This is a genomic window from Streptomyces abyssomicinicus (genome assembly GCF_008974245.1).
Lineage (GTDB): Bacteria > Actinomycetota > Actinomycetes > Streptomycetales > Streptomycetaceae > Streptomyces > Streptomyces abyssomicinicus.
Window position 1 is genome coordinate 1,156,893 of the sequence record NZ_BBZI01000006.1, and the last position, 55,704, is coordinate 1,212,596.

55 protein-coding genes and 4 tRNA genes (2 of these 59 running past the window's edge) are annotated in these 55,704 nt (G+C 69.7%); 7 read left to right on the forward strand and 52 right to left on the reverse strand.

All coding sequences use genetic code 11. From position 1 onward, the window contains the following. The 25 genes from map to GBN72_RS12635 all read right to left on the reverse strand — a co-directional run. A protein-coding gene (gene map, locus GBN72_RS12510; RefSeq protein WP_151771763.1) for a type I methionyl aminopeptidase crosses the window boundary here: on the reverse strand, window positions 1-486 show its 5' portion. It extends 354 nt beyond the left edge of the window; 486 of the gene's 840 nt are visible here — the first part of the coding sequence; the start codon lies at window positions 484-486; its stop codon lies beyond the left edge, outside the window. A 352-nt stretch (window positions 487-838) separates the two neighbouring features. Continuing rightward, window positions 839-1,492 (reverse strand): adenylate kinase, encoded by a 654-nt coding sequence (locus tag GBN72_RS12515; RefSeq protein WP_151771764.1) that lies wholly within the window; start codon window positions 1,490-1,492, stop codon window positions 839-841. Then, window positions 1,492-2,805: a preprotein translocase subunit SecY gene (secY, locus tag GBN72_RS12520; protein ID WP_151771765.1), complete on the reverse strand. Its 1,314-nt coding sequence runs from the start codon at window positions 2,803-2,805 to the stop codon at window positions 1,492-1,494. The genes GBN72_RS12515 and secY overlap by 1 nt, the downstream gene beginning before the upstream one ends. Window positions 2,806-3,087: 282 nt before the next feature. Further along, on the reverse strand, window positions 3,088-3,543 hold the full coding sequence (rplO, locus tag GBN72_RS12525) for a 50S ribosomal protein L15 (RefSeq protein WP_151771766.1): 456 nt from the start codon (window positions 3,541-3,543) through the stop codon (window positions 3,088-3,090). A 2-nt stretch (window positions 3,544-3,545) separates the two neighbouring features. Then, on the reverse strand, window positions 3,546-3,728 hold the full coding sequence (gene rpmD, locus GBN72_RS12530; protein WP_003974250.1) for a 50S ribosomal protein L30: 183 nt from the start codon (window positions 3,726-3,728) through the stop codon (window positions 3,546-3,548). Beyond that, complete coding sequence (gene rpsE / locus GBN72_RS12535; RefSeq protein WP_108014598.1) at window positions 3,728-4,333, reverse strand: 30S ribosomal protein S5; 606 nt, start codon at window positions 4,331-4,333, stop codon at window positions 3,728-3,730. Before rpsE ends, rpmD begins: the two co-directional genes overlap by 1 nt. 46 nt (window positions 4,334-4,379) lie before the next feature. Continuing rightward, entirely contained in the window at window positions 4,380-4,763 is a 384-nt protein-coding gene (gene rplR, locus GBN72_RS12540) for a 50S ribosomal protein L18 (RefSeq protein WP_151771767.1), read from the reverse strand. Between the two features lie 3 nt (window positions 4,764-4,766). Next, the gene (rplF, locus tag GBN72_RS12545; RefSeq protein ID WP_151771768.1) at window positions 4,767-5,306 is read right to left on the reverse strand and encodes a 50S ribosomal protein L6; all 540 of its coding nucleotides are present in this window, start codon (window positions 5,304-5,306) and stop codon (window positions 4,767-4,769) included. 22 nt (window positions 5,307-5,328) lie between these two features. Next, window positions 5,329-5,727 carry a 30S ribosomal protein S8 gene (gene rpsH / locus GBN72_RS12550; protein WP_006130772.1) on the reverse strand — a complete coding sequence of 133 codons (399 nt, stop codon included), beginning with the start codon at window positions 5,725-5,727 and terminating at the stop codon, window positions 5,329-5,331. A 237-nt stretch (window positions 5,728-5,964) separates the two neighbouring features. Beyond that, entirely contained in the window at window positions 5,965-6,150 is a 186-nt protein-coding gene (locus GBN72_RS12560; protein WP_003956452.1) for a type Z 30S ribosomal protein S14, read from the reverse strand. Window positions 6,151-6,155: 5 nt separating this feature from the next. Then, window positions 6,156-6,713: a 50S ribosomal protein L5 gene (gene rplE / locus GBN72_RS12565; RefSeq protein WP_151771769.1), complete on the reverse strand. Its 558-nt coding sequence runs from the start codon at window positions 6,711-6,713 to the stop codon at window positions 6,156-6,158. Next, window positions 6,710-7,021, reverse strand: coding sequence for a 50S ribosomal protein L24 (gene rplX / locus GBN72_RS12570; RefSeq protein ID WP_151771770.1), 312 nt, complete (start codon window positions 7,019-7,021; stop codon window positions 6,710-6,712). Before rplX ends, rplE begins: the two co-directional genes overlap by 4 nt. A 2-nt stretch (window positions 7,022-7,023) precedes the next feature. Continuing rightward, the gene (gene rplN / locus GBN72_RS12575) at window positions 7,024-7,392 is read right to left on the reverse strand and encodes a 50S ribosomal protein L14 (RefSeq protein WP_055718836.1); all 369 of its coding nucleotides are present in this window, start codon (window positions 7,390-7,392) and stop codon (window positions 7,024-7,026) included. Between the two features lie 177 nt (window positions 7,393-7,569). Continuing rightward, window positions 7,570-7,854: a 30S ribosomal protein S17 gene (gene rpsQ / locus GBN72_RS12580; RefSeq protein ID WP_151771771.1), complete on the reverse strand. Its 285-nt coding sequence runs from the start codon at window positions 7,852-7,854 to the stop codon at window positions 7,570-7,572. After that, window positions 7,851-8,075 carry a 50S ribosomal protein L29 gene (gene rpmC, locus GBN72_RS12585; protein WP_108954811.1) on the reverse strand — a complete coding sequence of 75 codons (225 nt, stop codon included), beginning with the start codon at window positions 8,073-8,075 and terminating at the stop codon, window positions 7,851-7,853. Before rpmC ends, rpsQ begins: the two co-directional genes overlap by 4 nt. After that, the gene (gene rplP, locus GBN72_RS12590; protein WP_005313579.1) at window positions 8,075-8,494 is read right to left on the reverse strand and encodes a 50S ribosomal protein L16; all 420 of its coding nucleotides are present in this window, start codon (window positions 8,492-8,494) and stop codon (window positions 8,075-8,077) included. Before rplP ends, rpmC begins: the two co-directional genes overlap by 1 nt. Window positions 8,495-8,497: 3 nt before the next feature. Then, the gene (gene rpsC, locus GBN72_RS12595) at window positions 8,498-9,337 is read right to left on the reverse strand and encodes a 30S ribosomal protein S3 (protein WP_151771772.1); all 840 of its coding nucleotides are present in this window, start codon (window positions 9,335-9,337) and stop codon (window positions 8,498-8,500) included. Next, window positions 9,337-9,684, reverse strand: a complete 348-nt coding sequence (rplV, locus tag GBN72_RS12600; protein ID WP_108954813.1) for a 50S ribosomal protein L22 — start codon at window positions 9,682-9,684, stop codon at window positions 9,337-9,339. Before rplV ends, rpsC begins: the two co-directional genes overlap by 1 nt. Before the next feature lie 42 nt (window positions 9,685-9,726). Further along, window positions 9,727-10,008: a 30S ribosomal protein S19 gene (rpsS, locus tag GBN72_RS12605; protein ID WP_108954814.1), complete on the reverse strand. Its 282-nt coding sequence runs from the start codon at window positions 10,006-10,008 to the stop codon at window positions 9,727-9,729. Window positions 10,009-10,020: 12 nt separating this feature from the next. Beyond that, window positions 10,021-10,857, reverse strand: coding sequence for a 50S ribosomal protein L2 (gene rplB, locus GBN72_RS12610; protein WP_151771773.1), 837 nt, complete (start codon window positions 10,855-10,857; stop codon window positions 10,021-10,023). A gap of 39 nt (window positions 10,858-10,896) precedes the next feature. Continuing rightward, window positions 10,897-11,316, reverse strand: a complete 420-nt coding sequence (rplW, locus tag GBN72_RS12615) for a 50S ribosomal protein L23 (protein WP_151771774.1) — start codon at window positions 11,314-11,316, stop codon at window positions 10,897-10,899. Then, window positions 11,316-11,963, reverse strand: a complete 648-nt coding sequence (gene rplD / locus GBN72_RS12620) for a 50S ribosomal protein L4 (RefSeq protein WP_151771775.1) — start codon at window positions 11,961-11,963, stop codon at window positions 11,316-11,318. The genes rplW and rplD overlap by 1 nt, the downstream gene beginning before the upstream one ends. Before the next feature lie 8 nt (window positions 11,964-11,971). Beyond that, window positions 11,972-12,616, reverse strand: a complete 645-nt coding sequence (gene rplC, locus GBN72_RS12625) for a 50S ribosomal protein L3 (RefSeq protein WP_151771776.1) — start codon at window positions 12,614-12,616, stop codon at window positions 11,972-11,974. Between the two features lie 17 nt (window positions 12,617-12,633). Continuing rightward, complete coding sequence (gene rpsJ, locus GBN72_RS12630; protein ID WP_003948644.1) at window positions 12,634-12,942, reverse strand: 30S ribosomal protein S10; 309 nt, start codon at window positions 12,940-12,942, stop codon at window positions 12,634-12,636. Window positions 12,943-13,575: 633 nt separating this feature from the next. After that, the gene (locus GBN72_RS12635; protein WP_151771777.1) at window positions 13,576-14,052 is read right to left on the reverse strand and encodes a MarR family winged helix-turn-helix transcriptional regulator; all 477 of its coding nucleotides are present in this window, start codon (window positions 14,050-14,052) and stop codon (window positions 13,576-13,578) included. 106 nt (window positions 14,053-14,158) lie between these two features. Between GBN72_RS12635 and GBN72_RS12640 the strand changes: the two genes are divergently transcribed. Continuing rightward, the gene (locus tag GBN72_RS12640; protein ID WP_151771778.1) at window positions 14,159-15,715 is read left to right on the forward strand and encodes an MFS transporter; all 1,557 of its coding nucleotides are present in this window, start codon (window positions 14,159-14,161) and stop codon (window positions 15,713-15,715) included. 90 nt (window positions 15,716-15,805) lie between these two features. Here the strand turns inward: GBN72_RS12640 and GBN72_RS12645 are convergent, their stop codons facing one another. After that, a complete protein-coding gene (locus GBN72_RS12645; protein ID WP_151771779.1) occupies window positions 15,806-17,656 on the reverse strand; it encodes a DUF2207 domain-containing protein in 1,851 nt (616 codons plus the stop codon). Window positions 17,657-17,785: 129 nt separating this feature from the next. Here GBN72_RS12645 and GBN72_RS12650 point away from each other — a divergent pair, with 129 nt between their 5' ends. Continuing rightward, window positions 17,786-18,196: a four-helix bundle copper-binding protein gene (locus tag GBN72_RS12650; protein ID WP_151771780.1), complete on the forward strand. Its 411-nt coding sequence runs from the start codon at window positions 17,786-17,788 to the stop codon at window positions 18,194-18,196. A 156-nt stretch (window positions 18,197-18,352) separates the two neighbouring features. Here the strand turns inward: GBN72_RS12650 and GBN72_RS12655 are convergent, their stop codons facing one another. The 8 genes from GBN72_RS12655 to rpsL form a co-directional block, all read right to left on the reverse strand. After that, window positions 18,353-19,732, reverse strand: coding sequence for a carbohydrate-binding protein (locus GBN72_RS12655; RefSeq protein ID WP_151771781.1), 1,380 nt, complete (start codon window positions 19,730-19,732; stop codon window positions 18,353-18,355). Window positions 19,733-20,024: 292 nt separating this feature from the next. Beyond that, the gene (locus GBN72_RS12660; RefSeq protein WP_151771782.1) at window positions 20,025-20,948 is read right to left on the reverse strand and encodes a LysR family transcriptional regulator; all 924 of its coding nucleotides are present in this window, start codon (window positions 20,946-20,948) and stop codon (window positions 20,025-20,027) included. Window positions 20,949-21,233: 285 nt separating this feature from the next. Beyond that, window positions 21,234-22,322: an endo-1,4-beta-xylanase gene (locus tag GBN72_RS12665; protein WP_151771783.1), complete on the reverse strand. Its 1,089-nt coding sequence runs from the start codon at window positions 22,320-22,322 to the stop codon at window positions 21,234-21,236. A 179-nt stretch (window positions 22,323-22,501) separates the two neighbouring features. Continuing rightward, window positions 22,502-25,654, reverse strand: a complete 3,153-nt coding sequence (locus GBN72_RS12670) for a glycosyl hydrolase 115 family protein (RefSeq protein ID WP_151771784.1) — start codon at window positions 25,652-25,654, stop codon at window positions 22,502-22,504. A 377-nt stretch (window positions 25,655-26,031) separates the two neighbouring features. Beyond that, entirely contained in the window at window positions 26,032-27,225 is a 1,194-nt protein-coding gene (gene tuf, locus GBN72_RS12675) for an elongation factor Tu (protein WP_151771785.1), read from the reverse strand. Between the two features lie 164 nt (window positions 27,226-27,389). Further along, a complete protein-coding gene (gene fusA / locus GBN72_RS12680; protein WP_151771786.1) occupies window positions 27,390-29,516 on the reverse strand; it encodes an elongation factor G in 2,127 nt (708 codons plus the stop codon). A gap of 39 nt (window positions 29,517-29,555) precedes the next feature. Further along, the gene (gene rpsG, locus GBN72_RS12685; protein WP_003974303.1) at window positions 29,556-30,026 is read right to left on the reverse strand and encodes a 30S ribosomal protein S7; all 471 of its coding nucleotides are present in this window, start codon (window positions 30,024-30,026) and stop codon (window positions 29,556-29,558) included. A gap of 2 nt (window positions 30,027-30,028) precedes the next feature. Further along, window positions 30,029-30,400 carry a 30S ribosomal protein S12 gene (gene rpsL / locus GBN72_RS12690; RefSeq protein ID WP_003948652.1) on the reverse strand — a complete coding sequence of 124 codons (372 nt, stop codon included), beginning with the start codon at window positions 30,398-30,400 and terminating at the stop codon, window positions 30,029-30,031. 568 nt (window positions 30,401-30,968) lie between these two features. Here rpsL and GBN72_RS12695 point away from each other — a divergent pair. Next, window positions 30,969-31,871 (forward strand): N-acetylmuramoyl-L-alanine amidase, encoded by a 903-nt coding sequence (locus tag GBN72_RS12695; protein WP_151771787.1) that lies wholly within the window; start codon window positions 30,969-30,971, stop codon window positions 31,869-31,871. A gap of 340 nt (window positions 31,872-32,211) precedes the next feature. On the opposite strand, the gene GBN72_RS12700 is transcribed toward GBN72_RS12695, so the two are convergent. The 10 genes from GBN72_RS12700 to GBN72_RS12750 form a co-directional block, all read right to left on the reverse strand. Next, the gene (locus GBN72_RS12700; RefSeq protein ID WP_246212438.1) at window positions 32,212-32,721 is read right to left on the reverse strand and encodes a DUF1707 and DUF4190 domain-containing protein; all 510 of its coding nucleotides are present in this window, start codon (window positions 32,719-32,721) and stop codon (window positions 32,212-32,214) included. A gap of 209 nt (window positions 32,722-32,930) precedes the next feature. Next, window positions 32,931-36,842: a DNA-directed RNA polymerase subunit beta' gene (locus GBN72_RS12705; RefSeq protein WP_151771788.1), complete on the reverse strand. Its 3,912-nt coding sequence runs from the start codon at window positions 36,840-36,842 to the stop codon at window positions 32,931-32,933. A 103-nt stretch (window positions 36,843-36,945) separates the two neighbouring features. Then, window positions 36,946-40,431 (reverse strand): DNA-directed RNA polymerase subunit beta, encoded by a 3,486-nt coding sequence (gene rpoB / locus GBN72_RS12710; RefSeq protein WP_151771789.1) that lies wholly within the window; start codon window positions 40,429-40,431, stop codon window positions 36,946-36,948. Between the two features lie 662 nt (window positions 40,432-41,093). Further along, a complete protein-coding gene (gene rplL / locus GBN72_RS12720) occupies window positions 41,094-41,480 on the reverse strand; it encodes a 50S ribosomal protein L7/L12 (protein WP_151771790.1) in 387 nt (128 codons plus the stop codon). 137 nt (window positions 41,481-41,617) lie between these two features. Further along, window positions 41,618-42,148 carry a 50S ribosomal protein L10 gene (gene rplJ, locus GBN72_RS12725; RefSeq protein ID WP_108954832.1) on the reverse strand — a complete coding sequence of 177 codons (531 nt, stop codon included), beginning with the start codon at window positions 42,146-42,148 and terminating at the stop codon, window positions 41,618-41,620. A 1,462-nt stretch (window positions 42,149-43,610) separates the two neighbouring features. Further along, a complete protein-coding gene (rplA, locus tag GBN72_RS12730) occupies window positions 43,611-44,336 on the reverse strand; it encodes a 50S ribosomal protein L1 (RefSeq protein WP_151771791.1) in 726 nt (241 codons plus the stop codon). Between the two features lie 76 nt (window positions 44,337-44,412). Then, a complete protein-coding gene (gene rplK / locus GBN72_RS12735) occupies window positions 44,413-44,847 on the reverse strand; it encodes a 50S ribosomal protein L11 (protein ID WP_108954835.1) in 435 nt (144 codons plus the stop codon). Window positions 44,848-45,011: 164 nt separating this feature from the next. Further along, a complete protein-coding gene (gene nusG, locus GBN72_RS12740; protein ID WP_151771792.1) occupies window positions 45,012-45,860 on the reverse strand; it encodes a transcription termination/antitermination protein NusG in 849 nt (282 codons plus the stop codon). Between the two features lie 237 nt (window positions 45,861-46,097). Further along, window positions 46,098-46,373 carry a preprotein translocase subunit SecE gene (secE, locus tag GBN72_RS12745; RefSeq protein WP_151771793.1) on the reverse strand — a complete coding sequence of 92 codons (276 nt, stop codon included), beginning with the start codon at window positions 46,371-46,373 and terminating at the stop codon, window positions 46,098-46,100. Window positions 46,374-46,481: 108 nt separating this feature from the next. Continuing rightward, window positions 46,482-46,554, reverse strand: a tRNA-Trp gene (locus tag GBN72_RS12750). A gap of 251 nt (window positions 46,555-46,805) precedes the next feature. Here GBN72_RS12750 and GBN72_RS12755 point away from each other — a divergent pair. Together GBN72_RS12755 and GBN72_RS12760 are read left to right on the forward strand one after the other, a co-directional pair. Next, window positions 46,806-48,032: a pyridoxal phosphate-dependent aminotransferase gene (locus GBN72_RS12755; protein WP_151771794.1), complete on the forward strand. Its 1,227-nt coding sequence runs from the start codon at window positions 46,806-46,808 to the stop codon at window positions 48,030-48,032. Between the two features lie 124 nt (window positions 48,033-48,156). Next, window positions 48,157-49,182 carry an adenosine deaminase gene (locus tag GBN72_RS12760; protein ID WP_151771795.1) on the forward strand — a complete coding sequence of 342 codons (1,026 nt, stop codon included), beginning with the start codon at window positions 48,157-48,159 and terminating at the stop codon, window positions 49,180-49,182. Between the two features lie 15 nt (window positions 49,183-49,197). Here the strand turns inward: GBN72_RS12760 and GBN72_RS12765 are convergent, their stop codons facing one another. From GBN72_RS12765 to GBN72_RS12790, 6 genes are all read right to left on the reverse strand, one after another. Continuing rightward, complete coding sequence (locus GBN72_RS12765) at window positions 49,198-50,253, reverse strand: UDP-N-acetylmuramate dehydrogenase (RefSeq protein WP_151771796.1); 1,056 nt, start codon at window positions 50,251-50,253, stop codon at window positions 49,198-49,200. A 128-nt stretch (window positions 50,254-50,381) separates the two neighbouring features. Next, window positions 50,382-50,810, reverse strand: coding sequence for a MaoC family dehydratase (locus GBN72_RS12770; RefSeq protein ID WP_151772021.1), 429 nt, complete (start codon window positions 50,808-50,810; stop codon window positions 50,382-50,384). A gap of 5 nt (window positions 50,811-50,815) precedes the next feature. Beyond that, complete coding sequence (locus GBN72_RS12775; RefSeq protein WP_151771797.1) at window positions 50,816-51,268, reverse strand: MaoC family dehydratase N-terminal domain-containing protein; 453 nt, start codon at window positions 51,266-51,268, stop codon at window positions 50,816-50,818. A 120-nt stretch (window positions 51,269-51,388) separates the two neighbouring features. Further along, the gene (gene rpmG, locus GBN72_RS12780; RefSeq protein WP_003948671.1) at window positions 51,389-51,553 is read right to left on the reverse strand and encodes a 50S ribosomal protein L33; all 165 of its coding nucleotides are present in this window, start codon (window positions 51,551-51,553) and stop codon (window positions 51,389-51,391) included. A 95-nt stretch (window positions 51,554-51,648) separates the two neighbouring features. Next, a tRNA-Met gene (locus tag GBN72_RS12785) sits at window positions 51,649-51,721 on the reverse strand. Between the two features lie 46 nt (window positions 51,722-51,767). After that, a tRNA-Thr gene (locus GBN72_RS12790) sits at window positions 51,768-51,840 on the reverse strand. 311 nt (window positions 51,841-52,151) lie between these two features. Here GBN72_RS12790 and GBN72_RS12795 point away from each other — a divergent pair. Then, on the forward strand, window positions 52,152-53,462 hold the full coding sequence (locus GBN72_RS12795; protein ID WP_151771798.1) for an amidohydrolase family protein: 1,311 nt from the start codon (window positions 52,152-52,154) through the stop codon (window positions 53,460-53,462). A gap of 68 nt (window positions 53,463-53,530) precedes the next feature. After that, entirely contained in the window at window positions 53,531-54,190 is a 660-nt protein-coding gene (locus GBN72_RS12800; RefSeq protein ID WP_151771799.1) for an NAD(P)H-binding protein, read from the forward strand. A 161-nt stretch (window positions 54,191-54,351) separates the two neighbouring features. Here GBN72_RS12800 and GBN72_RS12805 read toward each other — a convergent pair whose 3' ends face one another. Then, window positions 54,352-55,101: a Clp protease N-terminal domain-containing protein gene (locus GBN72_RS12805; RefSeq protein ID WP_151771800.1), complete on the reverse strand. Its 750-nt coding sequence runs from the start codon at window positions 55,099-55,101 to the stop codon at window positions 54,352-54,354. Between the two features lie 583 nt (window positions 55,102-55,684). Continuing rightward, window positions 55,685-55,704, reverse strand: a tRNA-Tyr gene (locus tag GBN72_RS12810); it runs 65 nt beyond the window's last position.

Below are 55,704 nucleotides of genomic sequence, written 5' to 3' on the forward strand. Positions count from 1 at the left end.
CGGCTTCGGCTGGCGGCGGATGTAGGTCTCGATCGCGCGGGAGACGTCGACCAGCCGGTTGCCCTGCTTCATGGCCGCGATGCCGGCCCACATCGACTCCTCGGTCACCCGGGAGAGCTCGTGCAGCTCGGGCAGGTGGCCGGAGCCCACGAAGCAGGTGTACGCGGCGTCCGCGTGCCAGCCGTCGATGATGGCGCCCGCGTCGATGGAGATGACGTCGCCGTCCTTGAGGACCACCTCGTCGGACGGGATGCCGTGGACGACGACCTCGTTCACCGAGGTGCAGATCGTCGCGGGGAAGCCGCCGTAGCCGAGGAAGTTCGACTTGGCGCCGTGCTCGGCCAGGACCTTGCGGGCCACCTCGTCCAGGTCACGCGTCGTGGAGCCGGGAACCGCGGCCTCCCGGGTGGCCGCGTGCACGGCGGCGACGACAAGGCCCGCCTCGCGCATCTTGGCGATCTGCTCCGGGGTCTTGATCTGCACCATGAGCGCTACGGGCCTTTCTCCGCCGTGACCGACGTTGGGTTTCGTCCTGTACGTACACCACCAACGATACGTGTTCCCGGCGCCCACCGTGACAGCCCGGCCCCGCGCGCGCACGCAGCGCTTTGGAGGCACCGGTCCCGCTGGGCCACCCTGGCCGCCCGGACACCCGTGCCGCCCGAGCCCCCAGGCACCCCGTGCGCACCCGTACCCGGCACCCCGGCCCCCCGGCACGGCACGTCCGGTACGGGACGTCCGGTACGGGACGTCCGGTACGGGACGTCCGGAGGAAACGCGGAGGCCGCGGCCCCCAGGGGGAACCGCGGCCTCCGCGTTGTCGTGCGGGTGGCGAGTACTACTCGCCGGCCTTCAGCGCGGACATCGCCCGCGCCGTGACCTCGTCCACCTTGCCGAGCGCCTCGATCGTCACGACCAGGTCCTGCGCCCGGTAGTAGTCGATGATCGGCTCGGTCTGCGTGTGGTAGACCTCCAGGCGCTTGCGCACCGTGTCCTCGGTGTCGTCGTCCCGCTGGTACAGCTCGCCGCCGCAGACGTCGCAGACGCCCTCGGTCTTCGGCGGGTTGTAGGTGGCGTGGAAGACGTGCGCGGAGTCCTTGCGGCAGATGCGCCGGCCGGCGATCCGCTTCACGATCTCGTCCTCGGGGACCTCGAGGTCCAGCACCGCGTCGAGCTTCATACCGCCCTCGGAGAGCATCCCGTCCAGAGCCTGCGCCTGCGAGACGTTGCGGGGGAAGCCGTCGAGGAGGAAGCCGTCCACGGCGTCCGCCTGCTCCATGCGGTCCTTGGCCATGGCGATGGTGACCTCGTCCGGTACCAGTTCGCCCTTGTCCATGTAGGACTTCGCCAGCTTGCCCAGCTCCGTCTGCTGGCCGATGTTGGCCCGGAACAGGTCGCCCGTGGAGATGTGCGGGATGGAGAGGTTCGCGGCCAGGAACGCGGCCTGCGTTCCCTTACCGGCACCAGGCGGCCCGACGAGGACGATTCGCATCAGCGGAGGAACCCTTCGTAATTGCGCTGCTGGAGCTGGCTCTCGATCTGCTTCACCGTTTCGAGGCCGACACCCACGATGATCAGGATGCTGGTGCCACCGAACGGGAAGTTCTGGTTTGCCCCGAAACCGGCCAACGCCATTGTCGGCACGAGAGCGATCAGACCCAGGTACAGCGAACCCGGCCAGGTGATCCGGTTGAGCACATAGCTGAGGTACTCAGCGGTCGGTCGGCCAGCCCGGATGCCCGGGATGAACCCACCATACTTCTTCATGTTGTCGGCGACTTCTTCGGGGTTGAAGGTGATGGCCACGTAGAAGAAGGCGAAGAAGACGATCAGCAGGAAGTACATGGCGATGTAAATCGGGTCATCGCCCTGCACAAGGTGCGCCTGGATCCACGTCTTCCAGCCGGAGGTGCCGCTGGAGAACTGGGCCACCAGGGCCGGGATGTAGAGCAGCGACGAGGCGAAGATGACCGGGATCACACCCGCCTGGTTGACCTTGAGAGGAATGTAGGTCGACGTGCCGCCGTAGGAACGCCGGCCGATCATCCGCTTCGCGTACTGGACGGGAATGCGGCGCTGCGCCTGCTCGACGAAGACCACCAGGCCGACCATGACGAAGCCGACCAGCATCACGGTGCCGAACTCGATCCAGCCGTCGGCCAGGGTGCCCTGCTCCTTGATGGCCCAGAGCGCGGCCGGGAAGGTCGCGGCGATCGAGATGAACATCAGGATCGACATGCCGTTGCCGATACCGCGGTCGGTGATCAGCTCGCCCAGCCACATGACGACGGCGGTGCCGGCCGTCATGGTGAGGACCATGAGGACCGTGATGAAGATGGCGCGGTCCGGGACGATCTGGTTGGCCACGGTGCAGCCGCTGAACAGCGCGCCGCTGCGGGCGGTCGCCACCAGGCCGGTGCCCTGGAGCACGGCCAGCGCGATCGTCAGGTAACGGGTGTACTGGGTGATCTTCGCCGTACCGCTCTGGCCCTCCTTCTTCAGGGCCTCGAGACGCGGGATGACCACGGTCAGCAGCTGCAGAATGATGCTCGCCGTGATGTACGGCATGATGCCGAGCGCGAAGATCGTGATCTGCAGCAGTGCACCACCGCTGAACATGTTGACCAGGCCGAACAGCCCGGAGTTGCCGGACATCTGGTCCACACACGCCTGGACGGACGTGTAGTCCACGCCGGGAATCGGGATATGTGTACCGACCCGGTAGACGACGATGATGCCGAGCGTGAAGAGCAGCTTCTTGCGCAGGTCGGGCGTCTTGAACGCCCGGGCGAACGCGGTGAGCACGGTGCCTCCTGCGACCCCCGCGCAACTGCGTCAAGGGTGACGGTCTTGAGGATCGACAAATACCAAACGATGTAACGGGCCGCCGCCGCTTCGAGTGCCCGGTGCTCATTGTGTGAGCACTGGTCGAAGAGTGGCAGTGGAGGTCACCTTACCGGCGACACCAAGCCCTTGAGAACGACCAACCGGGGATACCCCATTTGTGGGGCATCCCCGGTCGGGAATCGCAGGGTCACACGGACATCAGCCGGACATCTCAGCGATGTCGGCCGGGCCCGGAACTCGTCAGACGAGCTCGGTGACCGTACCGCCGGCGGCGGTGATCTTCTCCTTGGCGGAGCCGGAGACGGCGTCGACCGTCACCTGCAGCGCCACGGAGATCTCGCCCTGGCCGAGGACCTTGACGAGCTGGTTCTTGCGGACGGCACCCTTGTCGACCAGGTCGGCAACGGTGACCTCCCCACCCTCGGGGTAGAGGGCGGCGAGCTTGTCCAGGTTCACGACCTGGAACTCGGTCTTGAAGGGGTTCCGGAAGCCCTTGAGCTTCGGGAGACGCATGTGGAGGGGCATCTGGCCACCCTCGAAGCGCTCCGGAACCTGGTAACGGGCCTTGGTGCCCTTGGTACCACGACCGGCCGTCTTACCCTTCGACGCCTCACCACGACCCACACGGGTCTTGGCGGTCTTGGCGCCCGGGGCGGGACGGAGGTTGTGGATCTTGAGCGGGTTCTGCTCCGCCATGATCAGTCGACCTCCTCGACCGTCACGAGGTGGCGGACGGTGTGCACCATGCCGCGGAACTCGGGGCGGTCCTCCTTGACGACCTGCGTGTTGATGCCCTTGAGACCAAGGGAACGCAGGGTGTCGCGGTGGTTCTGCTTGCTGCCGATGTACGACTTAACCTGGGTGATCTTCAGCTGCGCCATCACGCACCTGCCCCGGCACGCGCACGAAGGAGAGCCGCGGGAGCGACGTCCTCGAGCGGCAGACCACGGCGGGCCGCGACCTCCTCGGGACGCTGCAGGCCCTTGAGGGCCGCCACGGTCGCGTGCACGATGTTGATCGCGTTGTCGGAGCCGAGCGACTTCGACAGGATGTCGTGGATACCGGCGCACTCGAGCACGGCGCGCACCGGACCACCGGCGATAACGCCGGTACCCGGGGACGCGGGCTTGAGCAGCACGACGCCGGCAGCCTTCTCACCCTGGATGGGGTGCGGGATGGTGCCCTGGATACGCGGGACCTTGAAGAAGTGCTTCTTGGCCTCCTCAACGCCCTTGGCGATGGCGGCCGGCACCTCCTTGGCCTTGCCGTAACCGACACCCACGGTGCCGTCACCGTCACCCACCACGACCAGCGCGGTGAAGCTGAAGCGACGACCACCCTTCACAACCTTGGCGACACGGTTGATCGCGACAACGCGCTCAACGTAAGCGGTCTTCTCGGCGGCAGCTGCGCCGCCGTCACGGCCCTTCCGGTCCCGCCGCTCGCCGCCACCGGCACCGCTGCCGCGGCGCTGGGGTCCAGCCATTGGAATTACCTCTCTCTGTTTCCGCTAGCTTCGCTACGGAACCGGCTCAGAACTTGAGACCGGCTTCGCGGGCGGCGTCCGCCAGGGCCGCGATGCGGCCGGCGTACTGGTTGCCACCACGGTCGAACACGACAGCCTCGACACCCGCGGCCTTGGCGCGCTCGGCGACCAGGGCGCCGACCTGCTGGGCCTGCGCGGACTTGTCGCTCTCGCCACCGCGGATCGAAGCGTCCAGGGTGGACGCCGACGCCAGGGTGTGACCCTTGATGTCGTCGATCACCTGGGCCACGATGTGGCGGTTGGAGCGGGTCACGACGAGACGGGGACGCTCGGCGGTACCGGAGATGTGCTTGCGGATCCGGATGTGCCGACGCTTGATGGCGGCGCGCTTGTAGGCGTCGCCCTTCAGGATCTTCTGCCCGTATGCCATGGGTTACTTACCCGCCTTTCCGACCTTGCGGCGGATGACTTCGCCCTCGTACTTGACGCCCTTGGCCTTGTACGGGTCGGGCTTGCGCAGCTTGCGGATGTTCGCCGCGACCTCGCCGACCTTCTGCTTGTCGATGCCCTCGACCTGGAAGCGGGTGGGGGTCTCCACCTTGAAGGTGATGCCCTCGGGCGCCTCGACGGTGATCGGGTGCGAGTAGCCGAGCGCGAACTCGAGGTTCGAACCCTTGGCCGTCACGCGGTAACCGACACCGCTGATCTCGAGCTTCTTCACGTAACCCTGGGTCACGCCGGTGATCATGTTCGCCACCAGCGTGCGGGACAGGCCGTGCAGGGCCTTGTTCTGACGCTCGTCGTTGGGGCGGGTCACCTGGAGGGTGCCGTCCTCGCCCTTGACGATCTCGATCGGCGCCACGACGGTGTGGGTCAGCGAGCCCTTGGGGCCCTTGACCGCAACCGTACGGCCGTCGATGGTGACATCCACGCCGGCGGGAACCGCGATGGGGAGCTTGCCGATACGCGACATAGCTGTATCTCGTTCCCTTCCGTTACCAGACGTAGGCGAGGACTTCCCCACCCACGCCCTTCTTGCCGGCCTGCTTGTCGGTCAGGAGACCGTGCGACGTGGAGATGATCGCCACGCCGAGGCCGCCGAGGACCTTGGGCAGGTTGGTGGACTTCGCGTACACCCGGAGACCGGGCTTGGAGATCCGCTTGATGCCCGCGATGGAGCGCTCGCGGTTCGGGCCGAACTTCAGCTCGAGGACGAGGTTCTTGCCGACCTCGGCGTCCTCGACCTTCCAGCCGGTGATGAAGCCCTCCTGCTGGAGGATCTCCGCGATGTGCGACTTGATCTTGGAGTGCGGCATCGACACCGTGTCGTGGTATGCCGAGTTCGCGTTACGCAGACGCGTGAGCATGTCTGCGATCGGATCAGTCATGGTCATGAATTGGCCTTAGGCCTCTCTCGCCGGGGTTTCCTGGTGCGCCATCCCTCTCCCCGATCCGAGACGGGACGGGTGCGGCGCGGTGGACCTACGGCGTAGTAAGCGTCTATGAGCGGGACCGTGCCCGCGGACGGCCGGGCACGGCAAGCGCCCAACCACACCAGCCTAAGCCATGTGTGGCGGGTCGCCTGCCGGACCGGCCTGCTTACCGAGAGCCTGGGATCCCCAAATGGGGATTTACCAGGAGCTCTTGGTCACGCCCGGCAGCTCGCCACGGTGAGCCATCTCACGGAGGCACACGCGGCAGAGGCCGAACTTGCGGTACACGGAGTGCGGACGACCGCAGCGCTGGCAGCGGGTGTACGCGCGCACGCCGAACTTGGGCTTGCGAGCAGCCTTCGCGATGAGAGCCTTCTTCGCCATCTCGCTCACGCCTCCTTGAACGGGAAGCCGAGGTGACGGAGGAGAGCGCGGCCCTCGTCGTCGTTGGCAGCCGTGGTCACCACGGTGATGTCCATGCCTCGGGTGCGGTCGATCTTGTCCTGGTCGATCTCGTGGAACATGACCTGCTCCGTGAGACCGAAGGTGTAGTTGCCACGGCCGTCGAACTGCTTGGGGGACAGGCCGCGGAAGTCGCGGATGCGCGGGAGCGCGAGCGACAGGGTGCGGTCCAGGAACTCCCACATGCGGTCGCCACGGAGCGTGACGTGGGCACCGATCGGCTGACCCTCACGCAGCTTGAACTGCGCGATGGACTTGCGGGCCTTGGTGACGGCCGGCTTCTGACCGGTGATCGTGGTGAGGTCGCGGATGGCGCCGTCGATCAGCTTGGAGTCGCGGGCGGCGTCGCCCACACCCATGTTGACCACGATCTTGACGAGGCCGGGAACCTGCATGACGTTCTCGTACTTGAACTCGTCACGCAGCTTGCCCGCGATCTCCTCGCGGTACTTCGTCTTCAGACGCGGAGTGGTGGTAGCCATCAGATGTCCTCACCCGTCCGCTTGGCAACGCGGATCTTGTTGCCGTTGTCGTCGAAGCGGTAACCGACGCGGGTCACGACCTTCTGGCCGTCCTTCTCCACGACGAGCTGAACGTTGCTCACGTGGACCGGAGCCTCGACGGTCACGATGCCGCCGGCCTGGTTCGGGCCGGCCTTCGTGTGCTTCTTGACCCGGTTGACACCCTCGACCAGGACACGGTTCTCACGGGGGAAGGCCGCGACGACCTTGCCCTGCTTGCCCTTGTCCTTGCCGGTGATGACCTGGACCAGGTCGCCCTTCTTGATCTTCATGCTCACAGCACCTCCGGCGCGAGGGAGATGATCTTCATGAACTTCTTCTCGCGCAGCTCACGGCCCACGGGGCCGAAGATACGGGTGCCGCGAGGGTCGCCGTCGTTCTTGAGAATGACGGCGGCGTTCTCGTCGAAGCGGATGTACGAGCCGTCCGGACGGCGGCGCTCCTTGACGGTGCGAACGACGACGGCCTTGACGACGTCGCCCTTCTTCACGTTGCCACCGGGGATCGCGTCCTTGACGGTGGCGACGATGACGTCACCGATGCCCGCGTAGCGGCGACCGGAGCCACCGAGCACACGGATGCAAAGGATTTCCTTCGCACCAGTGTTGTCGGCGACACGCAGTCGCGACTCCTGCTGGATCACGTCTATCTCCTGATCGTCTGCCGGTTCCCTCCGGAGCAGAGCCGGAGAGCCTGGCGGAACTCACCCGCGGGAGAATCCCCGCGGGAATTTACTTGGCCTCGATGGGGCGGGAACCGGGCCGGGGGGCGGGGAAGCCCCCCGGCCGGTCCGTATCGGCTGGGGCGGGGCCCCGGCCGATTACTTCGCCTTCTCCAGGATCTCGACGATGCGCCAGCGCTTCGTCGAGGACAGCGGCCGGGTCTCCATGAGGAGAACGCGGTCGCCGACGCCGGCGGCGTTCTGCTCGTCGTGGGCCTTGAGCTTGTTCGTACGGCGGATGACCTTGCCGTACAGAGCGTGCTTCACACGGTCCTCGACGGCGACGACGACGGTCTTGTCCATCTTGTCGCTGACCACGATGCCCTGCGCGGTCTTGCGGAAGCCGCGCGCCTCGCTGTTTTCAGTCACGTTGCTCTCGCTCATGCGTTCTCCACCGACTCGATGCCGAGCTCACGCTCACGCATGAGGGTGTAGACCCGGGCGATGTCCTTGCGGACCGCCTTCAGACGGCCATGGTTCTCAAGCTGTCCGGTCGCCGCCTGGAAGCGGAGGTTGAACAGCTCTTCCTTGGCCTCGCGGAGCTTCGCCAGAAGCTCCTCGTTGCCCAGCTCGCGCAGCTCGGACGCCTTGGTACCGGCCGACATCACGCTTCACCTGCCTCGCGCTTGACGATCCGGCACTTCATCGGCAGCTTGTGGGCCGCACGGGTCAGCGCCTCACGGGCGATCTTCTCGTTGGGGTAAGACAGCTCGAACATGACCCGGCCCGGGTGCACGTTCGCGACCCACCACTCCGGAGAACCCTTACCGGAACCCATGCGGGTCTCGGCGGGCTTCTTGGTGAGGGGGCGGTCCGGGTAGATGTTGATCCAGACCTTGCCGCCACGCTTGATGTGGCGGGTCATCGCGATACGAGCGGCCTCGATCTGACGGTTGGTGACGTACGCCGGCGTCATGGCCTGAATGCCGTACTCGCCGAACGCGACCGTCGTACCGCCCTTGGCCATACCGCGGCGCTTGGGGTGGTGCTGCTTGCGGTGCTTGACCCTACGGGGGATCAGCATGGGTCAGCTCTCCTTTCCGGCAGAGCTCGGCTCGGCGGCAGCGCCCGCGGGAGCCTCGGCCGGCTTGGCCTCGGCCGCCGCGGCGGACTGCTGCGGCTTGCGACCGCGACCGCCACGCTCGCCACCGCGGCCACCACGGCCGGCCGGGCGGTCGTTGCCACCACGGGCCGGGCGGTTGCCGGCGCGGGCGGCGGCGTTCTCGGCGCGGACCTCGGCGATGTTCTTGACGTCGCCCTTGTAGATCCAGACCTTCACACCGATGCGGCCGAAGGTCGTCTTGGCCTCGAAGAAGCCGTAGTCGACGTTGGCGCGGAGGGTGTGCAGGGGCACGCGGCCCTCGCGGTAGAACTCCGAGCGGGACATCTCGGCACCGCCGAGACGACCGCCACACTGGATCTTGATGCCCTTGGCGCCCGCCTTCATCGCCGACTGCATGCTCTTACGCATGGCGCGACGGAAGGAGACGCGGGAGGACAGCTGCTCGGCGACGGCCTGGGCCACGAGCTGGGCATCGGTCTCGGGGTTCTTGACCTCGAGGATGTTCAGCTGGACCTGCTTGCCCGTGAGCTTCTCGAGGTCACCGCGGATGCGGTCGGCCTCGGCGCCCCGGCGGCCGATGACGATGCCCGGACGAGCGGTGTGGATGTCCACACGCACGCGGTCACGGGTGCGCTCGATCTCGACCTTGGAGATGCCGGCGCGCTCCATGCCGGACGTCATCATCCGACGGATGGCGACGTCTTCCTTGACGTAGTCCTTGTACAGCTTGTCGGCGTACCAACGCGACTTGAAGTCGGTCGTGACACCGAGCCGGAACCCATGCGGGTTAACCTTCTGGCCCATTACCGGGTTCCTTCCTTGCTGCTGACGACCACGGTGATGTGGCTGGTCCGCTTGCGGATCCGGTAGGCGCGGCCCTGGGCGCGCGGACGGAACCGCTTCAGAGTCGGGCCCTCGTCGACGTACGCCTCGGAGACGTACAGGCTCGACGAATCGGTGTGGTCGTAGTTGTGCGCGGCATTGGCGATGGCGCTGTCCAGCACCTTGCCGACCGGCACGCTCGCGGCCTGCGGGGCGAAACGCAGGACCGCCTGAGCCTCCGTGGCATCCATGCCACGGATAAGGTCCACCACTCGGCGGGCCTTCATGGGCGTGACGCGGATGTACCGCGCCTGGGCCCTGGCTTCCATGGTTGTCCCTTCAGTGTCTGTCATGGTCTTTCACAGCCCCGCTTAGCGGCGCTTCGACTTCCGGTCGTCCTTGACGTGACCCCGGAAGGTGCGCGTCGGCGAGAACTCGCCGAGCTTGTGGCCGACCATGGACTCGGTGACAAACACCGGGATGTGGGTCTTGCCGTTGTGCACCGCGATCGTGTGGCCGAGCATGGCCGGGACGATCATCGAGCGACGGGACCAGGTCTTGATGACGTTCTTGGTGCCGGCTTCGTTCTGGACATCCACCTTCTTCATGAGGTGGTCGTCGACGAAGGGCCCCTTCTTGAGACTACGCGGCATCTAAACCCGCTCCTAGCGCTTCTTGTTCGTCTTGCGGCGGCGGACGATGTACTTGTTCGACGCCTTCTTGGGCGAACGAGTACGACCTTCCTTCTTGCCCCACGGGGAGACGGGGTGACGGCCACCGGAGGTACGGCCTTCACCACCACCGTGCGGGTGGTCGACCGGGTTCATGACGACACCACGGACGGTCGGGCGAACGCCCAGCCACCGCTTGCGGCCGGCCTTGCCCCAGTTGATGTTGCTCTGCTCGGCGTTGCCGACCTCGCCGACGGTGGCGCGGCAGCGCACGTCGACCAGACGGATCTCGCCGGAAGGCATGCGGAGGTGGGCCATCGAGCCCTCCTTCGCGAGCAGCTGCACGGAGGCGCCTGCGGAGCGGGCGAACTTGGCGCCGCCGCCCGGACGGAGCTCGATCGCGTGGATCGTGGTACCGACCGGGATGTTGCGGAGCGCCAGGTTGTTGCCCGGCTTGATGTCGGCCCCGGGACCGGCCTCGACACGGTCACCCTGCTGCAGGTTGCGCGGCGCGATGATGTAGCGCTTCTCGCCGTCCGCGTAGTGCAGCAGCGCGATGCGCGCGGTGCGGTTGGGGTCGTACTCGATGTGCGCGACCTTCGCCGGCACGCCGTCCTTGTCGTGACGACGGAAGTCGATCACGCGGTAGGCGCGCTTGTGGCCACCACCCTGGTGGCGAACGGTCACACGACCGGCGTTGTTACGGCCGCCCTTGCTGTGCAGGGGGCGGACCAGCGACTTCTCCGGCGTGGACCGCGTGACCTCGACGAAGTCGGCGACGCTGGAGCCACGACGGCCCGGAGTCGTCGGCTTGTACTTGCGGATACCCATTTCTCAGTCCTCGTCCGATATTCGGACGATCCGACGCCCTTAGGCGGTCGGACCGCCGAAGATGTCGATACGGTCGCCCTCGGCGAGGGTCACGATCGCGCGCTTGGTGTCGGGACGCTTGCCGAACCCGGTGCGGGTGCGCTTGCGCTTGCCCTGGCGGTTGATCGTGTTGACCCCGGTGACCTTGACCGAGAAGACCGACTGCACGGCCTCCTTGATCTGGGTCTTGTTGGAGCCCGGCGCGACGATGAACGTGTACTTGTTCTCGTCGATGAGCGCGTAGCTCTTCTCCGACACGACCGGCTTCAGCAGCACGTCACGGGGGTCCGTGTACGCCTTGCTGGCCGGGGTGACGACGGTGTTCTTGCCCTCGGCGGCGTGGCGACGCGCCTTGGCGACGCGCGCGGCCTTGGCGGCCTTCGCAGCCTTGGAGGCGATGCTCGGGTGACGCGTAGCCATCAGGCCTCGCTCCCTTCGGTGACGGCCTGGCCGCCGGACACGAAGGACTCGAACGCGGCCTGGGTGAAGACCACGTCGTCCGAGACGAGAACGTCGTACGTGTTCAGCTGGCCCGGCTCCAGGATGTGGACCTGGGGCAGGTTGCGGGCGGACAGCCACGCGGCCTCGTCGGCGCGGTCGACGACCAGGAGCAGGTTCTTGCGCTCCGAGATCTTGCCGAACAGCGACTTCGCGGCCTTCGTGGAGGCAGCACCCTCGACCACGCCGGAGACGACGTGGATGCGGTTGTGACGCGCCCGGTCGGTGAGGGCGCCACGCAGGGCGGCGGCCTTCATCTTCTTGGGGGTCCGCTGCGAGTAGTCACGCGGCACGGGACCGTGCACGACGCCACCACCGGCGAACTGGGGCGCGCGGGTCGAGCCCTGACGGGCGCGGCCGGTGCCCTTCTGGCGGTACGGCTTGCGGCCACCACCACGGACCTCGCCACGGGTCTTGGTCTTGTGCGTGCCCTGACGGGCAGCGGCCAGCTGCGCGACGACGACCTGGTGGATCAGCGGAACGCTGACCTTGGCGTCGAAGATCTCCGAGGGGAGCTCGACGGTACCGGCCTTGTCGCCCGCCGGCGAAAGGATGTCAACAGTGCTCATCGGTTACCTCAGGCCCCCTTGGCCGCGGTGCGGACCAGGACGAGGCCGCCGTTCGGACCGGGAACCGCGCCCTTGATGAGCAGCAGACCCTTCTCCGCGTCAACGGCGTGGACGGTCAGGTTCTGGGTGGTGACCCGCTCGTTGCCCATGCGACCCGCCATGCGGAGGCCCTTGAACACACGGCCCGGGGTGGCGCAGCCACCGATGGAGCCGGGAGAGCGGTGCTTGCGCTGGGTGCCGTGACCGGCGCCGAGGCCCTTGAAGTTGTGACGCTTCATGACACCGGCGAAGCCCTTGCCCTTGCTCTTGCCGGTCACGTCCACCTTGACGCCGGCCTCGAACACCTCGGCGGTGATCTCCTGGCCGAGGGTGTACTCGGAAGCGTCCGAGGTACGGATCTCGACGAGGTGGCGGCGGGGGGTGACGTCGGCCTTGGAGAAGTGGCCCTTGAGGGGCTTGTTCACCTTGCGCGGGTCGATCTCGCCGAAGGCGATCTGGACCGACTCGTAGCCGTCGATGTCGTTCGTACGGACCTGGGTCACAACGTTCGGGGCGGCCTTGACGACGGTGACCGGGACGACGCGGTTGTTCGCGTCCCAGACCTGCGTCATGCCGAGCTTCTCGCCCAGGATGCCCTTGATCTGCTTAGCCATTCTCAGATCACCGGCCTTCAGAGCTTGATCTCGATGTCGACACCGGCCGGGAGGTCGAGTCGCATCAGGGAGTCAACGGTCTTCGGCGTCGGGTCGAGAATGTCGATCAGGCGCTTGTGCGTGCGCATCTCGAAGTGCTCGCGCGAGTCCTTGTACTTGTGCGGCGACTTGATGACGCAGTACACGTTCTTCTCAGTGGGCAGCGGCACCGGGCCCGCGACCGACGCACCAGTGCGGGTCACCGTCTCGACGATCTTCTTCGCCGAGGAGTCGATGACCTCGTGGTCGTAGGCCTTGAGCCGGATGCGGATCTTCTGTCCCGCCATGGCTACTCAGTAGTCCTGTCTCTAGTAACGCTCTGGAACCCGGTGGGTTCTCTGATCTCTCTTCACCCTCTTCGCCGACCCACGCGGTCGGGCGTGTCGCGCTCCCGTCGATACGAAGTCCCGAAACGGGATTCCCTACCAGGGGGAGTGCGGCTCACCGCCGCGGGACCGGGAGCGGAAGGCCCACCGGGTGCCTGATCGGTGTCGCGTCCGCACTTCCCGGAAGATTCCCGTACTTCCAGCCCGCGCGGGGCTGACGAGTACTGTGGGACTCGCTTCCGGTCCTCCCGGCGGGAGACGTGCGACATCAACACTCGACCGAGCAACTTGGCTAGTGTGCCATATGGCGCGGGAGCCTGGCCAATCGGGCGGAAGAGAGTACCCGGCGCGACCAGCGCGTCAAACCCAAGGGTGCGGCGTCGCCCACAACGCGCCCGAAGACCCAGGTCAGCCGGGTCACGCTCGGCGTGTTCCATGATCCCCCGGCCGCCCCGGCGGCGCACCCCGCGGCACGGCGCGCGGGCCCACGGCTCCGCGCGCCCGGAAGCGGCTGCCGAATGTGGCGCGGATCATGCCCCGATCGGGTGAAACGCCGTCCCGCTGCGCTGACCGCCCGCCGTCACGTGCGTGCGTTCAGCCCGGGCACCCCGGCGGCCGGACGTCCTCCCGGCCGTGCGCGCGGTGCAGGGCGGCCAGCGTCTCGACCAGGGCGGCGGCCGCCGCGGGGTCCAGCGGCGCCAGGAACGACCGGTCCACCTCTTCGCGCGCCCGCTCCGCCGCGGACAGCGTGCGTTCACCCTCCGGGGTGAGGGTGACGACGTTGCGCCGGCGGTCGCGGTCGCTGCGGTGGCGCTCGACGTACCCCTTCTCCTCCAGCGCGTCGACCACGCCGACCATGCTGGTGCGGTCCAGGCCGATCCGCTCGGCGATCTCCATCTGCGACGAATCCCGGCCACCGGCCTCGATGGCGACCATGACCCCCAGCTCACGCGGGTGCAGGCGGTAGGGCGCGAGCGCCGCCGCCATCTCGACGGCGAGGCGGGCGTGGGCCTGCTTGAGCAGGTAGCCGAGCCGGCCGGCCAGGGCATCCGGGAGAGGCGCGTCCTTCATGGAATAAGCGTATCCAGGGCTGATGTTCAGCGATACTGACGATCTGCCTTACTGACGATGCACGATGCACGATGCCCACCGACGAGCCCAAGGAGCGCGCCGCGCCATGAGCGATGCCTCTTCTCCCCCTTCCTCTCCTTCCTCTCCTGCCGCTTCCCCGGGGGCGATAGGGACCGCGTCGCCTCCCGCACCCGGTGGCCCCGGCGACGCTCCCGACCCCCGCCGCTGGTGGGGCCTGGTGGTCATCGCCCTCGCCCAGCTGATGGTGGTGCTCGACGCGACGATCGTGAACATCGCGATGCCCTCCGCCCAGAAGGCGCTGGACATCGGCGAGGGCGACAAGGCGTGGATGATCACCGCCTACACCCTCGCCTTCGGCGGCCTGCTGCTGCTCGGCGGCCGCGTCGCCGACCTGGTGGGCCGCAAGCGCACCTTCGTCATCGGCCTGGTCGGCTTCGCCGTCGCCTCGGCGATCGGCGGAGCGGCCCAGACGCCCGGCATGCTCTTCGCGGCACGGGCCCTGCAGGGTGTCTTCGGCGCGCTGCTCGCCCCGTCGGCGCTCTCCCTGATGACCACGACCTTCACCGACCCGCGCGAGCGGGGCAAGGCGTTCGGCATCTACGGCGCGCTGGCCGGCGCGGGCGGCGCGGTCGGCCTGCTGCTCGGCGGCGTCCTCACCGAGTACCTCGACTGGCGCTGGTGTCTCTACGTGAACATCCCCATCGCCCTGGTCGCGGTGATCGGGGCCTCGGTGCTGCTGCACGACCGTCCCGGCCACCGTGAGGCCCGGCTGGACGTGCCCGGCGTGCTGCTCGGCTGCGGCGGCCTGGTCGCCGTGGTCTACGGCTTCTCCGAGGCCGAGGCACTGGGCTGGAGCGACTCCGAGGTGCTGGCCCTGCTGATCGGCGGCGCGCTGCTGCTGGCCGGCTTCGTCCTGTGGCAGTCCCGGACGGCCACCCCGCTGCTGCCGCTGCGGGTGCTGGCCGACCGCGACCGGGCGGGCAGCTTCCTCACCATGGGCCTCGCCACCATCGGCATGTTCGGCCTGTTCCTCTTCATGACGTACTACCTGCAGGGCATCCTCGGGTACTCCCCCGTGAAGACCGGCCTGGCCTTCCTGCCGATGTCCGCGGCGATCATGATCGGCTCCACCCAGATCTCCGCCCGCCTGCTGCCGCGCACCCCGCCGCGGCTGCTGATGGTCCCCGGCATGCTGCTCGGCGCGGCCGGCCTGGCCCTGCTCACGTTCCTCGAGGTCGACTCCGACTACGTGACGCACGTCCTGCCGGGCATGCTGCTCCTCGGCCTCGGCATGGGCCTGACGTTCATGCCGGTCTTCTCCACCGCCACCCAGGGCGTCCGTCCGCAGGACGCGGGAGTCACCTCCGCGATGGTCAACACCTCGCAGCAGGTGGGCGGTTCGCTGGGCACCGCGCTGCTGAACACCATCGCGGCGTCGGCGACCGGCAGCTACGTGGACGCCCACCTGGCCGGCGGCGCCGACCAGGCGCGGGTGCTGCGCGAGGGCATGGTGCACGGCTTCACCCAGGCCCTGTGGTGGGGCGTCGCCGCGATGCTGCTCGCCGCGCTCGCCGCGGGCCTGCTGGTCACCACCGGTCCGGCGGCCCGGGGCCACCATGCCCCGGCGGGCGGCGGCCACTGAGCCGCCCGGCGGAGCCCGGTGGCCGCCGCGGCGGCCACTGACGCCTCCGGCGTTCCGGCGCTCCGGCGTTCCGGCGTTCCGCGCGCCCCGCTACCAGGACCCGCCGCCGTCCCCGCCACCGCCGCTGTCGCCACCACCACCGCCGCCGCTGCCGCTGCCGCCGTCCCCGCCGTGCCCGCCGGACGAGGAGCCACCGGAGCCCGCGGAGGACGCGAGGTGGGTGCTCGCGGCCGAGGCGGCGGACAGGTGAAGGGTCAGCGCGACCAGGTCGCCGTCGTGGCGGCGGGAGCCCGCGGCCCAGGTATCGGCGAGGCCGAGGGCCACCGCCCATGGCGTGGCCCCGTCCGTGCGGGGGGTGTCGGGATCGGCCAGATGGCGGCGGTATGCCTCGGTGTCGAGCCGGAGCCGGGTGCCGCGCGGCGTGCGGGCGCGCAGTTCCCGGCCGCGGACGACCAGGGCGAGGCCGGCGCCCGCCAGGAACGCCCAGCCCGCCCGCGCGTCCGGGTCGGCGACCGCGGTCAGGACGACCCCGGCGAGCGCCGCCGCACCGCCCGCCCACAGGGCGGTCCGGTGGAGGGCGTCGCCCCACGGCCTCCACAGGCCGTCGCCGCCGGCGGCCCGCCACTCGTCGAGGCGGGTGCGCAGCAGCTTCCACGCCGCGGCGAAGTCACGGTGGTACCGGCCCAGGCGTATCCGGCCGGGGCGGGCGAAGAGGACGTCCAGGACCTCGGCGGTGAAGTGCTCGGCCGTGACGCCCCTGGCGGTGGGGCCCTCGGCGGCCGGACCGGGGCCGCCGGTGCCGCGGTTGCCGCCGTTGCCGCCGTTGCCGCCGGGGCGGCCGGGGCGGCCGGGGCGGCCGGGGCGGCCGGGGGTCCGGTGGAGCACCGGCCTCTTGCGGCCGGAGATGGTCAGCGTGCCGTTCCGCGAGGCGGACATCAGCCAGGCCACGCGGTGCTCGTCGCGCACCCGGCCGGCGAGGAGTATCCCGGCCTGCGCCGGGGTGAGCCCCTCGGGCGGAACCGGCGAGGGCTTCACCACGGCGCCCGGACGGCGCGGGCCGCCCCGGCGCACGCCGCCGTCGGGTCCCGCGACCCGGTCACGCCCGGCCAGCCGGACCAGCGCCGCCACGAGCAGGACGGCGACGGAGGCGGCCACCGCGGACACCGCCCCGGCCCGCCAGGCGCTGTCGCTCCCCTCCGCGGCGAGCGGCAGGTCCGGCTCCGCGGGCGGACGCGCCATGCCCCCGGGCATCGTCGCGCTCCGCTCCGCGGGCGGACGGGCCGCGTCACCGGGCAGCGCCGCGCCCACCTCGGTGCTGACCGTGACCTCCTCCCCGGCCTCCAAGCCGGAGACGTCCACGGCCAGCGTGCCGGACGACGTCTGCCGGGTGACGCACAGGGTGGGCTCGCCGGAGCCGTAGCGGTCGCAGCCCGCCCCTTCCAGCGCGGCCGGGGCGGTGACCCGCGCCCGCAGGCGGTCCACCGGCACGTCCCAGCCCGGACCGGTCACGTCCCAGACCAGTCCCGCTCCGCCGGTCACCATGCCGGGCACGGTGTAGGTGAGGCGGTAGCGGTGCACCCCGGTCAGCGTCCGTGCCGGGTCGCCGATGCGGACGCGCACGGAGGCGGCGCCGTCGACCGTCTCGAAGACGACCGGCTCCCCGTCGAGGGTGGCTGTCACGTCCCGCGGCGGTCCGGCCTCGGTCACCGGCAGACGGCGGTGGATGCCGTGCCGGTCCTCGCCGTCGAAGTCGTAGTCGATCACCTCGGTGATCCGCACGCTGTCGTCCGGGGCGATGTCGGCGGTTGACGAGTGCACGCGCACCCGCTCCCCCGGTGCGCCGAGGAACGCGCCCAGCAGGCCCGCGAGCGCCACCACGAGCACCCCCGTCAGCAGCAGCACGACGTCCCGCCGCCTCCCGCCCACCGGTCCCGGCGTCATCGAAGCCCTCCCCTCCCCGTGATCCACGGCTCGCACTGCCGGGAGCGTATCCGTGCGCCGCGTGGTCAGGTTTGCCCCGTCCCGATCCGCCCACCCGGCGAGGGTGACGAGCGGAAGGAGAGTGACCGTATGACCACGCTCAAGGTCAAGGAGATGCTCGACGCCTACCCCGCGGCCCTGGGCGGCGTGGACCGGGACAAGCTCATCGCCTGCGTCGAGGAGTGCGTGTGCTGCGCCCAGGTGTGCACGGCGTGCGCGGACGCCTGTCTCTCCGAGGAGATGGTCGACGAGCTGGCCAAGTGCGTCCGCTCCGACCTGGACTGCGCCGACGTCTGCTCCAGCACGGCATCGGTGCTCTCCCGGCACACCGAGTACGACGCCAACGTCACCCGCACCCTGCTCACCGCCTGCGCCGCCGCGTGCCGGGCGTGCGGGGAGGAGTGCGCCCAGCACACCCAGCACGACCACTGCCAGATCTGCGCCGAAGCGTGCCGCTCCTGCGAGGACGCGTGCGAGGCCCTGCTGGCCGCGCTGGGCTGACGACCCGCCGCCCGGTGCAGCGGTGCGCCCCCGCCGGAGGGATGGAGGGCTCCGGCGGGGGCGCGGCGCACCGACGGGGTCAGGGTCCCGTCGGTGGGGTCCCCCGAGGGCGGGGGAGTCGGGGAGGGCGGTGGTCGGGGGCGGACGGAACGCTCGTCAGGCGACCCGCTGCCACAGGGCCGGCACGTTCGGCGGCTCCCAGCCGCCCTGCGCCTGGTGCTGCTGGAGGCACCGGTAGGTCACGCCGCTGTAGGTCACGGTGGCGCCCGGCTGGTAGACGACGCCCGGCGCCCACGTGGAGGAGCCGGGGTCGGGCGGGGTGGTCGGCGGCGTGGTGGGCGGGGTGGTCGAGCCCGCGGTCTTCAGCGTCAGCCCGTACGAGGAGAGGATCGGGTTGACCGGGTAGTAGTAGGTGGTCCCGCCGGAGGCGCAGTTGCCGCTGCCGCCGGAGGTGACGCCCTGTGCCTGGCTGCCGGAGATGAGGGAGCCGCCCGAGTCGCCCGGCTCCGCGCACACGGACGTACGGGTGACGCCGGAGACGGTGCCCTCGGCGTAGGTGACGCTGGTGTTGTGCTGCTGGACGGTGCCGCAGCGCCAGCCGGTGGTGGAACCGGAACGGCAGATCGACGCGCCCACGACGGCCTGCGTGGAGCCCGTCACCTGGGAGCCGGAGCCCACCACGGTCGCGGTCGCCGTCCAGCTGGAGTTGACCGCCACCCACGCCATGTCGCGCCCGGGGAAGGTGGAGCCCTGGAAGGTGCCCTGGGCGACCTGGTTGTGGCCGGAGGTGGACCGGCCGGCCGTGCCGCAGTGGCCCGCCGTCACGAAACCCTGGGTGGTGGAACGGGTCACCGGGAAACCGACCGAACACCGGCCACCCCCGCCCATGTAGTACGCGTCGCCGCCGCGCAGGTCGTAGTAGGTGCGCGGGCGCTCACCGGTCCGCACCACCTCGACGGCCGCCGGGTCCACGCCGGCCACGGCGACCAGCTTCGCGGCCACGGCCGGATCGACGGCCTCGACGACCACCTTGTTGCGCACCGGGTCGACGTAGCGGACCGGTGCGTCCTGCGCGGGGACGGCCCGGGTGGCCCGGTCGAGCCGGTCCCTGTCCGCCTCCAGCTCTCCCAGCGAGCGGTCCACGACGACCGCCCGCGCGCCGGCCCGCTCGATGACGGCGACGTCGGAGCGGTCGGTGGTGGCCACCGTGAGGGTGCCGGACTCCGCGCCGCCCACCCAGGAACCGGCGTCGCGGGCGCCGAGTTCCAGGCTCAGCCGGCCGAGCGTGAGGCCGGCCTCCGCCTCGTTGGCCAGGCGCCGCTCGGCCTGCCCGGCGGTCAGGCCGAGGTCGCGCCGGAGCGCCTGCAGCAGTCCGGCCGGGGCCCGGTCGACCCGGAGGGTCTCGGCCGCGGACGGGGCGTCGGGGACGGACGGCACGGTCGGCCGGGCGGCGGCGGTGCCGACCAGGCCGGACAGCACCAGGGTGCCGGCGGCGAGCAGGGCCGCCGTGCCGGCGGCCCGGGAGATCTTGGGCATGGAGGTCTCCTACACGTGGGAGGCGGATCAGGAGCCGTGCGGGGAGCTTCGAGCTGCCGAGACCGTACGGCCGCACCGCTCGCCCCCGTCAGCCTCCGGCCGACCCCCTCCCCCGGAGCTATGGATCCCTCCCGCCCACACCACCGCCCACGCCCGGAACCTCCCACCGACACCGCCGCCCACGCCCAGACCCGCCCGCCCACACCGCCGCCCACGCCCAGACCCGCCCGCCCACACCACCGCCCACGCCCCCGCGCCCACCACCCGGCTCCGCGCCGCTCCCCCGCGCCCGTCACGCCTGGCCCGTCGCGGCCCGTTCCAGGGCGTCCGCGTGGGCCGCCCGCGCCTGCGTGAAGACCAGGTCGACGGCCGGGGCCGGTTGCGCCGCGTCCTGCCAACCCAGCAGGTGCCGCCAGGTGAGCGGCGTACGCGCCAGCGGCCGCGTCACGATGCCCGGCGTCGGCGGGAACGTCGCCCGCGCCAGCCCCAGCGCACGCCCCACCTGCACCAGGTGCACGACGGACGAGGTGTCCGTCTCGTACAAACTCCGCGGGGTGAAACCGGCCCGGGTGCAGGCCGCGGAGAAGCAGTCCGCGAAGCAGCCGTCCCCCGGCACCGCTCCCCAGTCCTCGCCGGCCAGCTCGGCCAGGTCGATCTCCGCCCGCCCCACCAGCGGATGGGTGACCGGCAGCATCACGTGCACGGCGTCCACCGCGATCTCTCTCCAGGACACCTGCGGCGCGGCCGGTGGATGCGCGGACCCGCAGACCCCGACCAGCGCGAAGTCGATCCGCCCGTCGGAGACCTGGGTGGCCAGTTCCCGTTCCGACCAGGTGGTGAGGGTGGACACCGGGACGCCGGACGCCGCGTCGGGCAGCCGGGCGAGCAGACCGCCCAGCAACGGCCCGTGGGTACCGCCCAGCCGGAAACGCCGCAGGCCGGAGCGGGTGCGGGCGAACAGCGCGGCCTCCTGCCGGAGCTCCTCCACCGCCGGCAGCACGACACGGGTCCGCGCCAGTACCAGCTCACCCAGCGGCGTGGCCCGCACCCCGAGCCGGCCGCGCTCGAAGAGGACTCCGCCCAGCGTGCGCTCGATCCTCTTCAGCTGCGCGCTCAGCGTGGGCTGGGACAGTCCCAGCGCTGTCGCCGCGCGGGTCAGACTGCCCGCGTCGGCTATCTCCCTGATCACTCTCAGATGCCGCAACTCCAGCTCCATGCACGGAGCTTGGGCCTTGGACAGGGCCGGTGCAAGGGCCGGGGGAAACGGCGGCGCCCAGGGGTGCGGCGCGCGGCGCGTCCCGCACCCCTGGACTGCGGCACGCGGCGCGTCCCGCGCATGGGGCCCCACGACAGTGCGCCCCCGCCGGAGTGATGGAGGACTCCGGCGGGGGCGCGTCACCGGCGGGCGGCGCGGGGTGTAGAAGTGCCCGCCGGAGCCGGTTCCCCTGCCCTCGTCAACCGGGCAGGGGGGATGCGGGCCTCAGCGGCCCGTGTGGGTCGGTCAGTCGCGGCCCTCGGCCAGCTCCTGACGGACCGCCCAGTAGGACGGCTTGGGGGCGTAGGACTCGTCGTAGATGTTGGCCGAGCCCTCACCCGAGAAGACCCCGGGCACCCACGAGTACTGGTCGGCGAAGCCCCAGATGGTGAACGAGGTGCACTTCCGCTGGTTGAGGCAGGCGTCCAGCATGCCGCGGAAGTAGTCCGCCTGGCGGCTCAGCTTGGTCTCGTCCATCGGCATGATGCCGCGCACGTCGACCTCGGTGAAGGAGGACTCCACGCCCAGGTCGGCGAAGCGCTCGAGGTTCTGCGGGATGTCGCCCGGGAAGCCGTACTGCGTGCTCAGGTGGCCCTGGATGCCGAAGCCGTCCACCCGGACGCCCTGGGCGCGCAGGTCCTTCACCAGGTTGTAGTACGCGGTGGACTTCGCGTTGACGCCCTCGACGTTGTAGTCGTTCACGTACAGCTTCGCGTGGGGGTCGGCCTGGCGGGCCCAGCGGAAGGCGTCCGCGATGTAGGACGGGCCGAGCTGCTGGTACCAGAGGGACTGACGGTAGCTGCCGTCCTCCTCGAAGACCTCGTTGACGACGTCCCACTGGTAGATCTTGCCCTTGTAGTGCTTGGCCACCGTGGTGATGTGCTCACGCAGGATCTGGCGCAGCTCGTCCTTGGAGATCGAGCCGTCGGCCACGCCCGAGGTCAGCCAGCCCGGGAGCTGGTTGTGCCACACCAGGGTGTGACCACGGACCCCCTGGCCGTTGGCCCGGGCGAAGTCGACCAGGTCGTCGCCCGCGCTGAAGTCGTAGACCCCGCGCTGCGGCTGGAGGGTCTCCCACTTCATCACGTTCTCGGCGGTGACCGAGTTGAACTCGCGGGCCGTGATCTTGCGGTACGTGGAGTCCTCGGCGAGGGCGTCCATGTTGACCGCGGTGCCGAAGAACAGGTGGTTACGGGCGGCCAGGGCCTTCAGCGGGGCGCCCTTGGTGTGGTGGTGGTGCGGGCCGGCGGGAGCGGCCTGCGCGGAGGTGACGGCGCCGGTGAACAGCAGCGCCCCGCTCGCCATGACGGCGGCAGCGGCACGGAGGTGCTTCATTGCGGTCCTCTCGATGGTGCTTGGTGTCAGTGGTGCGTGTGTCGGTGATGCGTGGCGGCGCCGCGCGAGGCGTCGGCGGCCGCCGGTCGCCGCGCGGCCCCGCGTGGGGGCGGCGGCGGTGGGGATGGGGAATCGGGGAGGAAGGGGCGCCGGACCTCCCCAGGCCGGCGCCCCTGGTCTCAGCGGACCCGGTGGCTCTCCACCGGGCCGAGGTAGGTCTCCGGGAGCCCGCCGGTGTCGACGATCAGCCGCTGGAGGACGACGGTCGGGTCGACCACCCAGAACCGCAGCTTGTGGACACCGGCCTTGGCGACCGTGTGCACCGACGACGTGCGGTTGACGTTGTCGGAGGTGTGCCGCGCCCAGCGCTTGTTCATCCCGCCGTCGTCCGGCCCGGTCGCCGCGATGATGTCCACGGTCTGCGGGGCCTGGTCGTCGAAGGAGACCGCGTACTTCAGGCCCGGACGGTTCAGCGCCGGGTTGCGCGGCGACACGTAGGCCCAGACGGTGACCTCGCCCGGGGTCAGCAGGGTGACCTCGTACTCCAGGTACGGCGAGCCCACGCCCGGCGTCTGCGCGGCGGCGGTGACGGGCACCGGCTCCATGCCCGCCTCGTTGCGGCCGATGCCGTCGATCCGCAGCCAGTCGACGCCGTTCGCGGCGACCGCGCGGGAGTAGTGGTGGGCGTCGACGGCGACGTAACCGCCGGCCTCGACGAAGCCCTTCAGACCACGCGGCGACACCCGGTCGGCGACCGCCTTGACGGTGACGGTTCGGCCGGTGCCCTCGATCGTCAGCTCCGCCTCGGTGCGGCCGGACGGCGCGCGGTGCCAGTCCACCGAGACCGTGAGCCGGACCTGCTTGCCGACCGTGCCCCGGGTGCGCTCCACCCGCAGCCACGGCGCCGACGAGGTCACCCGGTAGTCGAAGGAGCGCGCACCGCGGTTGAAGATCTCGACGTACACGTCGTCGCCGGTGCGGTACGGGCTGAACTCCGGCAGCACCGCGGCGCCTTCGGCCTGCGGCCACCAGTCCTCGGAGCCGGAGACCGCGACGCCCATCTCCGCCGCGGCGGGCACCTCGATGCGCCGGACCTTCGGGAAGATCTCGTCCTTGATGGCCACGTTGTCCAGCTCGGGCTGCTGCCACGGGGCGTTGGGGCCGTACCGCTCGACGTCGCCGTAGCCGATGTGCGGCTGGAGCTGGAAGTCCTTCCACTTGCCGTCAGCGATCTCCTTGTTGAAGACGTCCTGCAGGCGGAAGTCCTCCTGGAGGGCCGCCTCCGCCTTGTCCGCGAGCTCGTTGGTGAGGGCGCGGCCCTGGCGTGCGTAGAGGATGTTGGTGAACTCGGCCTCACGCAGGTAGTACACGTTGGCCGTGGCCGCCACGTTGTAGCCGACCAGCTCGAACCAGGCGTCCTGGGCGGAGGCCGGCAGCTTCCGGGCGACGCGGGCCGCGTCCCGGTCGAGCTCCCGCCACGCATGGGTGACACGCTCCAGCTCGCCCCAGTGGAACGGGGTCTGCTGGTCGTCCTGGACGATCGCGCTGTCGTCCTTGGAGAGGTCCTTGGTGGGGTCCAGGGTGATCCGGCGGTTGAGCAGCTCCGGCTTGCGCAGCTGCTGCAGGTGGGCGTACCGGGAGAGGATCTGGGCGATCGCCTCGGCGTGCTCCTCGCCGAAGTGCAGCTCCGCGTAGCGGCGCTCCCACTCCGGGATGTTCTCCAGCTCCCAGCGCTGCGGGTCCCAGGCGTAGTCCATGAAGAACTGGGTGGGGACCTCGTTGCCCTTGAGGTCGCCGACGTTGGTCATCCACAGGCCGCGGTTGCCGTAGGCGACGGCCTGGTGGAGCTGGTCCCACATGTTCGGCAGCGAGGTGGTGTCCACCCACTTGTAGTTGCGGCCGGCACCGACGTAGTCGAAGTGGTAGTAGATGCCGTAACCACCGGAGCGGGCGGGCTCGTTGGGGTCCGGGTGCATCCGGAGGTTGCCCCAGTTGTCGTCGCAGAGGACGACCGTGACGTCCTCGGGGGCGCGCAGGCCGCGGCTCCAGTAGCGCTGGACCTCCTTGTACAGGGTCCACACCTGCGGCACCGCGGTCTCGGAGCCGAACACCTCGGCGATGATCTTCCGCTGGGTGGCGATGATGTCTTCCATCAGCTCGATGCCGTCGCCGTCCGGCAGGCTGACGTCACCGTTGCCGCGCATGCCGAGGGTGACCACGCCCTCGATGTCCTCGCGCTGCATCCGCTCGATGCCCTCGCGCCAGTACGCCTCGATGGCGGCGCGGTTGCGGCGGAAGGACCACTCGCCGGTGCCGCCGTACGGGTCGCTGCCCGGGGTCGTGATGTTGCCCGCGGAGTCACGGACGGCGGCCTTGGCGTGGCGGTTCCACTCCTCGATGCCGCGCATCATCGGGGCCTCGTGGGAGGTGCCCATGACGACGCCGTAGGCGGTGGCGCGGGCGTGGTTCTCCGGGTCGTCCTCGGCGAACGCCCGGCCCCACACGGCCGGCCAGAGGTAGTTGCCCTTCAGGCGGAGAAGGACCTCGAAGACCTTCTCCCAGAAGGCCGCGTTGAAGCCGCCGTCGAAGCCCGGCGCCTTGCCCGGACCGAAGAACTGCGGAGCCCAGGTACCGAGGTTCGGGTTCTCGTCGTTGATGAAGACGCCGCGGTACTTCACCACCGGGGTGCCCTGGGTCCAGGAACCGGCCTTGACGTAGATCTCGCGGCGCTGGACGGGCTTGGCGTCGTCCCACCAGTACCAGGGCGAGACACCGATGCCGTGGCTGACGTCGTAGGCGCCGAAGATCGCGCCGCGCTGGTCGCTGCCGACGATCACCAGGGCGCGGTCCACGCCCTTCATCGGCCGCTCGACGACGGCCTGCTGGGAGGTCTCCCACTTGCCGCGGATCGCGGACACGTCCAGCTTCCCGGACTCCACCAGCTGGTCCACCAGCTCGCTGCGGCCCAGGGTGCCGACGATGACGACCTCGCGGGCCGAGCCGGCCCGCGAGGCCGGCTTCACGCCGGTGACCCGCTCGACGTCCGCCCGCAGGTCCTCGGCCACCCGGACGACGCCCGCGTGGTCTCTCTCGTCGACCAGCACCGGTGCGGCGTGCCCGTTGCGCACCAGCGGGAAGGCGCCCTTCTCCGCGCGGAACACCACGTAGGCGCCGGCGTCGGTGCGGCGCGGCCCCCCTCCGGCCGCGCCGCGCCCCGCGTCGCCCTGGTCCGCGTACGCGGTACCGGCGACCCCGCCGACCATCGGAAGGGCCACCAGGCCCGCCGCTGCCCCCGTTCCAAGAACGGACCTACGGCTGACGTTTCCGCGCATGGCTCACCCACTCCTCGGCTGATTTTGGTAACCGGCCTGACAAATGCTGGAGCAGCAATCTGGGCACGACAATGGGTCGTCACCAACGAAAACTTTCGAAACGCGAACACCACCGGGAACATCCGGAAATCACCTATGGAATCACCCGCCCCGGGCGCCTCGGGGCCGCGGGGGCGGACACCCCACGGGGGGCCGATTTCGAAATCGAGGAGGGCCCGCACGAAAGTCGTGCGGGCCCATATGCCCTGTTCACCCCTTGCGCCGCGCCGGCGCGAGGTGGCTGGAAATCGCCGAAAGGCCCGCACGACGAGACGTCGTGCGGGCCTTCCTTGAGCCACAAGAGCTCAGGTCAGCGAGTGACCCTCAAGCAAGCGGACTTACTTGACGATCTTGGTGACCTGGCCGGCGCCCACGGTACGACCACCCTCACGGATGGCGAACTTCAGGCCCTCTTCCATGGCGATGGGCTGGATGAGCTCCACCTTCATCTCGGTGTTGTCACCCGGCATGACCATCTCGGTGCCCTCGGGGAGGGTCACGACGCCGGTCACGTCCGTCGTACGGAAGTAGAACTGCGGGCGGTAGTTGTTGAAGAACGGGGTGTGGCGACCACCCTCGTCCTTGCCGAGGATGTAGGCCTGGGCCTCGAACTCGGTGTGCGGGGTGACCGAACCCGGCTTGATGATGACCTGGCCGCGCTCGACGTCCTCGCGCTTGATGCCACGGAGGAGCAGACCGACGTTCTCACCGGCCTGGCCCTCGTCGAGCAGCTTGCGGAACATCTCGATGCCGGTGACCGTGGTGGTGGTCTTCTCGGTCTTGATGCCGATGATGTCGACGGTCTCGTTGACCTTCAGGACACCACGCTCGATACGGCCGGTGACGACCGTACCGCGACCGGTGATCGTGAAGACGTCCTCGATGGGCATGAGGAACGGCTTGTCGACGTCGCGCTCCGGCTGCGGGATCGCGGTGTCGACGGCGTTCATGAGCTCGAGAACCGAGTCGGCCCACTTCTGGTCGCCCTCGAGCGCCTTCAGAGCGGAGACCTTGACGACCGGAACGTCGTCGCCCGGGAACTCGTACTCGGTGAGGAGCTCACGGACCTCGAGCTCGACGAGCTCCAGGATCTCCTCGTCGTCCACCATGTCGGCCTTGTTCAGGGCGACGACGATGTACGGAACGCCGACCTGGCGGGCCAGGAGCACGTGCTCCTTGGTCTGCGGCATCGGGCCGTCGGTCGCGGCGACCACCAGGATCGCGCCGTCCATCTGGGCGGCACCGGTGATCATGTTCTTGATGTAGTCCGCGTGACCGGGGCAGTCGACGTGGGCGTAGTGACGCTCCTCCGTCTGGTACTCGACGTGCGCGATGGAGATGGTGATACCGCGCTGGCGCTCCTCAGGAGCCTTGTCGATGTTGTCGAACGCGGTGGCCTCGTTCAGGTCCGGGTACGCGTCGTGCAGCACCTTGGTAATGGCGGCCGTGAGGGTCGTCTTACCGTGGTCGATGTGACCGATGGTGCCGATGTTGACGTGCGGCTTAGTCCGCTCGAACTTCGCCTTCGCCACTGGGGTCCTCCTGGGAGTGGTTCTGAACGCCTTGCTTCATCGGCGCCAGGTGATCTTTGCTGGAATGCCCGGCCCCTCGGGGCATCCCGCCGCGTTCCTCTCGGTTCGCGCCGGAATGCCCCTGGAGGCACGGAGTCAAGCCTAAAGCGTGGAACTCGGTGGAGTTACTCGCCCTTGGCCTTCGCGATGATCTCCTCGGCGACGTTCCGCGGAACCTCGGCGTAGGAGTCGAACTGCATCGAGTAGCTCGCGCGACCCGACGTCTTGCTGCGGAGGTCGCCGACGTAGCCGAACATCTCCGACAGCGGAACCAGGCCCTTGACGACACGGGCGCCGGCCCGCTCGTCCATGGACTGGATCTGGCCACGACGGGAGTTGATGTCGCCGATGACCTCGCCCATGTAGTCCTCGGGCGTGGTGACCTCGACGGCCATCATCGGCTCGAGCAGCACGGGGCTGGCCTTGCGCGCGGCCTCCTTGAACGCCTGCGAACCGGCGATCTTGAAGGCGAGCTCGGAGGAGTCCACCTCGTGGTAGCCACCGTCGAGCAGCGTGACGCGCACGCCGGTCATCTCGTAACCGGCCAGGATGCCGAACTGCATGGCCTCCTGCGCACCGGCGTCCACCGAAGGGATGTACTCCTTCGGGATGCGGCCACCGGTGACCTTGTTCACGAACTCGTACGACGCCTCGCCGCCCTCGATGGGCTCGATCGCGATCTGCACCTTGGCGAACTGACCGGTACCACCGGTCTGCTTCTTGTGGGTGTAGTCCACGCGCTCGACGGCCTTGCGGATCGTCTCACGGTACGCGACCTGCGGCTTGCCGACGTTGGCCTCGACCCGGAACTCACGGCGCATACGGTCGACCAGCACCTCGAGGTGCAGCTCGCCCATACCACCGATGATGGTCTGGCCGGTCTCCTCGTCCGAGTGAACCTGGAAGGAGGGGTCCTCCTCCGCGAGACGCTGGATGGCGACACCCAGCTTCTCCTGGTCACCCTTGGACTTGGGCTCGATGGCGACCTGGATGACCGGCGCCGGGAAGTCCATGGACTCCAGGATGACCGGGGCCTTGTCGTCCGACAGCGTCTCACCGGTCGTGGTCTGCTTCAGACCCATGACGGCGATGATGTCGCCGGCGCCCACCGAGTCGATCTCCTCACGCTTGTTCGCGTGCATGCGGTAGATCTTGCCGATGCGCTCCTTCTTGCCCTTGACGGAGTTCAGCACCGAAGAGCCGGACTCCAGGCGGCCCGAGTACACCCGGACGAAGGTGAGCTTGCCCAGGTGCGGGTCGCTCATGATCTTGAAGGCGAGGGCCGCGAGCGGCTCGTCGTCGGACGGCTTGCGCTTGACGACGGTCTCGGAGTCCTTCGGGTCCGTGCCCTCGATCGCCTCGATGTCGACCGGCGACGGCAGGTAGCGCACGACGGCGTCGAGCAGGGGCTGAACGCCCTTGTTCTTGAACGCGGTGCCGCAGAACACGGGGGTGACGGTGGTGCCGCCGCCCTTGCCGGACGCGATGGTGATACGACGGATCGCCGCGTAGAGCTGCTCCTCGGTGGGCTCGGTGCCCTCGAGGTACATCTCCATCAGCTCTTCGTCGTTCTCCGCGACGTCCTCGACCAGCTTGGCGCGGTACTCCTCGGCCTGCTCCTGCAGGTCGGCCGGGATGTCGACGACGTCGTACATCTCGCCCTTGGACGCCTCGGCGGAGTAGACCAGGGCCTTCATGCGGACCAGGTCCACGACGCCGACGAAGTCGGCCTCGGCACCGATCGGGAGCTGCATCACGATCGGCTGGGCGCCCAGGCGGTTGACGATCATGTCAACGCAGCGGAAGAAGTCCGCGCCGGTACGGTCCAGCTTGTTCACGAAGCAGATACGCGGAACGCCGTAACGGTCGGCCTGACGCCACACCGTCTCGGACTGGGGCTCCACGCCGGCGACGCCGTCGAACACCGTCACGGCACCGTCGAGCACGCGCAGGGAGCGCTCCACCTCGACGGTGAAGTCGACGTGACCCGGGGTGTCGATGATGTTGATGGTGTGGTCGACGTCTTCCAGCGACCAGTGACAGGTGGTGGCAGCAGAGGTGATCGTGATGCCACGCTCCTGCTCCTGCTCCATCCAGTCCATGGTCGCGGCGCCGTCGTGGACCTCACCGATCTTGTAGCTGACGCCGGTGTAGAACAGGATCCGCTCGGTGGTGGTCGTCTTGCCCGCGTCGATGTGGGCCATGATCCCGATGTTGCGGACCTTGGCCAGGTCAAGCGAAGTGGTAGCCATAAGGCTTCAGTCTTCTCTCGGTCTCGATGGGGTCTGCGACTACCAGCGGTAGTGCGCGAAGGCCTTGTTGGACTCGGCCATCTTGTGCGTGTCCTCGCGCTTCTTGACGGCCGCACCGAGGCCGTTCGAGGCGTCGAGAAGCTCGTTGAGCAGACGCTCGGTCATCGTCTTCTCGCGACGGGCGCGGGAGTAACCCACCAGCCAGCGCAGGGCCAGCGTGTTGGCGCGGCCGGGCTTGACCTCGATCGGCACCTGGTAGGTGGCGCCACCGACGCGGCGGGACTTGACCTCGAGGGTCGGCTTGATGTTCTCGAGAGCGCGCTTCAGCGTGATGACCGGGTCGTTGCCGGTCTTCTCGCGAAGGCCCTCCATGGCGCCGTAGACGATGCGCTCGGCGGTGGAGCGCTTGCCGTTCAGCAGCACCTTGTTGATCAGGGAGGTCACCAGAGGAGAACCGTAGACCGGGTCGATGATGACCGGGCGCTTCGGGGCGGGGCCCTTACGAGGCATTCTTACTTCTCCTTCTTGGCGCCGTAGCGGCTGCGGGCCTGCTTGCGGTTCTTGACACCCTGGGTGTCGAGGGAGCCGCGGATGATCTTGTAGCGAACACCCGGCAGGTCCTTCACACGGCCGCCGCGCACGAGCACGATGGAGTGCTCCTGCAGGTTGTGTCCCTCACCCGGAATGTAAGCAGTGACCTCGATACCGCTGGTCAGACGCACACGCGCGACCTTACGCAGGGCCGAGTTCGGCTTCTTCGGGGTGGTCGTGAACACACGCGTGCAGACGCCACGGCGCTGAGGGGATCCCTCGAGTGCGGGCGTCTTGTTCTTCTCGACCTTGTCCTGCCGGCCCTTCCGGACCAGCTGCTGGATCGTAGGCACTACTTCTCCGGTTTCTGTGTGCCGAATGGTGAAGCTAACCTGGAACGTCACCGACCCACGCGGTCGGGTGTGTCGAATCCCGCGGACCTTCGCCGCAAGGCGAAAACTGCGCAGATCACGGTGGCCGGTGCGGACTCCCCTTGCGGTGGAAAGGCACGCAAGGGGGCCAGGGCACACCCCAGGCACAAGGTCTGAGCGTACCTACCGCATACGCCGTGGTCAAAACAAATGCCCCAGGGCCCCGTCCGGTCCGGCCTCGGCGCCCACGCGGCCATCCCCGCGGCCGCTCACCGCCCCGGCACCGCCACCCTCACGCCACCCCCGCGCAGCCGTCCCAACGCCTCCCCGGCGCCCCCGCACCGCCGTCCGGCACCTTCCCCGCACCGGCGCGCGACCGGACCCGCAGGCCCCCCGCGCACCCCGGCCGCCCCTTGCGAACGCCCGGGTACGGACCCGCGCGCCACCCCGGCGGGTAAAGAGGGGAACGCACGAATGCCTCGCCGTACATCTGTTGATACGCACGGCAAGGGGAATGAGTCGCGCAGGACACGAGCGAAGGGAAACCACCATGGCTTCACCCCTGACCGCCGACGCCCTCGTCAGAGCTCTCCGCGACGAGGGCGTGAAGGTGGTCGAGCACTCCGGCTGGCGCACCAACAACCGCAATGGCAAAGGCGCCTGGGGACCGGTCAACGGCGTGATGATCCACCACACGGTGACCAGCGGCACCGACGCCACCGTGCGCCTGTGCTTCAACGGCAGGTCGGACCTCCCGGGCCCGCTCTGCCACGGCGTCATCGCCAAGGACGGCACCGTGCACCTGGTCGGCAACGGGCGCGCCAACCACGCCGGGCTGGGCGACGACGACGTACTGCGCGCGGTGGTCGCCGAGTCCGCGGGGCTGCCGGCGCCCAACGAGAACAACACCGACGGCAACGCCCGCTTCTACGGCTTCGAGTGCGTCAACCTGGGCGACGGGAAGGACCCCTGGCCGGCAGCGCAGCTGGAGGCGATCGAGGCGGCGTCCGCGGCGCTGTGCCGCGCCCACCGCTGGAGCGCGCGCTCGGTGATCGCCCACAAGGAGTGGACCAACACCAAGATCGACCCGCGCGGCTTCTCGATGGCCACCATGCGGGAGCGCATCGCCTCCCGTCTCGGCGCCGCCGCCCCGACCCCGCCCCCGCAGCCCGTGGTGGACCTCTCCCGGCTGGTGGCGGCCGCCAAGGCCGACCCGCCCGCGTCGGGTACACCCATCACCTACTCCGGCGTGAAGACGGTGGAGCGGGCCCTGGTGGCGGAGGGGCTGCTGGCCGCCCGGTACGCGGACGGACACTACGGCTCGCAGACCGTCACCGCCTACGCCTCCTGGCAGCGCCGCTGCGGCTACTCGGGCGCGGACGCGGACGGCATCCCGGGCATGACCACACTGCGCCGTCTGGGCGCGGCACACGGCTTCACCGTGCAGCAGTAGCCGGCGGAAGCCACGCACAACCGCACCGCGCGGGGTCACGCACGGCCGCAACGCGCGTGGAAGTGACCCACGGCCCCGCCGTGCGGGAGTAGCGCACGGCCCCGCCGTGCGTGGAAGTGACCCACGGCCGCACCGCGCTGGGTCACGCACGGCCGCAACGCGCGGGAGTGACGCACGGCCCCGCCGTGCGGGAGTAGCGCACGGGCTCCGGCCCGCTGTCGTGGCCACCCCCCACAGCCACCTCCCCCGGCCCTCCCCGCGGCCACCACCCGCGCCCGGCCCCCGGCCCTCCCCGCGGCCGGCCCCCGCGGGGCGTCCCCCGGGGCCGCTCTCCGCCCCACTACCGCAGCCGATCGAGCACCGTGAACAGCCAGACGAGGCCCCAACCCGCCACCCAGAGCCAGCCGAGCACCAGCCCGGCCAGCGCGCAGCCGTCGCCCTCCTGCCCGGTCCGCCGTATCTCGCCGCGCGCCATGTGCCCGAGGACGACCGCGGGGACGCTGGTGACACCGCCGCTGACCATGGTGAGGATGCCGAGCACCAGCGCGGCGACCGCCTTGCCGTTGGTGGCCGCGGCGTACGACCGCGGCGGGTACACCGGCGCCGGCGCGTAGGCGGGCGGCGCCGGCAGCGTGGGTATGGGACCGTGCGGAAGGTCGGCGACCAGGGCGGAGAGATCCCCCTGGGTGCGGGCGGAGTACGCGCGGGTGACCCGCTCCTCGAACTCGGCCTTGGCCAGGCGCCCCTCGGCGAACCCGGCCCGGAGTATGTCGACCGCGCGCTCGCGGTCGGCCGTCGACGCCAGCATCGGGCTGCCACCCCCGTACGGCGACCAGGGTTGCATGTGCATGTGCGACACCACCCCTCTCTCCTGGTGGTGAGAACGCCCGCCGCCTTCGGACCGGTTCCCGCCGGTTCAGCTTTCCCCCGTTCGGCCCAGCCCCGGGGCCGCCCCCGGCCGTTCCCGGCCGCCCTCGGGCCGCCCCGGGGACACGCCGAAGGGCGGCCACCCCCCACAGGGGGTGACCGCCCTTCGGTCACGCGGACCTACCGGTCAGCTCACTGGTTGTACGGACCGTAGTCGTAGTCCTCCAGCGGCACCGCCTGGCCGGAGCCGGCGCCGAACGGCGAGTAGTCCATGTCGTCGTAGCCCACCGCCGAGTACATGGCGGCCTTGGCCTCCTCGGTCGGCTCGACCCGGATGTTGCGGTAGCGGGACAGACCCGTACCGGCCGGGATGAGCTTACCGATGATGACGTTCTCCTTGAGGCCGATCAGGGAGTCGGACTTGGCGTTGATCGCCGCGTCCGTCAGGACCCTGGTCGTCTCCTGGAAGGACGCCGCCGACAGCCACGACTCAGTCGCCAGCGAGGCCTTGGTGATACCCATCAGCTGCGGACGGCCGGAGGCCGGGTGGCCGCCTTCCTGGACCACACGACGGTTCTCGGTCTCGAACTTCGAGCGCTCCACGAGCTCGCCCGGCAGCAGCTCCGCGTCGCCGGACTCGATGATCGTCACGCGGCGCAGCATCTGCCGGATGATGATCTCGATGTGCTTGTCGTGGATCGACACGCCCTGCGAGTTGTAGACCTTCTGGACCTCGCCGACCAGGTGGACCTGGACGGCACGCTGGCCGAGGATGCGCAGCACGTCGTGCGGGTTGGTGGCACCCATGGTCAGCTGCTGGCCGACCTGGACGTGGTCGCCCTCGCCCACCAGGACCTTGGCGCGCTTGGAGATGGGGTAAGGCATCTCGTCGCTGCCGTCGTCCGGGGTGACGACGATCTTCTTCGTCTTCTCGGTCTCCTCGATCCGCACGCGGCCGGCGGCCTCGGAGATCGGGGCGACACCCTTCGGGGTACGGGCCTCGAAGAGCTCGACGACACGCGGCAGACCCTGGGTGATGTCGTCACCGGCCACACCACCGGTGTGGAAGGTACGCATCGTCAGCTGGGTGCCGGGCTCACCGATGGACTGGGCGGCGATGATGCCGACCGCCTCACCGATGTCGACCAGCTTGCCGGTGGCCAGCGAGCGGCCGTAGCACATGGCGCAGGTGCCGACGGCGGACTCACAGGTCAGGACCGAGCGGGTCTTGACCTCCTCCACGCCGGCCTTGACCAGCTGGTCGATGAGCACGTCGCCGAGGTCGACGCCCGCCGGGGCGAGCACCTTGCCGTCGACGACGATGTCCTCGGCGAGGCAGCGTGCGTAGACCGAGGTCTCCACGTTGCCGACCTTGGCGAAGACGCCAGCCGCGTCGCGCTCGGCGATCTTCAGCTTGAGGCCGCGCTCGGTGCCGCAGTCCTCCTCGCGGATGATCACGTCCTGCGAGACGTCGACCAGACGACGGGTGAGGTAACCCGAGTCGGCGGTACGCAGGGCGGTGTCCGCCAGACCCTTACGGGCACCGTGCGTGGAGATGAAGTACTCCAGCACGGACAGGCCCTCACGGAAGGACGCCTTGATGGGACGCGGGATCGTCTCGTTCTTGGCGTTCGACACCAGACCACGCATACCGGCGATCTGACGCATCTGCATCATGTTGCCTCGGGCGCCCGAGTTCACCATCATCGAGACCGGGTTGACCTTGGGGAAGTTCTCCGCCATGGCCTCGGCGACCTTGTTGGTCGCCTCGGTCCAGATACCGATCAGCTCGTTGGTGCGCTCTTCCTTGGTGATCAGGCCGCGCTCGTACTGCTTCTGGACCTTCTCGTCCTTGGCCTCGTACGAAGCGACGATCTCCTTCTTCGCGTCCGGGACGACGACGTCGGAAATGGCCACGGTGACACCGGAACGGGTCGCCCAGAAGAAGCCGGACGACTTCAGGTTGTCGAGCGTCGCCGCCACGATCACCTTGGGGTAGCGCTCGGCGAGGTCGTTGACGATCTCGGAGAGCTGCTTCTTGCCCACCTCTTCGTCGACGAACGGGTAGTCCTCGGGCAGCAGCTCGTTGAAGAGCGCGCGGCCCAGCGTGGTGTGCAGGCGGAACGGGTCGCCCTGCTGCCACTCGCCCGCGGTGTCGGACTCGCCCTCCTCGGCGGCCGGCGGGGTCCAGCCGCGCGGCGGCATGGTGCCGACCGGGAAGCGGATGTCCACCTCGGCCTGGAGCGAGAGCTCACCGGCGTCGAAGGCCATGATCGCCTCGGCGACGGACGCGAACGAGCGGCCCTCGCCCTTGGGGTTGCGGCCCTCGGCGTCGGTGGTGAGGAAGAACAGACCGAGGACCATGTCCTGGGTCGGCATCGTCACCGGACGGCCGTCGGCCGGCTTGAGGATGTTGTTCGAGGAGAGCATCAGGATGCGCGCCTCGGCCTGCGCCTCCGCGGAGAGCGGCAGGTGGACGGCCATCTGGTCACCGTCGAAGTCCGCGTTGAACGCGGTGCAGACGAGCGGGTGGATCTGGATGGCCTTGCCCTCGACCAGCTGCGGCTCGAAGGCCTGGATGCCCAGGCGGTGCAGGGTGGGCGCACGGTTCAGCAGGACCGGGTGCTCCGCGATGACCTCTTCGAGCACGTCGTACACGACCGTGCGGCCGCGCTCGACCATGCGCTTGGCGCTCTTGATGTTCTGCGCGTGGTTCAGGTCGACCAGGCGCTTCATCACGAACGGCTTGAAGAGCTCCAGCGCCATCGCCTTCGGCAGACCGCACTGGTGCAGCTTGAGCTGCGGACCGACGACGATCACGGAACGCGCGGAGTAGTCCACGCGCTTGCCGAGCAGGTTCTGGCGGAAGCGGCCCTGCTTGCCCTTGAGCATGTCGCTCAGGGACTTCAGCGGACGGTTGCCCGGGCCGGTGACCGGCCGGCCACGACGGCCGTTGTCGAACAGCGCGTCCACGGCCTCCTGGAGCATGCGCTTCTCGTTGTTCACGATGATCTCGGGAGCACCGAGGTCGAGAAGCCGCTTCAGGCGGTTGTTGCGGTTGATGACGCGGCGGTACAGGTCGTTCAGGTCGGAGGTCGCGAAGCGGCCACCGTCCAGCTGCACCATCGGACGCAGGTCCGGCGGGATGACCGGCACGCAGTCGAGCACCATGCCCTTGGGGCTGTTGCTGGTCTGCAGGAACGCGGAGACGACCTTCAGGCGCTTGAGCGCACGGGTCTTCTTCTGGCCCTTGCCGGTGCGGATGATCTCGCGGAGCCTCTCGGCCTCCTCCTCGAGGTCGAAGGACTCCAGCCGCTTCTGCAGCGCGGCGGCACCCATCGAGCCGTCGAAGTACGTGCCGAAGCGGTCACGCAGCTCGCGGTAGAGCATCTCGTCGCCCTCGAGGTCCTGGACCTTGAGGTTCTTGAAGCGGTTCCACACCTCGTCGAGGCGGTCGATCTCGCGCTGGGCGCGGTCGCGGAGCTGCTTCATCTCGCGCTCGGCGCCGTCGCGCACCTTGCGGCGCACGTCGGCCTTGGCGCCCTCGGCCTCGAGCTCGGCGAGGTCGTTCTCGAGCTTCTTGGCGCGGGCCTCGAGGTCCGCGTCACGGCGGTTCTCGATCTGCTGGCGCTCGACGGAGACGTGGGCCTCCAGCGAGGACAGGTCGCGCTGACGACGCTCCTCGTCCACGTACGTGATCATGTACGCGGCGAAGTAGATGACCTTCTCGAGGTCCTTCGGGGCGAGGTCGAGCAGGTAGCCCAGCCGCGACGGAACGCCCTTGAAGTACCAGATGTGGGTGACGGGGGCGGCGAGCTCGATGTGGCCCATCCGCTCACGGCGCACCTTGGCGCGGGTCACCTCGACGCCGCAGCGCTCACAGATGATGCCCTTGAAGCGGACACGCTTGTACTTGCCGCAGTAGCACTCCCAGTCCCGGGTGGGACCGAAGATCTTCTCGCAGAAGAGCCCGTCCTTTTCCGGCTTGAGCGTGCGGTAGTTGATCGTCTCGGGCTTCTTGACCTCGCCGTGGCTCCACTGACGGATGTCGTCCGCGGTGGCCAGGCCGATCCGGAGCTCGTCGAAGAAGTTGACGTCGAGCACTATGCGTCAATCCCTCTCAGGGTTGTAAGTCTGTGGTCTGAAACGGGGGTCGCGGGATCGGCAGGGGGCCGGCCTGTGAGGCAGGCCCCCCGCCTGACTCCCGTCAGACCTCTTCGACGCTGCTCGGCTCGCGCCTGGACAGGTCGATGCCGAGCTCCTCCGCAGCGCGGAAGACGTCCTCGTCGGTGTCACGCATCTCGATGGACATGCCGTCGCTGGACAGCACCTCCACGTTGAGGCACAGGGACTGCATCTCCTTGATGAGCACCTTGAAGGACTCGGGGATGCCGGGCTCAGGGATGTTCTCGCCCTTGACGATGGCCTCGTAGACCTTCACGCGGCCGGTCACGTCGTCGGACTTGATGGTCAGCAGTTCCTGGAGGGCGTACGCGGCGCCGTAGGCCTCGAGGGCCCACACCTCCATCTCGCCGAAGCGCTGGCCACCGAACTGGGCCTTACCACCCAGCGGCTGCTGGGTGATCATCGAGTACGGGCCGGTCGAGCGGGCGTGCAGCTTGTCGTCGACCAGGTGGTGCAGCTTGAGGATGTACATGTACCCGACCGAGATCGGGTCCGGGAACGGCTCGCCGGAGCGGCCGTCGAACAGCCTCGCCTTGCCGGACGGAAGCACCATGCGGTTGCCGTCGCGGTTCGGGATGGTGTGCTGCAGCAGGCCCGCCAGCTCGTCCTCACGCGCACCGTCGAAGACCGGGGTGGCGACGTTGGTGCCGGGCTCGACCGCGTCGGCGCCGATCACCTGGAGGCGACGGGCCCACTCGTCGGCCAGTCCGGAGACGTCCCAGCCGCGGCTGGCGAGCCAGCCGAGGTGGATCTCCAGCACCTGTCCCGGGTTCATTCGGGACGGCACACCCAGCGGGTTGAGGATGATGTCGACCGGGGTGCCGTCCTCCAGGAACGGCATGTCCTCGATCGGCAGGATCTTCGAGATGACGCCCTTGTTGCCGTGACGGCCGGCGAGCTTGTCACCGTCGGTGATCTTGCGCTTCTGGGCGACGTAGACGCGGACCAGCTGGTTCACGCCCGGCGGCAGTTCGTCGCCCTCCTCGCGGTCGAAGACGCGGACGCCGATGACCTTGCCGGTCTCGCCGTGCGGCACCTTCAGCGAGGTGTCACGGACCTCACGGGCCTTCTCACCGAAGATCGCGCGCAGCAGGCGCTCCTCCGGGGTCAGCTCGGTCTCACCCTTGGGCGTGACCTTGCCGACCAGGATGTCGCCGGCGATGACCTCGGCGCCGATGCGGATGATGCCGCGCTCGTCGAGGTCGGCCAGGACCTCCTCGGAGACGTTCGGGATGTCCCGGGTGATCTCCTCGGGGCCGAGCTTGGTGTCACGGGCGTCGACCTCGTGCTCCTCGATGTGGATCGAGGAGAGGACGTCGTCCTGCACGAGGCGCTGCGACAGGATGATCGCGTCCTCGTAGTTGTGACCCTCCCACGGCATGAACGCCACGAGCAGGTTCTTGCCGAGGGCCATCTCGCCGTTCTCGGTGGCCGGGCCGTCGGCGAGGACCTGACCGGTGATGATCCGGTCGCCCTCGTTGACGATGACCTTCTGGTTGACCGAGGTGCCCTGGTTGGAGCGGGAGAACTTGGCCAGGCGGTACGTGATGTACGTGCCGTCGTCGTTGGCCGTGGTGATGTAGTCCGCGGAGACCTCCTGGACCACACCGTCCTTCTCGGCCTTGACCACGTCGCCGGCATCGACGGCGGAGCGGTACTCCATGCCGGTGCCGACCAGCGGGGCCTCGCTCTTGATGAGCGGCACGGCCTGACGCATCATGTTCGCGCCCATGAGGGCACGGTTGGCGTCGTCGTGCTCGAGGAACGGGATCATGGCGGTCGCGACCGACACCATCTGGCGCGGGGAGACGTCCATGTAGTCGACGTCCTCGCCGCCGACGTAGTCGACCTCGCCGCCCTTGCGGCGGACCAGCACGCGGGCCTCGGCGAACCGGAGCTCGTCGGTCAGCGGCGCGTTGGCCTGCGCGATGACGAAGCGGTCCTCCTCGTCGGCGGTCAGGTAGTCGACGTCGTCGGTGACCTGGCCCTCGACGACCTTGCGGTACGGGGTCTCGACGAAACCGAACGCGTTGACCCGGCCGTAGGAGGCGAGCGAGCCGATCAGGCCGATGTTCGGGCCTTCGGGCGTCTCGATCGGGCACATGCGGCCGTAGTGCGACGGGTGCACGTCACGGACCTCGAAGCCGGCCCGCTCACGGGAGAGACCACCCGGACCCAGCGCCGACAGACGGCGCTTGTGGGTGAGACCCGACAGCGGGTTGTTCTGGTCCATGAACTGCGACAGCTGGCTGGTGCCGAAGAACTCCTTGATGGAGGCGACGACCGGCCGGATGTTGATCAGGGTCTGCGGCGTGATCGCCTCGACGTCCTGGGTGGTCATGCGCTCGCGCACGACGCGCTCCATACGGGCGAGACCCGTACGGACCTGGTTCTGGATCAGCTCGCCGACGTTGCGCAGGCGGCGGTTGCCGAAGTGGTCGATGTCGTCGGTCTCGACGACGATCGAGGCACCCGAGTCGCCGACCGTCTCGGTCTCGCCGGCGTGCAGCTTCACCAGGTACTTGATCGTCGAGATGATGTCCTCGACGGTCAGGATCCCGGCGTCCAGCGGGGCGTCGGCACCCAGCTTCTTGTTGACCTTGTAGCGGCCGACCTTGGCGAGGTCGTAGCGCTTGGGGTTGAAGTAGAGGTTCTCGAGCAGCGTCTGCGCGGCCTCACGGGTCGGCGGCTCGCCCGGACGCAGCTTGCGGTAGATGTCCAGCAGCGCGTCGTCCTGGCCCTGGGTGTGGTCCTTCTCCAGGGTGGCGCGGATCGACTCGTACTCGCCGAACTCCTCGAGGATCTGCTCGGTGGTGTAACCGAGCGCCTTGAGGAGCACGGTGACCGACTGCTTGCGCTTGCGGTCGATGCGGACACCGACCATGTCGCGCTTGTCGATCTCCATCTCCAGCCAGGCACCCCGGGAGGGGATGATCTTGGCGGAGAAGATGTCCTTGTCGGACGTCTTGTCGATCGACGAGTCGAAGTAGACACCGGGGGAACGGACCAGCTGGGAGACCACGACACGCTCGGTGCCGTTGATCACGAAGGTGCCCTTGTTGGTCATGAGCGGGAAGTCGCCCATGAAGACCGTCTGGGACTTGATCTCGCCGGTCTCGTTGTTGGTGAACTCGGCGGTGACGAAGAGCGGAGCCGCGTACGTGAAGTCGCGCTCCTTGCACTCGTCGATGGAGTTCTTCGGGGGCTCGAAACGGTGGTCGCGGAAGGTCAGCGACATCGACCCGGAGAAGTCCTCGATCGGGGAGATCTCCTCGAAGATCTCCTCCAGACCGGACTTGGTGGGGACGTCCTGACCTGACTCCAGAGCCGCCTCGACGCGAGCCTTCCACGCGTCGTTGCCGAGCAGCCAGTCGAAGCTCTCGGTTTGCAGCGCCAGAAGGTTCGGAACCTCGAGGGGCTCCCTGATCTTTGCAAAGGAGATGCGCAGCGGGGCGGTGCTGGCACCGTTGTTCGTATTCGCGGTCGAGGCAGTGCGCGAGGCGGCCAAGAGGGGGTCCTTCCGAGGGCTCGGACTCACTACGCGCGTACCGGCCCCCCGCAGAAGGGAGGAAGAGAGGACAACGTCCCAGGTCGGAACGGTCCGGCCTTCCAGGCTCGAGCGAGGGCAGACCCCTGGTGACGGGCAGGGGGCAGCTAACAGGCAGCGCAAAGGGTCAGTGTAGCCACATGGCCCACTGATGTCCAGTGCGGGTATGCGCGAACCCCACGACCGCCGTTGTCCCTCGCTGTTCTCACCTTGTCTCGACACCGTCTCGACGACGCTTTCGACGGGAGCGATACCCCCTGCCGTCAACGCACGGTGATACTGCCCTCTTCGCCGCCGATCCATGCCTCGGATACGGATCGTGTCGCGGCGCGAACTGAGAATCGCGCGCCGCGTGCGGTTCGTCAAGGGCTCCCCGCCGTCCGGCTCTCTCCTTGCGGCGCGCTGCCACGGCCTCCGGAAAGCACTGCTTGCGGGTCTCCCCCAGGCACGGCGAAGATCACCATACCCCGAGCCGCCGACACCGCAAGGAGCCCGCCGGAGGGCTCGTGAAACGCCGAAGAGCGACCACCCACTTGGGTGATCGCTCTTCAGTGCGTCAGCGTTACAGCCCGCTTACGCGGCGGCTGTCACGACCGAGGCGGGATCCCTGCGGACCCGTGAGGTCACTTGACCTCGACGGAGGCGCCGGCGCCCTTGAGGGACTCGGCGGCCTTCTCCGCGGCCTCCTTGTTGACCTTCTCGAGGACGGGCTTCGGGGTGCCGTCCACCAGGTCCTTGGCCTCCTTCAGGCCGAGGGAGGTCAGCTCGCGCACGACCTTGATGACCTGGATCTTCTTCTCGCCGGCACCGGTGAGGATGACGTCGAACTCGTCCTTCTCCTCGACGGCCTCGGCGGCGCCACCAGCGGCACCACCGGCGACGACGACCGGCGCGGCGGCGGCGGCGGTGACGTCGAACTTCTCCTCGAAGGCCTTCACGAACTCGGAGAGCTCGATGAGGGTCATCTCCTCGAACTGGGCAAGCAGGTCTTCCTGGCTGAGCTTCGCCATGATGGCGGTCCTTCCACTCAATCGGCAGGTGGTGCCGGGATGTACTGGGTGAGGCGGGCGTACGTTGGGCCCGCTGTTGATCTCCGCCGCCGCGAGGCTCGCGCTTCTAGGCGGCGAGGATCAGAAAGCGAGCCGAATTACTCGGCACCGCCCTGCTCGTCCTGCTTGGCACGAAGCGCGTCCACGGTGCGGACGAGCTTCGACGGGAGCGCCTGGAAGAGCGAAGCAGCCTGGGACTGCTTGCCCTTGAACGCACCGGCCAGCTTGGACAGCAGAACCTCGCGGGACTCGAGGTCCGCAAGCTTCTTGATCTCGTCGGCGGACAGCGCCTTGCCGTCAAGGACACCGCCCTTGATGACGAGATTCGGGTTCTCCTTGGCGAAGTCACGGAGACCCTTCGCCGACTCCACCGGGTCACCGGTGACGAAGGCGACCGCCGTCGGACCGTTGAACAGGTCGTCGAGCGAGGAGATCCCGGCCTCGTTGGCCGCAATCTTGGTCAGCGTGTTCTTCACCACGGCGTACTGGGCGTTCTCACCGAGCGAACGGCGCAGCTGCTTGAGCTGAGCCACGGTGAGACCGCGGTACTCGGTCAGCACGGCGGCGTTGGAGCTGCGGAACGCGTCCACGAGCTCGGCAACCGCGGCAGCCTTGTCGGGCCTCGCCATAGAGCCTCGGCCTCCTTCCGGGTGATTCGGACCGCGCGGACCCGAAGGAGGACTGGGAAAAACGAAACGCCCCATGCGTAGGCGCACGGGGCTCAGCTCGACCGTCGCGGCGTGTGCCGCTCCGGGAACTCATCCACAGTCACCTACGCGGGTCGTCCGCACTTCAGCGGATCCTTCGGCCACCGCACCCTCATGCGAGCGCACGGCAACGACCAGCGGTCTTTGGCTTCCTCGGAAGCGTACGCGAGTGCCCCGCTCCGGAGCAAATCCACCCCCGCGCCCGGGGGCACCGCCCCCTTTCCGCCTCCTGACACCCCGCATCGGCCGTCCCCACCACGCACCACGCAGCCCGCGCTTCTCCACCCGCACACCATCGTGCCGCCGTGCGGCGCGCTTACTCAGCCCTACTCATCCGCGAGCCATCGTGCAGCCATGCGGCGCGCGTGCCCCACCCTTCCCGCCCGCAGGCTCACGCCCCCACGCGGCACGCAGCCCCAGCCTCCCCTTGCGGGCACTCACGACGCCACGCGGCACGCAGACCCCACCTTCCCTCCGTCTGCGGGTGGACGCAGGCCTCACGTGCGCACGCGACGGCTCGCTCCGCGGAGGTTGAGCCCCTGGGAAGGGGGCGGGTCGGGGGATGAACAGTGCTGTCCGCCTGGGCCCGGCTTGGCGCGCCGCAGTGAGGTCACGCTCGTAAGGTGCCGCCCGCTTGCGCATGGTGGTTGGGACCGCTCGCCGCGGAGGCTGATGCCTGCGCCCGCCCGTGCCGCCCCCTGGGCGGCCCAGCCGCCCGCAGGGGGGTCGGACTACGCGCCCGCGGAACGGCGAGGCCACGCGCACGCGGGGCGGCGGGCAGGCGCCCGCGGAACGGTGGGACGCTGCGCACACAGGGTGGCCGGAGGCTGCTCGCGCAGGGCGGTCGGGCACGCGCCCGCACGGACGGGACTGCGCGGCACGCGCACGCAGGGACGACGGCCGGGGCCCTCACACGGGGGCAGGAACGCGCGCAGAGACGGTCGAGGCCCCGCATACGGAGGGGCGGGCACACGCGCGCGGGAGGCAGGCGCGGACGCGGACGCAGGGGGTGGGTGGCAGGGGATGCCGGCCGCGGAGGATCAGGGCTGCGCCCGCAAGGGTGCGGAGGGGCACCGCAGAAGATCAGGGATGCGCCCGGAAGGGAGCGGAAGGGGCGCCGCGGAGGATCAGGGCTGTGCCCGCAAGGGGGCGGAGGGGGTGCCGCGGAGGGGCGGGCCAAGCCTTCCCTGACCTCCGGCTCGCTCGAGCGCACAGAACCGTCGCCCCCTGGGTACCGCAGCCGCCCGCCGCAGGCGGGACCACGCCGAGGCGCACGGACGGCCACGCCCGGGCGGCGCGGAGGGCGGGGGAAACGGCGGTGGCCCCGCCTCCCGGAGAGGGAGGCGGGGCCACCGGAGAAACCGACGGGCGGTGAGCGTCAGGCTCAGACCGCAGCCGGGTCCTCCTCGACGAGCAGGTTCCGCGTGCGGTTGGAGTCCAGCGGAATGCCGGGACCCATCGTCGTGGAGATCGCGGCCTTCTTGATGTAGCGACCCTTCGCGGCGGACGGCTTCAGACGCAGGATCTCCTCCAGCGCCGCGCCGTAGTTCTCCACCAGCTTGGTGTCGTCGAAGGACGTCTTGCCGATGATGAAGTGCAGGTTCGAGTGCTTGTCGACCCGGAACTCGATCTTGCCGCCCTTGATCTCGGTGACGGCCTTGGCGGTGTCCATGGTGACGGTGCCGGTCTTCGGGTTCGGCATCAGACCACGCGGACCGAGCACGCGGCCGAGGCGGCCGACCTTGCCCATGAGGTCCGGGGTGGCGACGACGGCGTCGAAGTCCAGGCGGCCCTTGGAGACCTCGTCGATGAGCTCGTCGGCGCCGACGATGTCGGCGCCCGCGGCACGCGCGGCCTCGGCACGGTCGCCGGTCGCGAAGACCAGGACCCGGGCGGTCTTACCGGTGCCGTGCGGGAGGTTCACGGTGCCACGGACCATCTGGTCGGCCTTGCGCGGGTCGACACCCAGACGGAAGGCGACCTCGACGGTGCCGTCGAACTTGGTCGTGGAGGTCTCCTTGGCGAGACGGACGGCCTCGAGCGGGGCGTAGAGCTTCTCCCGGTCGATCTTGGCGTCCGCAGCGCGGAGAGACTTGCTGCGCTTGCTCACTTCTGCTCCTGAGTACTGAGAGGAGTCGTGGTCCGGGCCGAGCAGGCCCTTCCACGTCAATGACTACGGGGGTGGATCAGCCTTCGACGGTGATGCCCATGGAACGGGCGGTGCCGGCGATGATCTTCGCGGCGGCGTCGATGTCGTTGGCGTTGAGGTCGGGCATCTTGGTCGTGGCGATCTCACGGACCTGCGCGTCGGTGATCTTCGCGACCTTGGTCTTGTGAGGCTCGCCGGAGCCCTTCTCCACACCCGCGGCCTTGAGGATCATCTTCGCGGCCGGCGGAGTCTTGGTCACGAAGGTGAAGGAACGGTCCTCGTAGACCGTGATCTCCACCGGGATGACCCAGCCACGCTGCGACTCGGTCGCGGCGTTGTAGGCCTTGCAGAACTCCATGATGTTGACGCCGTGCTGGCCCAGCGCGGGGCCGACCGGCGGAGCCGGGTTGGCCGCGCCGGCGTTGATCTGGAGCTTGATGAGCCCCGTGACCTTCTTCTTCTTGGGAGGCATGTGCTCTCTCTCCGGGTCTTAGTGAGAGGTTTGAGCCGACCATCCGATTCAGCCGGATGGAGGCATACCGCACCACGATAACGGGTATCCATGTGCGGCTGAAAACCGAGCAGGTCAGACGGCCACCGAAGTGTGCCGTCCGACCTGTTTCGGAAGACTTTGGATCAGTTCTTCTGGATCTGGTCGAAGGACAGCTCGACCGGGGTCTCGCGGCCGAAGATCTCCACCAGGCCCTTGACCTTCTTCGAGTCGGCGTTGATCTCGTTGATCGTCGCCTGGAGGGTCGCGAAGGGGCCGTCGGTGACGGTGACCGAGTCGCCCACCTCGAAGTCCAGGACCTGGACCTCGACCTTGCGCTGCGGAGCCGGCTTGCCCTCGGCCTCGGCGGCCTCGCGGGCGGCCTTGGCCTCGGCCTCCGGGGCGAGCATCTTCACGATCTCGTCCAGCGACAGCGGGTACGGGTCGTAGGCGTTGCCCACGAAGCCGGTGACGCCGGGGGTGTTGCGGACGACGCCCCAGGACTCGTTCGTCAGGTCCATCCGGACGAGGACGTAGCCGGGCAGCTTGTTCTGCTTGACCGTCTTCCGCTCGCCGTTCTTGATCTGGACGATCTCTTCCTCGGGGACCTCGGCCTGGTAGATGAACTCCTCGACGTTCAGCGAGACGGCACGCTGCTCGAGGTTGGCCTTCACGCGCTTCTCGTAACCGGCGTACGTGTGGATGACGTACCAGTCGCCGGGCAGCGTACGCAGTTCCTCGCGGAGGGCGGCGACGGGGTCGACGACCTCGCCGGCCTCGGTCTCCTCCTCGGCCTCCTCGGCCTCGTCCTCGGCATCCTCCGACTCCTCGTCGGCACCCTCGGACGCCTCCTCGACGTCCTCGACGTCGGCGTCGGCAGCCTCGACCTCGGCGGAGGTCTCGGTGTCCTCGGTGTCCGCGCCCTCGACGATCTCGAGCTCGTCCTCGACGTTCTCGACCGACTCGCTGGCGTCGTTCAGGTTCGGGTCAGACACGGTGGCTGCTTCTTCCTGGGTACATGGGGGTTGATGCCGTTCCGTGGGCGCCGCCTGCCGGGGGCGCTTTCCGCCGGTCCCTCGCAGGAGGAAGATCGACGGTCCGACGGAACACTGGGGTTCAGCCTAGCGGACGATTCGTCCCTGTCAGGTGTTCATGAACACCGGGCCAGGACGCGAACAAGGGCGCCGTTTTCACGACGCCCTGTCTGCGATGCGGTGTCAGGAGCGGGCCGGTCAGCCGAAGACGAGACGCGCGGCCTCGTCGAGGCCGAAGTCGATCACCGTGACCAGACCGATCATGACCACCACGAATATGATCACGACCGTGGTGTACGTGGTGAGCTGACTGCGGGTGGGCCAGACGACCTTGCGGAGCTCCGCGACGATCTGGCGGTAGAAGAGCGCCAGGCGCTTCAGCGGGCCCTTCTTGGCACGCTTGCCGCCCTTACGCGGCTTCTTCTCTTCGTCCTGGGCATCAGGCATGTCGATGGAGCCCACGGCGTCCGTCACTCGTCCTCACCTGAATCCCGGGTCATGCCGTGCACGAGCCCGGTATGAGCCGCACGGCGGTGCATAGCAGTACTGACATGCGCACACAACCTGGCTAGGTGTGTGTAGCAGGGCCGGAGGGACTTGAACCCCCAACCGCTGGTTTTGGAGACCAGTGCTCTACCAATTGAGCTACGACCCTTTGTGGTGTCCACCAACCTACCGCATGGGATCGGGTGCCTCGCAAGCTCCCGACCAGCACGGTCCGTCGGTGTCCAACGAGGTGAGAGTGTACGTGCTCTCGGGCCCCGCGTCGAACAGTAAATTCCGCGAACCGCGCCGACCTCGGAAGAGGCTGCCGGCCGACGGCCCGGATACGGACGCTTGTGCACCTCTTGTTCACTCCGCGAACCTGGATGCCGCCGCGGTTTCCTTTCTGAAACCATGACGTTCATGAGCGCAGCTACCTCTCCGACCGAGCGCCGGGTGTCCGCCCGCATCGGCGCGATCTCCGAGTCCGCGACCCTCGCCGTCGACGCCAAGGCCAAGGCCCTCAAGGCCGCCGGGCGCCCGGTGATCGGCTTCGGCGCCGGCGAGCCCGATTTCCCGACGCCGGACTACATCGTCGAGGCCGCGATCGAGGCCTGCAAGAACCCGAAGTTCCACCGCTACACCCCGGCCGGCGGCCTGCCCGAGCTGAAGGCCGCGATCGCCGCCAAGACGCTGCGCGACTCCGGCTACGAGGTCGACCCCGCGCAGGTGCTGGTCACCAACGGCGGCAAGCAGGCCATCTACGAGGCCTTCGCCGCGATCCTGGACCCGGGCGACGAGGTCATCGTCCCCGCCCCGTACTGGACCACCTACCCGGAGTCGATCCGTCTGGCCGGCGGCGTGCCGGTCGAGGTCGTCGCGGACGAGACCACCGGCTACCGGGTCTCGGTGGAGCAGCTGGAGGCGGCCCGCACCGAGCGCACCAAGGTCGTCCTGTTCGTCTCCCCGTCGAACCCGACCGGCGCGGTCTACAGCCGTGAGGACGCCGAGGCGATCGGCCGCTGGGCCGTCGAGCACGGCCTGTGGGTGCTGACCGACGAGATCTACGAGCACCTGGTCTACGGCGACGCCGTCTTCACCTCGCTCCCGGCCCTGCTGCCGGAGCTGCGCGACAAGTGCATCGTGGTCAACGGCGTCGCCAAGACGTACGCGATGACCGGCTGGCGGGTGGGCTGGATCATCGGCCCCAAGGACGTCGTCAAGGCCGCGACCAACCTGCAGTCGCACGCCACCTCCAACGTCTCCAACGTGGCCCAGGCCGCCGCGCTGGCCGCCGTCTCCGGCGACCTGACGGCCGTGGCGAAGATGCGCGAGGCCTTCGACCGCCGCCGCCGGACCATCGTGCGGATGCTGAACGAGATCGACGGCGTGGTCTGCCCGGAGCCGGAGGGCGCGTTCTACGCGTACCCGTCGGTGAAGGCGCTGATCGGCAAGGAGATCCGCGGCCGCCGTCCGCAGAACTCGGTGGAGCTGGCCGCGCTGATCCTGGAGGAGGTGGAGGTCGCGGTCGTCCCGGGCGAGGCCTTCGGTACCCCGGGCTACCTGCGGCTGTCCTACGCGCTGGGCGACGAGGACCTGGCCGAGGGCGTCAGCCGGATCCAGAAGCTCCTGGCGGAGGCCCGCGACTGAGCCGTCGGGCACCCGTGACGGGGCAGCGCGTGACCACACGCGCTGCCCCGTTTTTTCGTTCGGGCAACGTCTCGAAAGGGGAACGGGGTAGGAGTGAGCCATGGGAGTACGGCAGGATCGGCCAATGGAGCGCGTACGTGATCTCACCAAGCTGCCGAAGGCTCATCTGCACCTGCACTTCACCGGGTCGATGCGCCCCCAGACCCTGCTCGAACTGGCCGACAAGCACGGCGTCCGCCTGCCGGAGGCGCTGACCGGGGCGGAGCCCCCGGAGCTGCGTGCCACCGACGAGCGCGGCTGGTTCCGTTTCCAGCGGCTCTACGACGCCGCGAGGAACTGCCTGCGGGACGAGGAGGACATCCGCCGGCTGGTCCGTGAGGCCGCCGAGGAGGACGTCCGGGACGGCTCGGGGTGGCTGGAGATCCAGGTGGACCCGACCTCCTACGCCCCACGGCTGGGCGGGCTGATCCCCACCATGGAGGTCATCCTCGACGCGGTGGACTCGGCCGCCCGCGAGACGGGCCTGGGGATCCGGGTCCTGGTGGCGGCGAACCGGATGAAGCACCCCCTGGACGCACGGACGCTGGCCCGGCTGGCGGTCCGGTACGCGGACCGGGGCGTGGTCGGCTTCGGGCTCTCCAACGACGAGCGGCGCGGCATGGCCCGTGACTTCGACCGGGCCTTCGCGATCGCGAGGGAGGGCGGGCTGCTGGCGGCCCCGCACGGCGGCGAGCTGACCGGGCCGACGTCGGTGCGGGACTGCCTGGACGACCTGGAGGCCACCCGGATCGGCCACGGCGTGCGGGCCGCCGAGGACGCGCGGCTGCTGCGGCGGCTGGCGGAACGGCAGATCACCTGCGAGGTCTGCCCCTCGTCCAACGTGGCGCTCGGGGTCTTCGACAAGCCGGAGGAGGTCCCGCTGCGCACCATGTTCGACGCGGGGGTCCCGCTGGCGCTGGGCGCGGACGACCCGCTGCTGTTCGGTTCCCGGCTGGCCGCGCAGTACGAGATCGCACGGCGGCACCACGGGTTCGACGACGCGGAGCTGGCCGAGCTGGCCCGCCAGTCGGTCCGCGGCTCGGCCGCGCCGCCCGAGGTGCGCTCGCGTCTGCTGGCCGGCGTCGACACCTGGCTGAGCACCCCGGCGTGACGCCGCGCCGGCGGGTCAGAGACCGACGCCCACCATCACCGGCTCGTTGACCAGGGTGATGCCGAACGCCGCGCGCACCCCGTCGACGACCTCGCGGGCGAGGGTGAGCAGGTCCTCGGTGGTGGCGGAGCCCCGGTTGGTGAGCGCCAGGGTGTGCTTGGTGGAGATGCGGGCCGGCCCGGTGCCGTAGCCCTTGGTGAAGCCGGCCTTGTCGATGAGCCACGCGGCGGAGGTCTTGGTGCGGCCCTCCCCCGCCGGGTACGCCGGGGGCGTCACGTCGTCGCCGAGGCGTTCGTGGACCCGCTCGCGGAAGGCCGCGAAGGCGGCGTCGGTGAGGATCGGGTTGGTGAAGAAGGATCCGGCGGACCAGGTGTCGTGGTCCTCGGCGTCCAGCACCATCCCCTTGCCGGACCGCAGCTTGAGCACCGTCTCCCGGGCCAGCTCCAGCGGCACCCGGTCGCCCGCCTCGACGCCCAGGGCCCGGGCCGTCTCGGGGTACTTCACGGGCGCGGACATGCCCGCGGCGTCCTCCAGCTCGAACCGGACGCGCAGCACGACGTAGCGGTCCGGGTCGGCCTTGAAGCGGCTGTGCCGGTAGGAGAACGCGCACTCCTCGTTGGAGAGGGCGACGGTCCCGCCCGCCGCGCGGTCGTAGGCGATCACCTCGGTGATGGTGGAGGAGACCTCCTGGCCGTAGGCGCCGACGTTCTGGATGGGCGTGGCGCCCGCCGACCCGGGGATGCCCGACAGGCACTCGATGCCCGCCAGACCGGCGTCCACGGTGCGTGCCACCGCCGCGGACCAGACCTCGCCGGCGGCCAGCTCCAGCCGGGTGCCGTCGAGGGAGAAGCCGCTGGTGGCGATGTGCAGGGCGGTGCCCTCGAAGCCCTTGTCGCCGACGACCAGGTTGGACCCGCCGCCGACGACCAGCAGCGGCGTGCCGGTGGCGTCGGCCTCGCGGACGGCTTCGATCACCTCGGCGTCGGTGGTCGCGGTGATCAGCCGGCGGGCCGGCCCGCCGAGGCGGAAGGTGGTCAGCGGGGCGAGCGGGGCGTCATGTCGTTCCAGCACGCCGCCCAGCCTACGCGGCGGGCCGGGCGGCACGTGGTGGCGCCGCCGCCCGGCGTCGGCACGTGGTGGTGCCGCCGCCCGGCGTGCGGCGGTGCCCAGGTGGCGCTCAGGCGGTGCTCAGGCGTCGCTCAGGCGAGCTGGACCACCGCGCGGGACATGCCGAGGACCTTCTGCCCGGCGTGCGTGGCGGTGAGGTCGACACGGACCCGGTTGTCGTCGAGCTTGACCGCGACCTTGCCGCTGACCTCGATCGTGGCGCCCTCGTCGTCATTGGGGACGGGGACCGGCTTGGTGAAGCGGACTCCGTACTCGACGACCGCGCCCGGGTCTCCGGCCCAGTCGGTGACCACGCGGCCCGCCTCGGCCATGGTGAACATGCCGTGCGCGATGACGTCCGGCAGCCCGACCTCCTTGGCGAACTTCTCGTTCCAGTGGATCGGGTTGAAGTCGCCGGACGCGCCGGCGTACTCGACCAGTGTGGCGCGGGTCACGGTGAAGACCTGCGCGGGCAGTTCGGTGCCGACCTCCACGTCGGCGTATGCGACCTTGGCCGTCATCCTCGTCATCCCTCCTCGGCGGCGCGGGCCACCAGCTTGGTCCAGGCGGTCACCACGAGCTCGCCCATCTCGTCGTGCACGTCACCGCGGATGTCCAGGATGTCGTTGCCGGCCAGCGACTTGATGGCGTCGATGGTGGTGGTCACGGTGAGCCGGTCGCCGGCGCGCACGGGGCGGCGGTAGGCGAACTTCTGGTCGCCGTGGACCACGCGGCTGTAGTCGAGGCCCAGCTCCGGGTCGTGGATCACACGGTGGGCGGCCTTGAACGAGATCGCGAACACGAAGGTCGGCGGGGCGATCACATCCGGGTGGCCGAGGGCCTTGGCGGCCTCCGGGTCCGTGTACGCGGGGTTCGCGTCGCCGATGGACGCCGCGAACTCGCGGATCTTCTCCCGGCCGACCTCATAGGGGTCGGTGGGCGGGTAGGTCCGCCCGACGAACGACTGGTCCAGCGCCATGGGCGCCACCTCCTGCTGCCTGTGCTTGCTGCGGTAACCCTAGAACGACACGGCGTGCCGGATGTCGTGGAACGACGAAAGGCCGCCCCCTGACGGGGACGGCCTCACGTACGAGCCTGTTTATCGCGTCTCGCGGTGCGCGGTGTGCGCATTGCAACGCGGGCAGTGCTTCTTCATCTCCAGGCGATCCGGGTTGTTACGCCGGTTCTTCTTGGTGATGTAGTTCCGCTCCTTGCACTCCACGCAGGCCAGCGTGATCTTCGGGCGGACGTCGGTGGCAGCCACGTGAAGTGCTCCTTGACGAACGGATGGGACGAACTAACGCAGACAGAAAAATAGTAGCCGACCGAAGGACCGACCCCGCAATCGGCTACTAAGAGTAGCGGTGACCGGACTTGAACCGGTGACACAGCGATTATGAGCCGCTTGCTCTACCGACTGAGCTACACCGCTGCGGATCGATCGGTTCCCGCCTTGCGGCGGGAACCTCTCTCACCTGAGCCCCAATACGGAATCGAACCGTAGACCTTCTCCTTACCATGGAGACGCTCTACCGACTGAGCTATTGGGGCGAGCGAGGAAGACATTACACGGTCGCCCGCCGATCCCCCAAATCCGTTTCCCGGCGTCCTGCGCCGGGATGTCCCGAAGAGCCCTCGGCCGGCCGGAGCCGCGCCCCGCGGAGCCCTTCCCGCCCCGCCCTCGCCCTCCCTCCGCAGGCCCCGCCGCGGGCCGCACCACGCCGGTACGACTATTGCGCTCCTCCCCGGGGTCGGCGGGTCGCCGCCCTAGGGTCGGTCACACCACGTAATCGTTTCCTCTCCCGAGGCCGCCGCCGGCGCCCTCCCGCAGCCGCACCCGGATCCGGACCCTCAGGAACGCGATGTCCGACAGCCAGCCGCCTCCCCAGCAGCCCAACCCGTCGCCCTCCTCCACGCCCGGTCCCGCCGAACCGGCGGCACTGCTCCTCTGCGGGGCGCGCCTGACCGACGGACGCGTGGTCGACGTCCGGCTGGGCGGCGGCCGGATCGAGGCCGTCGGCACGGCGGGCAGCCTGGCCGGCGGGCCCATCCCGGCCCCCGCCCCGGCGTCGCCCGTCACCGCACCGGCGGACGCCGCCCCGGCGCCGGCGCGCGTGAACCTGGAGGGCTACCTCCTGCTCCCCGCCCCCGTCGAGCCGCACGCGCACGCCGACACCGCGCTCACCGCGGAGTCGGACGGCCCGGTGCCGACCGACCCGCAGGACGTCCAGCGCCGCGCCACCGAGGCGGTGCTCGCCCAGCTCGGGCACGGCGCCACCGCGATCCGCTCCCACGTCCGCGTCGGCGACGTCCACGGGCTCGGCGCCCTGGAGGCCGTGCTGCGGGTGCGCGGCGTGGTGCGTGACCTCGTCGACCTCACGCCCGTGGCGATGCCCCGGCTGCTCACCGGGGCCGCCGGGGCCGACGGGCTGGCCATGCTCCGCGACGCGGTCGGCATGGGCGCCACGGCCGTCGGCGGCTGCCCGGACACCGACCCGGACCCCACCGGGTACGTCGAGGCGGTGCTGGAACTCGCCTCCGCCCACGGCTGCGCGGTCGACCTGCACACCGACGGCACCGACCCGGCCCGGCTGTGCCGCCTGGCGGCGATGGCGGGCGGGCTGCGCGGCGGGGTCACGGTCGGCCCGCTGGGCGGGCTGGGGCTGCTGCCCACCGAGGTGGCCTCGCGCTGCGCCGACCGGCTGGCGGCGGCCGGGGTCGGCGTCGTCTGCCTGCCCCAGGGCGGCTGCGCCGGCGCGGACCGCCGCGGCACGGCGCCGGTCCGGCTGCTGCGCTCCGCCGGGGTGCGGGTCGCGGCCGGCAGCGGGACCCTGCGCGACCTGTCCAACCCGGTGGGGCGCGGCGATCCGCTGGAGGCCGCCTACCTGCTGGCCTCCCAGGACGCCCTGCCCGTGGAGGACGCCTTCGGGACCGTGTCCGAGGCCGCCCGGGCGGTACTGGGGCTGCCGGCGGTGCGGGTGGAGGCCGGGTTCCCGGCCGACCTGCTCGCGGTCCGCGGGGACCGGCTGGCGGGGGCCCTCTCGCTGGCGTACAGCCGGATCGTCATCCACGCCGGCCGGGTCGTCTCACGGACCAGCGCGGTGCGCGAGTACTGCGACCTCGGCCACGCGGGCACGGCACCGGAACTCCCGCGCCAGGCACGGCATCCGTGACGCGTCGCGGGGCGTCGTCCGTGACGCGTCGCGGGGCGTCGTCCGGTCCGCCGCGTTACGGTCGGAGCATGCGTATCGTCATCGCCGGAGGCCACGGCCGAATCGCCCTGCGACTGTCGCGTCTGCTCGCCGCCAGGGGCGACGAGGTCGCGGGGATCATCCGCAACCCCGACCATGCCGCCGACCTCCGCGAGGCCGGCGCCGAACCCCTCGTGTGCGACCTGGAGTCGGCCACGCTCGAGGAGGTCGCCGCACTCCTGCGCGGCGCCGACGCCGCCGTCTTCGCGGCGGGCGCGGGTCCGGGCAGCGGGGCGGACCGCAAGGCGACCGTCGACAAGGGCGCCGCCGTGCTGCTCGCCGACGCCGCGGTGCGCGCGGGCGTCCGCCGCCTGCTGGTCGTCTCCTCCATGGCCGCCGACCCGAACCATCCGGGCGACGAGGTCTTCGACGTCTACCTGCGCGCCAAGGGCGAGGCGGACGCCCATGTCCGTGCCCTGGGCGAGTCGTTGGACTGGACGATCCTGCGTCCCGGCATGCTCACCGAGGACGCCGGCGCCGGCCGCGTCCTCCTCCGCGCCTCCACCGGGCGGGGCCCCGTCCCCCGCGACGACGTGGCCGCGGTCCTGGCCGAACTCCTCGACTCCCCCGGAACGGTGGGGCTCACGCTGGAGCTGATCAGCGGCTCCACGCCGGTGCAGGACGCGGTGAAGATGGTCTCCGGCGAGTAACCGGCGCGCGTCGGGCCGGAGTTCGCGGGAGGCTCGGCGGGAGTGCGGAGGAGGCTCGATGGGAGACAGTGGCACGCTCGGCGTGAGTTCGGGACGCGGATCCCCCAGGCCTTTCGAACTCCCGCCTCCGGCCGACCGGTTGCCGCCGTCGCGGCCGCCGGTTACTGCGGCTTCCGGTCGCCCGGCTGTGCGCCCTCCCCGGTGAACGCCGCCAGCGCCTTCGCGACGTACCCCTCGGTGGCGTCCTTCCGCACGCCGAGGCCGCTGAGGACGCCCTCGCCGTTCTCGTGCTCCAGCAGGGCGAGCAGGATGTGCTCGGTGCCCACGTAGTTGTGACCGAGCCGCAGCGCCTCGCGGAAGGTGAGCTCCAGGACCTTCTTGGCCGCGGAGCCGTAGGGAACCAGCTCCGGCGGGTTCTCGGACGCCGGCGGGAGCAGCGCCGTCACCGCCTGCCGCACGGCCTCCGGGGTGGCGCCCTGGTCCGCCAGCGCCCGGGTGCCGATCGACTCCGGCTCCGCGAGCAGGCCGAGCACCAGGTGCTCCGGCAGCCCCTCCGCACCTCCGGCCGCCTTGGCCTCGGTGTGCGCCGCCCCGACCACGTTGCGGGCGCGGGCCGTGAACCGGTTGAACCCCTGGCTGGGGTCGAGGTCGTGGGACTCCTTGGGCACGAAGCGCTTCTGGGCGGCCTGGCGGGTGACGCCCATGCTCTGTCCGATGTCGGTCCACGAGGCCCCGGCCCGCCGGGCCTGGTCCACGAAGTGGCCGATCAGGTGGTCCGCCACCTCACCGAGGTGTTCCGCGGCGATCATGGCGTTCTGCAGCTGCGTCAGGGCGTCGGGGTTGCCCTGCTTGATGGCGTGGATCAGGTCGTCGAGGCGCACGGAAGCCGCGCCGAGCGGGTTCGTCGTCATGCGTCAACCGTAAGTTGACACCCCGCGGGCGTCAACCTGCGGTTGACACTCTCCGGCTGTTCGTCCACCCGCGACGCAGCCCGGACTCCGGCCCCGTCCGGCCGCTCAGGGCACCAGGAAGCCGACCACCAGGGCAAGAGGGAGGAAGACCATGGGGATCGACATCAACCAGCCCATGCGACGCGACGTCCTCGCACCCACGAGGACACAGAAGGGCGCCACGAGGGGCACATAGAAGAAGAACGCCGCCAGAACGACGACGCCGGCCCCTGAACCCACGACCCCTCCCTCGATGCCTGCCACAAAGCCGCGGCAGCTCTCGCCCGAGCATCTGCGTCCACCCATTTGAACACGTTCAAATAATCCTGGCCAGACCCTCCCGAAGAGAAGCCTCCTGCGTCAGCCGTTGCGAAAGACGCGTGCCCCGGGGGCACCTGGGGGCACGGACCGATCAGGTGCGGGATGCACGCCGGCACGCTGCGGGCAGGCCACCTGGCGGCCTCACCCGCCGGAACGGCTCGCGGACAAAGCGAAACCCCCTCCGACCCGCCGTGATGGCTGGTCGGAGGGGGCTCCGTTTGTCTGGTGGCGGCGCCAGGATTC

Excerpts from the sequence above, each read along its gene's own strand:
- GBN72_RS12515 (WP_151771764.1), bottom strand. The coding sequence starts at position 1,492 with ATGCGAATCGTCCTCGTCGGGCCGCCTGGTGCCGGTAAGGGAACGCAG.
- rplO (WP_151771766.1), bottom strand. The coding sequence starts at position 3,543 with ATGGCGGAGCAGAACCCGCTCAAGATCCACAACCTCCGTCCCGCCCCG.
- rpmD (WP_003974250.1), bottom strand. The coding sequence starts at position 3,728 with ATGGCGCAGCTGAAGATCACCCAGGTTAAGTCGTACATCGGCAGCAAG.
- rpsE (WP_108014598.1), bottom strand. The coding sequence starts at position 4,333 with ATGGCTGGACCCCAGCGCCGCGGCAGCGGTGCCGGTGGCGGCGAGCGG.
- rplR (WP_151771767.1), bottom strand. The coding sequence starts at position 4,763 with ATGGCATACGGGCAGAAGATCCTGAAGGGCGACGCCTACAAGCGCGCC.
- rplF (WP_151771768.1), bottom strand. The coding sequence starts at position 5,306 with ATGTCGCGTATCGGCAAGCTCCCCATCGCGGTTCCCGCCGGCGTGGAT.
- rpsH (WP_006130772.1), bottom strand. The coding sequence starts at position 5,727 with ATGACCATGACTGATCCGATCGCAGACATGCTCACGCGTCTGCGTAAC.
- GBN72_RS12560 (WP_003956452.1), bottom strand. The coding sequence starts at position 6,150 with ATGGCGAAGAAGGCTCTCATCGCGAAGGCTGCTCGCAAGCCCAAGTTC.
- rplX (WP_151771770.1), bottom strand. The coding sequence starts at position 7,021 with ATGAAGATCAAGAAGGGCGACCTGGTCCAGGTCATCACCGGCAAGGAC.
- rpsQ (WP_151771771.1), bottom strand. The coding sequence starts at position 7,854 with ATGAGCGAGAGCAACGTGACTGAAAACAGCGAGGCGCGCGGCTTCCGC.
- rpmC (WP_108954811.1), bottom strand. The coding sequence starts at position 8,075 with ATGTCGGCCGGTACCAAGGCGTCCGAGCTGCGCGAGCTGGGCAACGAG.
- rplP (WP_005313579.1), bottom strand. The coding sequence starts at position 8,494 with ATGCTGATCCCCCGTAGGGTCAAGCACCGCAAGCAGCACCACCCCAAG.
- rpsC (WP_151771772.1), bottom strand. The coding sequence starts at position 9,337 with ATGGGCCAGAAGGTTAACCCGCATGGGTTCCGGCTCGGTGTCACGACC.
- rplV (WP_108954813.1), bottom strand. The coding sequence starts at position 9,684 with ATGGAAGCCAGGGCCCAGGCGCGGTACATCCGCGTCACGCCCATGAAG.
- rpsS (WP_108954814.1), bottom strand. The coding sequence starts at position 10,008 with ATGCCGCGTAGTCTCAAGAAGGGGCCCTTCGTCGACGACCACCTCATG.
- rplB (WP_151771773.1), bottom strand. The coding sequence starts at position 10,857 with ATGGGTATCCGCAAGTACAAGCCGACGACTCCGGGCCGTCGTGGCTCC.
- rplW (WP_151771774.1), bottom strand. The coding sequence starts at position 11,316 with ATGGCTACGCGTCACCCGAGCATCGCCTCCAAGGCTGCGAAGGCCGCC.
- rplD (WP_151771775.1), bottom strand. The coding sequence starts at position 11,963 with ATGAGCACTGTTGACATCCTTTCGCCGGCGGGCGACAAGGCCGGTACC.
- rplC (WP_151771776.1), bottom strand. The coding sequence starts at position 12,616 with ATGGCTAAGCAGATCAAGGGCATCCTGGGCGAGAAGCTCGGCATGACG.
- rpsJ (WP_003948644.1), bottom strand. The coding sequence starts at position 12,942 with ATGGCGGGACAGAAGATCCGCATCCGGCTCAAGGCCTACGACCACGAG.
- GBN72_RS12635 (WP_151771777.1), bottom strand. The coding sequence starts at position 14,052 with ATGAAGGACGCGCCTCTCCCGGATGCCCTGGCCGGCCGGCTCGGCTAC.
- GBN72_RS12640 (WP_151771778.1), top strand. The coding sequence starts at position 14,159 with ATGAGCGATGCCTCTTCTCCCCCTTCCTCTCCTTCCTCTCCTGCCGCT.
- GBN72_RS12645 (WP_151771779.1), bottom strand. The coding sequence starts at position 17,656 with ATGACGCCGGGACCGGTGGGCGGGAGGCGGCGGGACGTCGTGCTGCTG.
- GBN72_RS12650 (WP_151771780.1), top strand. The coding sequence starts at position 17,786 with ATGACCACGCTCAAGGTCAAGGAGATGCTCGACGCCTACCCCGCGGCC.
- GBN72_RS12655 (WP_151771781.1), bottom strand. The coding sequence starts at position 19,732 with ATGCCCAAGATCTCCCGGGCCGCCGGCACGGCGGCCCTGCTCGCCGCC.
- GBN72_RS12660 (WP_151771782.1), bottom strand. The coding sequence starts at position 20,948 with ATGGAGCTGGAGTTGCGGCATCTGAGAGTGATCAGGGAGATAGCCGAC.
- GBN72_RS12665 (WP_151771783.1), bottom strand. The coding sequence starts at position 22,322 with ATGAAGCACCTCCGTGCCGCTGCCGCCGTCATGGCGAGCGGGGCGCTG.
- GBN72_RS12670 (WP_151771784.1), bottom strand. The coding sequence starts at position 25,654 with ATGCGCGGAAACGTCAGCCGTAGGTCCGTTCTTGGAACGGGGGCAGCG.
- fusA (WP_151771786.1), bottom strand. The coding sequence starts at position 29,516 with ATGGCTACCACTTCGCTTGACCTGGCCAAGGTCCGCAACATCGGGATC.
- rpsG (WP_003974303.1), bottom strand. The coding sequence starts at position 30,026 with ATGCCTCGTAAGGGCCCCGCCCCGAAGCGCCCGGTCATCATCGACCCG.
- GBN72_RS12695 (WP_151771787.1), top strand. The coding sequence starts at position 30,969 with ATGGCTTCACCCCTGACCGCCGACGCCCTCGTCAGAGCTCTCCGCGAC.
- GBN72_RS12700 (WP_246212438.1), bottom strand. The coding sequence starts at position 32,721 with ATGCACATGCAACCCTGGTCGCCGTACGGGGGTGGCAGCCCGATGCTG.
- rplL (WP_151771790.1), bottom strand. The coding sequence starts at position 41,480 with ATGGCGAAGCTCAGCCAGGAAGACCTGCTTGCCCAGTTCGAGGAGATG.
- rplJ (WP_108954832.1), bottom strand. The coding sequence starts at position 42,148 with ATGGCGAGGCCCGACAAGGCTGCCGCGGTTGCCGAGCTCGTGGACGCG.
- rplK (WP_108954835.1), bottom strand. The coding sequence starts at position 44,847 with ATGCCTCCCAAGAAGAAGAAGGTCACGGGGCTCATCAAGCTCCAGATC.
- GBN72_RS12755 (WP_151771794.1), top strand. The coding sequence starts at position 46,806 with ATGAGCGCAGCTACCTCTCCGACCGAGCGCCGGGTGTCCGCCCGCATC.
- GBN72_RS12760 (WP_151771795.1), top strand. The coding sequence starts at position 48,157 with ATGGAGCGCGTACGTGATCTCACCAAGCTGCCGAAGGCTCATCTGCAC.
- GBN72_RS12770 (WP_151772021.1), bottom strand. The coding sequence starts at position 50,810 with ATGACGGCCAAGGTCGCATACGCCGACGTGGAGGTCGGCACCGAACTG.
- GBN72_RS12775 (WP_151771797.1), bottom strand. The coding sequence starts at position 51,268 with ATGGCGCTGGACCAGTCGTTCGTCGGGCGGACCTACCCGCCCACCGAC.
- GBN72_RS12795 (WP_151771798.1), top strand. The coding sequence starts at position 52,152 with ATGTCCGACAGCCAGCCGCCTCCCCAGCAGCCCAACCCGTCGCCCTCC.
- GBN72_RS12800 (WP_151771799.1), top strand. The coding sequence starts at position 53,531 with ATGCGTATCGTCATCGCCGGAGGCCACGGCCGAATCGCCCTGCGACTG.
- GBN72_RS12805 (WP_151771800.1), bottom strand. The coding sequence starts at position 55,101 with ATGACGACGAACCCGCTCGGCGCGGCTTCCGTGCGCCTCGACGACCTG.